Genomic DNA, 57671 nt, shown 5'->3' with positions numbered 1-57671 from the left:
GAATGAGGAAATGATAGCCGATTGTAAGCAAAGCAAAAAAGTAAGCGCGGTAGACCTCGCCGATTCAGGGACTTGGCCATTACAACTACACTGATGGTGAAACGCATTTTCTCTATGCCATTGAGAGCGCTACAAGGTTTTCTAGACTCCGTATTTAAGCTGGCTAACATCCCGCTTGTTTGTCCGCACTACACCTGTATAAGCCGTCGAGCTAAGGACGTTGAGGTTTCATTTAACCTCAAAACTCGAGGAACAATACAGCATCTATCCATTGATGCGACAGGCCTTAAGGTTTATGGCGAAGGTGAATGGAAGGCCAAGAAGCATGGCACTGACGGGAAGCGTAGAGTCTAGAGAAAATTGCATTTAACGGTAGATACCTGCACTCACAAAATCGTCGCGGCAGAACTGAGTTTATCTAACGTTAACGATGCAGAAGTCCTTCCTAACTTGCTCAAGCACATACGGTGAAGAATTATTGAGATATCTGGTGATAGAGCATATGACACAAGGGAATGCCACGATGCCATACGGCTCAAACGAGCGATTCCGCTTATCCTGCCACGAGAAGGAGCTGCCCTCTGGAAGCGAGGACATCCTCGCAATTTGGCAGTAGGTTTTAAGAAGCTCTTAGGTTCCAACAAGAAATGGGAAAAGCGGTATGGCTATCATAAGCGCTCGCTACCAGAGACGGCAATGTATCGAGTGGAACAGTTTTTAGGTGGGAAATTATACCTGAGGAACTACAACGCTCAAGTTGGCGAAACTTACGCCATGATTAAGGCGTTGAACAAACTTACACGGCTTAGTATGCCTGAAACTCAGTGTATTGTATAAGAATCACTCAACTCCAGGCAGTTTGGCTCTCTGACCGAATTACGCAATAAAGCCTATTTCCATTAGAAATTTAGTTTCGTTAAAATGCGTACGTATAGTTGACACCATATGTATTATCTTCAATATCTTTAATACTATAGCTAAAAGATACGTTTTGATTACCATTCACTCTGTACGAAATATTTCCGTCCCAATCGAGCGTGTTTATTTTCATTGTTTGATCACTTAAAGACTTAGTATAGGCAGGGGCTACCATCATTGACACGTCGTCTGTAAACCTAAATACGGTATAAAGCTGAGCCGTCGCTATAGGTACATTTTTATCAAGGCTCTCTCCAGAAATAGCTCCTACACCCAAGACCGGAGCCAAAAGAATTCTCTCGTGAAGCGGTAAAACTTGAACAATATTCAATGCACTGGTATGTATACGATTATTAGTATTATAAATATAATCACCCATCAGACCCGTACCAAAATTAGTACTCAATGCTGCAGCCCGTACTCGGTAAGAGTCAAAGCTATCAAGTGATTGTGCGTAAGCTAAACCAGCCCAATCATCAGTCAGTGATTTTGCATAACCAAAACCTAGGTCAACGCCCTCAGTTGTATAGCCTACTTGCAGAGAACTATACGCTGCAGTTGGGTCTGTAAAATCGACATCATTGACTTCCAGCGTCGATTCTGTAAATTCTTCAACACCCGTCTCAAAAGTATTTTCTGTTATTTCAGCAATCGCCCCAACACTAAAAACTAAACCTGACATTAATATTAACTTTTTCATAAAACAATCACTCTAACTATATTTCACATTGAATTTGACGAACACAATGATAAATTTTATTTTTAGTGAAAATAATTTTGCACTTTCATTTTAAAAATTATAACCAATCTGTTCAACGTGACTAAATTGTATTTCGACAAATCCATAATCTCTATGAATTACAGTGATTCATATTTGCATATAAGTATGTACTTTCTCCTGAATTGAATTTCTGTAATTCATATTTTTTCATTGCTCTTTCGTTAACAATACAGCTAACGAAATATGCTTACTTTTGGAGCTAAGATGAAAGCGAAATACATAAAACACATTGCACTTGCACTCACTATTGGCATGACGACATCGGTCACAATGGCAAATACGAAAGTTTTACCTGAGAGAGAAGTACCAACACCAGTCGGAGTTTCATCAGAATTTGCGACATACCTTGATAACCAGCAATTTAAAGATATGCCCATACCAACAACCACTGAAGAGTGGCTGGCGGCAGCAAAACAATTTAATACGATGGCCGGAGCCGCAGGGCGCGCTATCGCAGAGCAACTTGAAATCAATGTAGAGCAGGAAAAAATTGCGGGTGTAAGCACTTATATCCTCACGCCTAAAACGGTAGCGCCCCAATACAAAGATAAAGTACTTATCCATGTTCATGGTGGCGCATTCGCGTTTGGCGGCGAAGACGCAGTACTTCTTGAAGCAAACTGGTTAGCAAATGGTTTAGGCGCTAAAGTTATCTCCATAGACTACAGTAAACCACCACTGCACCCTGCACCAGCGGCTACCAACGACATTATTACCGTATGGAAAGAAGTGATTAAGACACAAAAGCCTGAAGAAACAGCAATCATGGGATCATCCGCTGGAGGTAATCTATCGTTGACTTCCGTTTTATCTATGCGTGAGCAAGGATTACCCGTCCCAGGTGCTATTTTTGCAGGTACGCCAGCAGTCGATATGGCGCAAGCGTCTGACAGTTGGTACACACTTGAAGGTCTTGACCCTCTAGGTGCTCGCGATTCAGTAATACCCACATTTGAGTTATACGCTGGTGGAAAAGATCTCACTGATCCACTTCTTTCCCCAATTTATGCCGATATCGATGCAGACTTTCCACCCGTTGCAATTTTCACAGGAACACGTGATCTGCTGCTCAGTGATGGCGTTCGTATGCACCGTAAGCTTCGTAACGCAGGTGTAGAGTCTGAATTGCACGTATGGGAAGGTATGACTCACGGCGACTATCTCGCAATGCAATTGCCAGAATCTGCAGAAGCCGCAAAAGAGCTGAGTATTTTCTTAGACAAGCACATCAACTGATTCACTGCTAAAGAAAAGACACGTTGCGCATATCTAGACTGAATAGTCTGTAAATCTATTGACTACCAGTTAGCTGTGCGCTCTTTCATGACAAGAGAATGAACATATTATGAAGCTAAAAGCCTATTGCAAACTACTTCCTGCCGTTGCGTTATCCCTAGCAAGCTTTGGCGCCCTTGCCACTGACGCGCCGACAGATACTTCTAGCTCTGCCGGAACCATGCTAATGGATCAGCGCATAATTGGGACAACTCCAGGCATTTCCCCAGAATTCGCAGCTTACCAACAGAGCCTACCGCGTCCAGTTGAACTCCCTGTGCCTCAAACCACCGAAGAATGGTTAGAAATGCAGGCGATTCTTGATGCTCCAGGCATTAAAATGGGTAAAGAAGTCCTTAAAAAAATGGACATAAAGTGGGAGAAAAAACAGTTCGCTGGCGTTGACGTCTTTTTCCTTGAACCAAAAGAAGTGGCACCTGAGTATAAAGACAAATGGTTAATCCACCTTCATGGCGGTGCATTTGTTCTAGGCGGCAATGAAGTGGCGACACGTGAAGCGGCATGGCTTGCAAATGGTATTGGAGCAAAAGTAATCTCTGTTGACTACCGTCGTCCACCACTGCACCCATTTCCGGCAGCCTTGGAAGATGCACTGGCTGTATATAAAGAGCTGATCAAAACACAAGCGCCAGAAGAGACCGCTATCTTTGGTGGTTCTGCGGGCGGTAATTTGACACTAGCCACTGCGCATGCGTTACGACAACAAGACTTACCTGTACCAGGCGCTCTTTTTGCTGGAACTCCAGCGGTAAACTTAGCAGAAGCTTATGAGACTTGGTATACGTTAAAGGGACTCGATCAACTAGGTCAACGTGATGGTTTTATTACTGAGGCGTTTAATATTTACGCTAACGGTGAAGACTTAAAAAACCCACTTATTTCACCAATCTTCGGGGATTTTGATGCGAGTTTCCCACCAACGATTCTAATTTCCGGCACTCGTGATATGCTGCTAAGCGATACAGTTCAGGTTCACCGTAAACTTCGAGCGTCAGGTGTAGATGCCGATCTTCATGTGTATGACGGTCAAGCCCATCACCAGTTCATTGCTTCAATTGTGTGGCCATTTCCTGAAGCAGAAGATGCTCTAAGTGAAATTTCAAACTTTTTCGACAAACACATAAACAACAATTAACTTAGTTGAATTTTTGTTTACAAATAGTAAAGGCCCGATTTCAGATAATAAGTGCGACATTCATGGAAAGGTGTAGAAGAGGAAGCCAACTACTGAAAGTGGTACGCTCTTCTCGCCAAAGAAACAAGCAGTACTACCATGAATTATCAGCAGTTGACCGAGGGCAGAAGATACCAGATTTCTGCTCTTTTAGAACGGGGAATTTCGGTTTCTGAAATAGCTAAAACCGTTCAGTGCCATCGCTCTACGGTATATCGGGAGCTTAAACGCGGTAGCAAAGGCATTCATTATTGCCCAAGCGAAGCTCAGGTATTCTCAATCAAAAAACGCACATCAGCGCGTAAATACAGAATACCTCAGGAGCGTGTTGATTTTATCCGTCTCCTTTTAGAATCGGATTGGAGTCCAGAGCAGATTTCCAGTGTATTAACTAGAGTCGGTGCAGCTGTCAGCCATGAGTGGATCTATCGATTTGTTGCGGAGGATAAACGCTTGGGAGGCAAGTTATATCGCCACTTGAGGCAAGGTCACAAGCGGTATCGTCGCGGTAGAAAAGAGAAAGCGCCAGCGATCAAGAATGCTGTTTCTATCGATGATAGGCCAAGCATCGTTGACAGTAAGAAGCGATTGGGTGATTGGGAAATCGACACCGTGTTAGGCAAACATGGCACAGGTGCTATGGTAACAATTTTAGAGCGTAAAACACGATTTTACGTGGTCAAGAAGGTGCCATCGAAGTCAGCAGATGATGTCACTAAAGCCACCATAGAGCTACTCATGCCTTATAAGGAACATGTCCATACCATCACGGCAGATAACGGGAGAGAGTTTGCAGGCCATGAAACCATCGCAAAGGCGTTGGAGGCTGATGTGTACTTTGCCCATCCTTATAGCTCTTGGGAGCGTGGAGCCAATGAGAATGCTAACGGGCTTTTAAGGCAGTATGTGAAGAAAGGAACCGACTTAACAACGGTAACAGACAGCGATATTGAATTCGCTGTATCACGGATAAATTATCGACCCAAAAAGTGTTTAGACTTCAAGCAACCAGCGATTATCTTTAAAGAAATGGCAGTGGCTGCTTGATATTGGAGAGTGTCGCACTTCGCAGTTGAATTCGGGGGCCAGCAGTTTTCGACTGTTGGCCTTTTAGTTGGCTTGAATAGTTTAGTTTATCGTTGATACCTCAGGAAAAGACCACGAACCATCCAAGATCTCAGCACCAGGAAGGTACATTCTCACTACGTAGTTCCAGCCATCTTTGATATGTAAATAATTATCTGCATGGGGTTCTCCACCAAAGTTAATTGTAAAAGATCCATCTTCATTTGATGTTGCCGTCAAATTGTTTATCGTATAAGAGTTATATTCATTTTCTTCAAAAAATCCTGACTCATTATAAACACTGATTGACCAGAACCCATCGACAGGGACATCTTTTACGGTCAGCTGATAAGCACCAACAGGCAGTTTAGGCTCAACATTAATATAAGCGGCCTCTTCTTCTGACATGCCTGCAAAACCAAAAGCGGTGCCAATTAAATGACGAACCGGGTCAACATGCTCTTTGCTGCCAAACATATATTCTGTTGTTGTCATTCCTCGACTTAACGAAATTAAAGCATCGTAAGTTGCTTTATAGCTGCTTTCATCGTATTTGATTGGGGTATAAGGTATTGCTGAATTGGCTTTAACGGTAACACCTTTTTGCAGCTCATTAGCAATCTTCACATCTTCAGGATCGGAAGCATCGATTAACGTACGAACGGCTAACGCAACATAAGGAGTGTCGAATTCTTCCATCGTCAAAGAATAAGTTCCTTTTCCGTGGATGACTTTATTAATGTAACCGTCTTCATTGATAACCATTACAGATAAATAACGACCATTGGTTTCAGGTATAGTAACGGTCGCACCTTTACTGATGTCTATCAGTGAATTACTGTAGAGAGTGTCTCTATTCATGCGGATAACATTTTGTCTATCTAACGCTAATGGCTGATGAAAGTGTGCAATAGTATTAATTTTATTGTGAAGTAAATTACTATAGCCACGTTCAAACTGTATAGACGTTTCTACTTTGACAAAGTTATCGGTATTGACAATAACAGGCTCACTTGCAAGTACTGGTAGACTTAATGCGCCAATTAAACTAAACACAACGGCTGTTAGTCTGTTATTTTTCATTTTTGTATTCATCTCAACTCTCTATTTCATTCATTAACTGACTCAAGTATCTATATTCAAAAAGTAAGTTAACTATTTATTAAATGTGTTTCACTTTTAGTCGGATAAGATAATCACCCTACACGATTTATGTTTACTCTATTAAAAGGAGTAGCGGTCAAAACATCTTGACCAAGAGCATCATTGCACTCTATTACTCAAGAAGCGTTACGCTAGGTGCTTTCCAATTTTGTAGTTTCTCAAAATTAGTGGCATAGATACGTAAAATAAGGTCAATACCTTCATCATTACGATTGATTGGCAACCAGTTTTCTGTTGGAACGCCAGCTGGCTTTTCCGCTGCAATATAAATATCAATGCCGCCATCGCTATTTAATTTGTAGCCAGCATTTTCACCCACTGAGTATTTATTGTGCGCGTTTGGAATAAAGAAACCATTGTGGCTGTCATATAATGTGATTGACCAAAAAGCATTCGCAGGTGGCATGTCATCTTTTTTCATCCTAACGACATAATCATTAAGTGCATTCATTGGCTCGCCATCAACAGTTTGTACTGGTGGGTACATTGCCTCTGCCACAGGCAGTCCGATTGGGCCAAGTACTGACTGGATAGTTTGCGTAAGTAAACCAATTTCGCCTTTAGGTTTAAAAAGAAATGTTAACTGACTTGGAGTAGTCGGGTCATTCAACATTCTGTACACATCTTTTTGAACATCTAAAGCAACTTCATGGAATAAATCATGATCAATTTTGTTATGCGTTAACGGATTCCATTCTTTGCCTGGCACAATACCAAGTGGTTTATATGCCGCTAATAATTCTTGATCCATCTCGTTGTTGATATCAAATGTCGTGTGGTTGAAGATAAATTGCATTACTTCTAACAGATTATCTCTAAATACGTCAGTATCGGTTGTGCCAACTTTAGGGAAGATAATCGGAGAAGCGGCTATTACTTTTCCTGTTTGATATTCAGATAATGATAAAAGTTTCAACGAATCAATTTTTTCAGTAATTTCCTTGAATTTTTCCGGCTCGTTAGCGTGTGGCATAATGCGATGGAATGCGATAACAAAGTCTCCACTCATTTCTAAGTAGCGGTCAATACCAGGAATTTGCTCACCAGCTTGATAACCTTTAGTACGTTCTGTGTAAAAAAGTACTGTCTCTGCTTTAGTATAATCGCCTTTAACTGAACTCAACGGAACATTAACATAGTGATCATAAGCTGAAGTTTGTAGCGATACGTACGATGAGTCAATTGCAGGAATATCCAAAATCATCGGCTGATCACGTAAATCAAGCATCGCAATTTGATACAAGGTATCGTTATTTGGACGAACAATATTTTTTATGGTCGCATCAAATAGGCTCGTATTAAGCGATAGTTGATTCCAACCACCGGTGCCCATTGCGCTCGACTCGTCTGTCTCCGCCGTTTTATTATTAACGTTATACATGGCAACATATTGATAAGAACGTTTGACTATATTTTCCACCTGATTTCGATCTAATTCGAAAATATTATCTTGCGTTGCTTTTGCGTGCGTAAAGACACCTAAACTCATGAGTGTGATTGTTAATAGTTTAACTGCTTTAAATAAATGTTTTTTCGTTTTCATGTTTACCTCTTAATAACTGTTCGATTTTCAACACGACAAGATTCTGTAGATCGTTATAACCTCCCATGGTCATAATTCTTTCTTTTAAATGTCCTATTGAAATACAACTTATTTCTACTAATTAATACCCATAGTAGGTTCCGAAATAATCGGAACTTGAGTACCGGTACATAGTAAGTAGTTGGGGGTTATTGTAAGGAGTGTTGATAAATTGAACTAGGATTTACAGAAATCCAGATATGTATCGTGTTGGCTTCGATCAAAACAGAAGTAAAACGTTAAGGCGCAAAAGATTATTTGCCCTGCTGGCATTGGTTAATCGATTTACAATCGCATGAGGTGAATTTTACAAGCTACACAGTGCGACTTGCCCAGGGTGAACGCATGAGTAGTTTTTTTGTTAACGAAACAAATTAAAAATGTAGCTAGAAGCTAATCTACGTTTTTATATCCACACTTAACCAGCAATGATTGATTGAAAATCAATATCTATTTTTGCAGGTAAGTATTTTCACAAGTTAATTAAGTGTAACGATTAACATAATTATAACTCATGCGTTCGCCCTGGCGGCTTGCCTAACCCAACGGGACACATGCTCGAAAACCAGCAGTTAAAGAGGCTACAGATAAAACAACATATCTTAGGTCAGTGTTTCAAAAAAATCATCAATCACTTGATCTAGCAACTGATTAAGCGGGTGGTTGCGTTTAGTTTGTAGGTACCCTCCGACAACCTTTATTGATGAATATGACTCGGGGGAATCGGGTAAAGGATACGATACTAAGTCTTGATCGTAATCAGCAATATACTTGCTACTAAAAAAAATCATATCTGACTTTTTTAACTGGTCTGCTAGCAATGGTAGACTATGAGTGACTAGCTCGATATCCGCTTTTGCTTCTTTACTAAGGTAAAAAGTCTCAATCGGAGCAAGTTTACTGTTAACCCCTTCAATAATTACTCGCCCGATAGGCAAATTATAAATATCATTCCAATCATATTCTTGAGATAAAACTGGATGTGATTTTCTGGCGATGATTGAAAGCGGAGTCTCTTTTAAAGTATGGCTGTAGATATCTTGAGGTAAAGGTAAGTTCTCTAACTGTATCAGGTAATCAACATCGCCATTAAGGGTCTCAGCAAGAGAGTGTTTTTGCCAATTTAATACCCTAAATTTCGCCTTAGGCAGAACTTTTTTCAGCGCTGCAATAATTTCTACTCCATGTACCTCTAAAATAAACACATGCATGAAAATAGATATTTGTCGATCGAAGGTGAGCGGATCAAAGTCCTGATAAAATTCAAGTACTTCAATAATTGGGTCGAGCATGAGCTCAGATGCTTTAGCTAAATTATCGGCAAGATCGGAGGGCTCGACCCCATGCGCTTTTCGCAAGAATAACTGATCACCAAATGTTTCTCGTAATTTAGCTAAACCACGACTCACACTGGCTTGTGAGATGCCTAACTTTTCAGCGGCTACATGTGTATTGCGAGCTTCAGTAACGGCTCGAAGGATCTTCAGTAGATTTAAATCCAGATCTTCCAGTTTGTTTTTCATTATCACACCCTAAACTACGTGGTTTGCCGCATTAACGGTTATCAGCATTATCTAGGAGTATTACAGGTTAAGGCGATAAATTAAACCACAAGCAGTGGAAATTGATAACAAAGATCATCAACATAACAAACATTTCCACTACGTTATTCATCTGCCCACCTTTTTCGTTCAAATCGTTGCTTGATCGAAAGAACCAATCGTAAGGTGGGAAGAGTTTTTTGTTCCGTTAACGAGAATTCAGGTTAACTAAGTCAATGCTTGCGTCATTAAAATGCATAGGTGTAACTTAACGTGCCTTCGTGGTCTTTGTCATCATTATACTTGTACATTAAACGTATATTTTGGTTACCGTTAAAGCGGTAACCCAACACGCTTTCAAACTCAAATTTACGAATATCTACACCATCCCCAAGATTCATTTCGAATGTATTAAATCCATAAGTGTATTGTGGGATTAAGTTCATCCAAACATCAGGTGAAAAGTTATAAACCACCATGGCTTGTGCCATCCCGATGTAGGCCTTGTTATCAGACAAGTCATTACTGGTGAAACCTGCACCCAACAAAGGTACGAACAGTGCATTATCACCGATTGGCAAAACTTGTAATGCATTGATCACGAGGGTGTGTGAATCTGCTCCTACATCTGCAAAATCAGTGTCCCATATGTAATCAAGCATAAAACCGGTTCCCACATTGGTGTTGCTCGTGGCCGCTCTTAAACGATGCAGCTGTAAATCCTCTTTTGCTTCGTATTTAACTAAGGCGGCCCAGTTATCATTTACGGGGGCCGCTAGGCCTAAGCCTAGTGTCGCACCTTCTGTTCCGTATGCCACTTCGGCTGATGAATACACAACAGTCGGGTCTGAAAATTCAATAGTGTCCTCATGATTGATTTTATGACTTTGTGCATAAGCTGATGTTGAAAGTAACAACCCCATTGTAATGCTGCTAATTGCTTTAAATTTACTCAGTTTCATAAAAAGTACCTTATTGCTGACAGTTTTGTATGGGCCGAGATAATAAAGAGCGTGAGTAAAATAAAATAGGATTTACAGAAATCCACATTTGTAGTTTCACTTTTTCAATTTATTGTCAGAACTGGATTTCTGTAATTCCTGTCTTTATTGTTTTTGATGATTATGATGAGCGCATCTAACGTCACTAAGAGTAATAAACGATGTCACCTAAGCTTAAAAAGACCATCATTGTATTAACAGGGGTATTGGCTTCATCATCGGCTTTTTCATCCCCGAATACAGTTCAGAAAAGTTGGGAATTCTCACTGAGCCCATACATGTGGCTCACAGACCATAAAGGATCGGGTGGAAGCCCTGCACTGCCGCCTGCAGATATTTCATCTAAAGATTTATTGAGCGATGCACACTTTAGCGCTTCATTCGTTGCTGCTGCGCAAAAGGGGGCTCACGGTATATATGCTGACTACAGTTACAGTGATCTACGTAGTGAAGAGATGATTGGTCCTATTATTGGGAATTTTAATGTCAATACAAAAACGACTCTCTTTTCATTAGCCTATGGCTTTGATGTATGGGAAAACAGCAATACTAATGTGAAGTTACTGGCAGGTGCCCGATACTGGGATGTTGATTATCAATATAAAATCGACAGTATTACCTTTAGCAGCGAAGCAAGTGATAGATGGTTTGATGCAACGCTAGGGGTTTGGGCGAAACATCACTTTGAAAATTCGAAATTTTATCTATCTGGTGGTGCGAATGTCGGAGGCCTTAGCTCAAAATATTTTTATGATGTGCAAACAAATTTAGGCTATCAGTGGACATCATCTATTGGTACCTTATTGGGGTATCGATACTTTGATGTTGATTATAATAAAAATGACTTTGTTTATGATGTTGCGCAAAAAGGCCTGCATTTAGGCTTCAGTTGGTCTTTTTAGCGAAATTAAGCCTCAGTATTAAACCTAAAATAGGTTAACACTTTTAGTTTTTTATATTCGAAAGTACATTTCTATCATTGTTGATTATATTGATTGATCTGGCTGATGTTTTGAACAGGATAACGATAACTTACGTAGGTTTTTGAATTACCCATTAGCAAGTCATCGTATAATTGGATGGTTACTCTGGAGTCACACAGCTAAAGCTGGCTGCGTTATGTTGGTCACCTTTACCATCCCAGTGTGCAACAGTTGGGTAGGCACAAAGTTTACCAGACCCATCAATGCCTTTTTCAGTAACATACGCTGCAGGTAGCTCAGTTGGGGCAACACCCGTTTCACTCCATTGGTTGGCCGCTCCAAACCAATCCGTTAACCAAGGACCTTCACCGCCAGCACAGTGATTTACACCAGGTAGCATGAATATGGTCACGTCTTCTTTCGCAGTAGGGTCACGCTCAATCACTTCGTTGTAGTAGTTAATGGTCGTTTGTGGCGCAATTGCCAGGTCGTGCGTACTATTCCAAAGGATTAACTTATCGCTTGAGTCGTATAGGTTGCCATATAGCATGTCAAGCGCATCAATTTGTTGTGTTGTAGACACTTGTCAGAGCTACCATCATACTGAAGTTCAGCAAGGTCGATACTACAGTTCCAATGTTCAGTTAAGAAACCATTGTCTGAACCGTCACGGTTGCTACATTGTTTTGCAAGAGTTTCAAGAACAAGTTCATATGCTGCGGTGTCAACCACGGCGTAATCCATGTTGCCAGTAGGGAACATTTTTTAAACTGCAGTAATATGACCTGCAAGTGCACGCGTCCAATCATATACTGGAGAACCTGCAACAATAACATCATAATCTGTAGGAAAGCGTTGAGCAGCAATCACACCTTGACAACCACCACGAGAGCAACCAAAGAAGAGGTTTCTTTGAATATCTTCGCTGTAATATATCGAACGTTCTCTAGAGGAGGGCATCGCATCGATTGAACAGACACGATTTTCAGTGTTCATGTCTTGCGCGGCAAAATTCGAGCAAGAAATTACACTCAGTGTTATTAATGGAATAAACTTTGTTTTCACTGAGAGTTTCTCAGTGACTAGTAATACAACATGAGTTGCCGAAGTAACCTGCACCTCACCGGAGGGTTCAGTAGCAAAATAAGGATTAACTTGTGGTTAATGAAGCTTTAAAAATCAATTAGAGATAGACCTAGGGTGAGGTCTATCTATTATCTAATTTGATCAACTAAGCCATATTAATTTAAGAACATTATTCTAATACGGATATAAAGCGATCTTTGCTTGGAGCGACTTGGTCAAAAAACTCAAAGAATGTTTTAACATCGTCTTTATTGTTCGTTGTCACGCTTGCATCGTTTAGCATTTCACTTAGACTGATTTCTCCCATGAAATACTGGCCCCAAATCTGTTTAGGCATGCTTATAGACATATCTTGCGAACGAGAATAGTCTTCAACATTTGGGATATATTCAGCAATACTACTTCTCAGGTGGAGTCCCATTGTTGAGGCATCCTCACCCTCGATAGTGATGGCTAATAGCTTATCTTGACCAAGGCTTGCGCTCGGGTTTAAACGCACTCGGAACTGTTGAACAAATGTATCTGCAGGAGAAGACATCACTGAGTCAAGGCCTAAGAGCGCAACAGCTGGAACCTCTATCTTACCTTCAAGCTCTAGAGCGCGAGTTAAATACCATGATCTTGGGATTGACGCTTCTGCACGATAGCCCATTTGGCGCATTGCATCTGCGAGCAACAGCCTTGCCTCTACGTCATTAGGCGCTGTTTTGACTAAATATCCACCCAGCTCAGCAGACCAAGCGAATTCTTTATTTGATAAGGTTTCTTTTAGTTCTTGTTTGACAGCTTCTACACCACCAAAGCCTTCGATAATTTTTCGAGCTTGATCATTTGGTGCGATACGGTTCAAGTTTTCAACATCACGACCAAACCAACCCAGAGCATAATTGTAGATATAGGGTGGATAGTAAGAGAACTCACCATAGCTCATTTGATTATGTGGCATCTCTGCAAGCTCATTAGGTAATTGTACCCAGTAGCGCAATTCATCTGGTGTTTTGCCATGTAGAATCCCGCGTAAAGTCTGGTCATAAAGGTACATAATGGCATCGTAGTAACCATTTAACACCGTTTGTATTTCATCTTTCCCGCTCAGGTGCGCTGCATGAGTATTAATTAAATACTCAGGTTCTAAGTCACGAATCATTTTAATGCCCTCTGCCCATGCTGTCGGGTCACGATAAACAGAACCGCGCAAGGTATAAAAGTTCGGGAAGGTTGGCCATAAGTGGTTATTTAAGACGGTTTTTGTTTCTGGTAAATAAACGATGACTTGATCATCGGAGTCACTGTCATATTCAGTAAAGAATTGCAATTCTATACCGTCAATGGTCATACTTTGACCATTTGCTACAGGTGTATTAACCGGAACAAGACCTTTAGTTTTGCCTATGGGAGACGGTGCTTTGCCATCAGGACCTTCATCTGGGAGGAAGGCAGAAAATTGCTGTAGAGTTCGTGCGTATAGTGATGGCGATAGCTCTGGAATTGATGCACCTAGCCCATTGCTTTCTCTGACATTTCGATTTAATTCTGGGTGCCCAATGATTTTAATTTCTTCGCCAAACTTTGCAGTGATGGCTTGTGTTCCGAATCCATAATGCGAATGGCTGTAAATGACAGTATGTATAGGTTTTTCACTGATATGCAGTTGAATAAGGTCTAAGATTTCCTGCGCTTCTTCGATATCGTCACCCGTATCGAACAGGATCAGTCCCTTTTCTCCTTCAATGACGGCTTTGTAACCATAATGATAACCAACGATAGCCCATACGCCATCGGTGACTTCTTTAACATAGGCTGCTTCAGGCTGTGTGGTCTCAATTTTTTCTAGCATTGCTGCGTTGAGAATTCCGCCGTTAGCAAATTCGGTTACTACGACTTCCTCGCCGTTATACACACCTTGAGGAAACGAAAATTGACTAGCATTAGCGACGGAAATTGAAGCTGTCAAACTTGTGGTTACAAATAAAGTTTTAACCATGGAAGATTTATTAAGATTCATAGATTGAGTTCCAAAAATAAACTTAAAAATTAGTATTTAAGGAATATGAATCTCATCAATACGTAAATGAGACCAATAACATAGGAAATACCTGACGTTCACTCCTTAATTTCGACAAGAATGTTCTCACAGCAACCCAATAAGGGGCATGAATTAGAGAAATGCATATTTGAAGGTTGCTTGGGGAAACCAGATAGTAATCACTTCGTTCCTACCACGTAGTGATCTTTCTGTATTACGTATTCAACCACTTCTGCTTCTAAATCAGTACAAAGGTATTTAATGTCGATCAGCTTTACTTTTTGTAGGCCAATGACGTTCTCTTCCTCAATAAAGCCACCAAACGGTGCTGAAAATTGATTCCCACGTTTTAGAAAAGCGATAAACTGTCCATCGTTCTTGGTGCTTACCCTTACCCCTACCGGGCCATCGCTGTTCATTTTGAAAATGCTGTAGCCAGCACTCACTTGAATTGATTAAAACATAGTAGAACCTAATTAATCTTCTATCGAAGCTGTAATGAACCAGCCTCTTTCTTCAGGGTGCGAGGCATGTGCCATTCCCCTGAATCTAAAACATTGCTCTACGTTTCAGCTCGAGTTGAACTGGTTGTATATACAGCTTTTTTAGGCTTGATTATGTCTGTCCGCAATTTAAAAGATGGTTCAACGAAACCTCGGATTTCTGAATGCTACCCAAACGGGCGCAACGGTAAGCGTGTTCGTAAGAAGTTCACAACGAAATGGGAAGCAAAAGCGTTTGAGCTACACACAATGCGAGAGATTGAAGAAAAGCCCTGGATGAGTGACAAGCCAGATCATCGTAGGCTTTCTCATGTTATTGAGCTTTGGTATTCCCACTACGGGCAAACACTCGCTAATGGTGATGTGATATTTCAAAAGTTCAAACTGATGGTTGATGCTATGGGTAACCCAATCGCTTCTGTTTTTTCGGCTAAGATTTATTCTGAGTTTCGCAGCAAACACATGGCTGGCCATATTAGTTTTGTCGATGACCGATGGCAGAAAGGTGCTCCAAGCATCTCTACTCTCAATTCAGAACTGGCACGCTTCAAGGCTATGTTTGCTAAGTTGAAGGAAATTGGAGAATGGAAAGGACCGAATCCTTTAGAAGAAGTTAAGCCATTTAAAGATCACGAACGTACCATATCTTTCCTTCATAAAGAGCACATTACTTTATTGCTTGAACACGTGTCTAAACACAACCGAACAGATATGCAGAGTATAGTGAAACTATGTCTCGCCACTGGAGCTCGCTGGAATGAAGCAGCTCAGCTGAAAGGCTTTCAGTTAAGTAAATATAAAGTTACGTTCACCAAGACTAAGAAGAATCGCTCTGTACCCATCTCAGAGAGACTTTATAACGAGATATACAAACCAACCTCAGGGAAGCTCTTTGAAGAATGCTACACACCTTTCTGCTACATATTGAAGAATAAACTGGGCATCACCCTACCCTCAGGGCAAGCCTCCCATGTTTTGCGTCATTCGTTTGCAAGTCACTTCATGATGAATGGCGGCAATATTTTAGTACTAAGGGATATTCTAGGCCACGCCGATATCAGCATGACAATGCGCTATGCCCACTTCGCACCTGATCACCTATCTGAAGCAATTATCCATACCCCTCTTTCTAACCTGTAACCTGTCGCCAAAAAATTTTTTGCTCGTCTGTCGCCACTTTGTCGCCACTTGCCAAATTTCAGGTAAAAAAAGAGCCACTTTAAAGTGGCTCAGTTCTTAAAATTTTAAACAAGTGTTTTAAACGTTACTCTTTACCGAATACGTTGTTCTCTTGCTCTTGTACACGGATGAAAGTCGTACGCTTAGTTAGCTCTTTAAGCTTTGCTGCGCCTACGTATGTACAAGTTGAACGTACACCACCAAGGATGTCAGAAATTGTGTTGTGAACTGAACCACGGAACGGAAGAAGTACAGTTTTACCTTCTGCAGCACGGTACTTAGCAACACCACCTGAGTGCTTGTCCATAGCCGACTGTGAAGACATGCCGTAGAACTTCATGTATTGCTTACCGTCTTGCTCTACTACTTCACCGCCTGACTCAGAGTGACCAGCTAGCATGCCGCCAAGCATTACGAAGTCTGCACCGCCGCCGAACGCTTTAGATACGTCACCCGCACATGAACAGCCACCGTCACCGATGATCATGCCGCCAAGGCCGTGTGCCGCGTCGCCACACTCGATGATCGCAGAAAGTTGAGGGTAACCTACACCTGTTTTAACACGAGTAGTACAAACCGAACCAGGGCCGATACCAACCTTAACGATGTCTGCGCCAGCGAGGATTAGCTCTTCAACCATGTCACCTGTTACAACGTTACCGGCAGAGATAACTTTGTTCGGGAATTCTGCACGTACTTTTTGTACGTACTCAACTAGGTGCTCTGAGTAGCCGTTAGCGATATCAATACAGATAAATACGAAGTCTTCGCTAAGTGCCATGATTTGCTTTGTTTTCTCAAACTCAGCTTCAGATGTACCTGTTGATACAAATACGTTGTTCAGTGTTTTCTTGTCTGCTGTTTTAGCGAACTCAGCCCACTGCTCTACTGTGTAGTGCTTGTGTACTGCAGTCATAACACCGTGCTCTGCTAGAGCAGCTGCCATTTCAAAGCTTGCTACCGAATCCATGTTAGCTGCAATTACTGGAGTACCAGACCATTGACGACCGCTATGCTTGAATGTAAAATCGCGGGTTAATTCAACTTGAGAACGGCTTTTAAGGGTAGAACGCTTCGGACGGAAGAGTACATCTTTGAAACCTAACTTAAGTTCTTGTTCGATACGCATGGTGTTTTCCTTGATTCATAAAATTATGTGTCTCTCGCGAAATGCGTAGTAAAACCGTTGGCAGACGAGTTTACTTTTCTTCGGACACAAAAAAACCGGAGCGTTGGCAGACGCTCCGGTTTTCAGCATTATAGGTCGTGATTTAGTAACAGCAAGTCTGATATTTCATTTTTTTTTATGCTATCCTCTCGAAGATTCCATATCTGGTAAAACCTCCCAAGTAACACTTTCCTACTAAATTCTTACTAATTAATAACTTAGCGAACCAATCACGCAAACGCTGTCGGTTTATTGCGCAATCGTTTTCCTCTCTTTTTCACACAATATCGCCTTCTTTAAGCAAATATGTGAAGAAAGTGCCTCGAGATCACATAAAAATCACACTTTTCTCCAACAAAAAAATGCCTTTTTTCTTAAATAAATTCGATTTTTTTCCAAAATTTTTCTGTTTTCGACCAAATTCAGCAAACTCATGGTGCGGTTGGTTAGCATCAACTAGGAAAAGTAGAGTGATAAACACTCAATCTAGAGGCCAATACTCACTTGGGTTTGATAATTCAGCCTACACACTCTGTTAAATAGCGCCTCCAGCCTTGAACTTTATAAATCCAATTTCTATTTACCCCGTAGCATTACCGTTCCCAAAGCACATTTCGTTACTCCCTCTTTCGTTCTTTTAGCCTGGAACAATCTGCAAAGCGCTTAGTGAAAAGGATTAGTTGGCGTTAAAAACTGGGGAAAAGATAAGATTTGACGAATAGAAAGAAAAAAAATGGCTAAGGTGATTAACCTTAGCCATTTTTATTCACTGATTAGACTGATGCTAATATGCATATAGGAAAGCGTTGTTTGGCGAATAGAAAGCTCTAGTTTTTTTGAGAGACCAACGCTTCTGCAGTCGCATCCTGAATAGACAGGAACAATGAGGTGACTTGCCCTGTTGGCGAGCGCATCGGGTTTAGCGTCACATTCTGGTACATAAAGTCGGCTTGTTGAGTTACAGGGCGAACATTACGGCACTTAAACAGATAAGGCCTTTGTTGCCAAGTAATGAAGCTGCGACAGCCTAGGTCATAGACTGGCTTGGTTTTCAGCCTAAACCACTCTTCTGGAATTTCAGGGAACAGTTCAAAGATAGACTTACCAATAGCATCATGCGATTGCTTACCGCTATGGTGAGTCATGAAACCATTCCAGACTTGTACCTGAAAATCACGGTTAATAACCACCAGCCCCATATCAACGTTTTGAACCATGTCCACCATCCAGTGAAACTGTTCAAATTCAGCAGGAAGATTCAGCATATTAAAACTCCTCCATTAGGTAGGCCAATTTGTTGTCTAGAAGTGGCAGAGACTCATCAACAAACATAAACAGAAGGTCGCAACGGATGGAAGTGCCATCGATGTTGTAGCTGACTTCGAAAGTCATGGTCTTCTTAAATGATCCACTGGTATTCTCAATCACAGAATCAATCGAGATGTGTTGCCCAAGCAGCACAGGCGAACTCTGGAAGAAACGAACTTCTGATTGCTCCCCTAACCCGTTAAGGAATGAGCCAACGAGAATATTCGATACATCCATCAACAACTCTAGTTCTTCTAGCTGTTCGCTTTCTGTTGGCACCTTCATGAGCTTCTTAAGGTCGCTTACGCTAGAGTCACTCAGTAATACTAGTGCTTCACCTGCGATGCCTTCTCCGCTGAAGCCTTGGCAAACACCCGACACTTGGTCGTTGTCGGCTAGGTCACGAAGTGCCATGTGCAATTCACTCACTTCGAAGATATTCACGTTTGGTAATGGTAAATGAACGAACACATTAAAGTGACGAGCCAGTGCATCAGCTGCACGGCCTATCGCTACGTTCGCGACTTCCATATAAATATCGCGACGGCGCAGTATTGGCAGCTCTAAAGCAGCAGGGATAACGAGTTGAGGCTGTTTTGGCGGCTCAACATGCTCACGTAAAATCGCTTTTAACGCTTCTTTATCGATCGGTTTTTGCAAAAATGCTTTAGCGCCTAGATCCATCACCTTCTGTTGCGCTTTTGGTTGGATATCACCAGAAACAACCACAACAGGTGTTGTATCACCTAAACGTTGCATCTCTTCCAATGTGCCATAGCCATCTAATTCTGGCATGGTGAGGTCGAGGAACATCAGTTTGAACTGGTTTTGAGCTAACTCTTCAAGTGCATTAAGCCCATGAACAGCAAAAGTTATATCTGCATTTAGAGAACTAGGCAGTGATCGAGCCATCTGCTTCCTTGCTAACGCAGAATCATCACATATAAGAACTGGGAACGACATAAATGCACCACTGACAAATTAAAGCTAATTCGAATGAGTGTAACAGAACATTATGGTATCAGGTACGGGGTGAATGGATTTATGTGCAGATTATTAGTAAGAATGATGAAACAAGTGGGTAAGCTATTATTTCGGATTATTCTTCATGAAAAACAATATGCTACAAAGGTAATAACCACTCTTTACTATGGAGTAACAGCACTATTTTTATTTAATGGCAGCCTTAATAAGTCAGTTTATTAAGGCTCGCTTTGCTCATACATTTATTGGCTTTATGTAACCATGATAAGAGAAATAATGTGAAGAGCTAGAACTGATAGGTAGGCCATAAAATCAACAATGCAAAGCGGATGATCACGGCAAAAACCAACAACGCGATACCCAGACGGTACCATTTGTATTCCGCAATATTCATTGGGATACGTTTGTAGAACATAGTAATCACGCCTTTCCAATCGCTACTGCGTCTTCCGTACTGCATCATGCTCGTCAAAACAAACAGTGCGCCAAGCACTAACATCCCTTTTTCAGCCCAGAACAATCCAACTTCCATTTGTGTATTCCTTGATAAAACGGTGAGCGACTTAAGTCATTCTAGTCACCTTTTAGCTCGGTTTCTGTAAGACCAAGGTCTAAAGCGCTTAACGGCTTACCTAGACGTAGCACTTTGCTCAACGTAGTTAGTAGCCGGACTAAACTGAACAGCGTGTTCATATCGAGTTCAGCTTACTCACCTATACTCATGTTTCCACTAACAGGAGAAACTCAATGAAATCACTGAAAAAGTCACTTTGTGTATTAACTGCTTCAGCTCTACTTGTTACCGCTCCGTTTGTGAGTGCTTCATCACCACAACAGCCGCCACAACCAGCAGTGAGCCCACTGCAAATGGTTATTGCTTCTTTAAACCTAAGCGAAGAACAACATGCGGAAGTCATCTCCCTTATTGAAGACTATCAATCTGATAGAACACAGATTGACATGGATAGTGCGATAGAACTCAAGAAGAAACAGATCAGCCTTGTGACTCAACCTGATTTCAATAAAGCCGAGATGGAGAAGGTCATTGATACTGTTCAAGCAACCGAGAAGTCGATGGTGATGCAAGAGATGCGTCTTAAAAACAACATTTATAATGTGTTAACTGAAAAGCAGAAAGAGCAATTTAAGACGATGATGAAGTCTGCTCTGTCTGGTGGAAAGTAGTTTGGTAGAAAGTAATTTGGTAATAAGTCATCTGGCAGAAAATAGCTGCCCCTGATCCTGATATTGATTCACTCCCCCAAGAATCAATTTAGATAAACAACAGCCGCAGTCGTTTGATGACTGCGGCTTTTTCGTTATCAGCTAACTTAAGAGTAAGCTGAACAATCTAAGTCTGGTGTCTTGCTGCTCTTGTTTAGAACGACCATCAAATGAATCAGCAGCAAAATACCTGTCACGCCTAAACCAACGCCGATTCCGCCCCAGATCCCTGCTAGCTCAAATTTCGGCATCAAGTACCAAGCAGCAGGTAGGCCAAATACCCAATAACCAATGGCAGTCATAACGGTTGGCATAGAGACAATCTTCATCCCTCTTAGCAGGTTAATCGCCAGTAGTTGCCAAGCATCTACAATAAAGCACAGCGCGACAACCCAAATAACTGACGCCAACAGTGAGGTCATCGCACCCGTGCCATCGTCCAGCTTGAAGATAGAAGCGATCATTTCAGGCCATATAATGAACACGGCAGACAGCGCTACACTCAACACCGACACCAACATAAAGCTTTGAATCGAGGTTTTTTTGATCCCTTCGTAGTTACCCGCACCAAAATCACGACCAACTAAAATCCCCGCAGCTTGCGAGAAACCGAAGTTGAAGTTCCAAGTAAAGCTTAGGCATTGCAGTAAGATTTGGTGCAGAGCTAGAGAAGCAATACTGATCGTTCCCGCCATTAAGGTGCCACCATAAATTAAGCCGTGCTCAAGTAAGGCCGCCAAGCCGATAGGTAGACCCATTAACAACAACGGACTCATCAGCTTAATTGAGTACTCTTCGGTATTTAGCCAAGGTGCGAACTGTTTGAACTCGTCACGCTTGAATACCCAAACCGTGTATCCAACCATCACGATAAATGCCGCGATAGCCGTACCAAGCCCTAAACCCGTTAAGCCCATGTCTAATTGGAAGGTTAGGAAGTAGCTGACTGGTACATTCAAAATAACTGTGATAATCGACATCACCAGAATAGAACGCACATTCCCAAACGCACTGGTTAAGCCACGCAGCACCAACAAGATCAGCGAAGGCAACATCACCCACTTCAAAGCATGCACATATTCCATCGCTAAAGTGATCACTTCTGGCGGCTGTTTTGCTGCTTCTAATACCAACGGAGCAAACCAGAAGCTCGCCATTAAGGTCACGCTGAGCACGAACGCCAACATGGTTGCGCCTTTCACAGCCAATCTAATTTGAGTATTACCAAATTCTGGGCGAGCTACACGCTGACCATAAGCAATTGCGATCAGGTTTGCGACACAACCGACGGTGCTACTCGCAATAATAAAGATGAAGAAGTAAATAGAGGCACCTAAGCCACCAGCTGCAAGGGCTGAAACACTGATACGCGACATCATCCAAACATCAGTAAGGACTAACGCCATGGAGATCAGCTGTGAAATGATCAAAGGGAATGCAAGAGTGAGTATTTTTTTCATGAGCGCCTCAGTTAATTTCGCCCAAAATACGATCGATGGCGGTAGCGTTCAATTGATAAATTTGCGACCCTAACATTCCATAAACTCATGCGAACGAATTATGACTCCATATCCTAGCTTGCCATCCTCACATAATGGCTTAAAAGCCTTCGAAGCGGCTGCAAGGCTGATGAGCTTTACTCTGGCCGCCGAAGAACTGCATGTGACACAAAGTGCGATAAGCCGACAGATCAAACAGCTTGAAGATGAGTTAAACGCATCACTGGTTATTCGTAAGCATCGAGCCATAGAATTAACGGTACAAGGTCATGATTTGTATGTGGCTTTACGAGAAAGCTACGGCAATATCGAAGCTGTTATCACCTCTTGGAGTGAGCCAAAACAAAAGCGTATCGTGATCAAAGCGACTCTGAGTTTCGCTACGCGGGTATTGATATCTAAAGTACGGGAATTAAACGAGCGTTATCAAGATTATGAGATCGTCATAGTTCCTGTGATTGAAGAAGACGAATCAATCAACAGCAGCGAATATGACCTACTGATCTTCCACACGCGCTTCAAAAAACGCTATGACAAAGCACCAGACATCACCTTCTTGCGGGAAGAGTTCATGGCACCAGTGTGTTCTACCAGTTTAACCACCAAAGACACCGACCTCGATTCGATCTTAACAATGCCACGGCTGCACCCGACCTTAGATCATCACGACTGGAAAGTGTGGTTGGCCGATGTTGAATTCCCACCGAAGAAACCCGTCAGAAATACCAGCTTCTTATCGTTAGATATGGCACTCAGTGCTTGTTTATCGCGTGAAGGGGTGACGGTCACGGATCTATTGTTAGTTCAACAAGATCTCCAACGAGGCTTCTTGTACTGCCCTAAGAATGCAAAGATCCAACACAGTGCTTGGACTTACTTCATGCACCAACGTACTCACACGCCTATTATCAACGACCTTATTGAATGGCTTAGGGAAGAGACAGCAAAAGAGATCGAGTTACTGAAAGCACTATCTCATCAGAACTATTGGTTTGGTGTAATTACCGATTAACAAGAGCGATAGACCTTAAACTCAGATACGAATAAGCCACAGCACGTGCTGCGGCTTATGATTTTTAACAGTGGTGTTCGATCTATAGAATAAGCATTAAAGCTTAAACATACGTGCGCTGCGCGGTGGTAGATTGAACGTATGGTAACGAGAAGAAATGGTTTCTGTCGCGCTGCTTAATACGTCTTTATATTGAACATGCCAATTAAACTCATGTTGGTAAGTATCAACCGTCACTCCACGCGTTTCGCCACACTTGTTAATACCAACAACGCCTTCTTTGCCACGCTTAAACAGCAAAGTACATTGGTCGCTCGAAATCATCGTCATTGATTTTCCTTGCATTGCGTTATGGAAGCTCAGCATATTCTTCATACTCGAACTATTCCAAACATTGCCCCAACGACCGTTATCCTTATCTTCAGAATCCGGTAGATCATCACTGTAGATCAACGGCGTGCCGCCATCTTTGCCAAGGATGTAAGCGTAAGCAAGCTGCTCGTCTTGTGGGTCCATAATTTGGTAACGGAAGCCATCATTGGTTGGTATATCATGTGTGATAGCAAAAGTAATTGAACGGTTGTCATCGAGTGCTTGGCCGTACGCTTTTGGATCATGCAATTGGTTCAAGCCACCGCCCATAGAAAATGCAGCTCGAATCGACGCAAACAAAGGGAAATCGTACGCAGAGTGATTGGTATTGTTTAAGTAAGGTGCTAAGAAGGACTCATAGCCGCTGTTTCCTGCCCCGCCACTGGTGATCACTTCACCGAATACATGCATGTTCGCTGTAATTTCAGGCGTGAACACTTGGTCGATTTGGTACTGACTCATGTGTTTCACTGCATCAATGCGGAAGCCTTTGATGCCCATATCCTTTAACGCTTTCAGATATAAACGCTGCTGTGAAACCACCCAGTTATTTGGGTCGAGATCAGGCAAACCTACATCGCCATCAGCCCCACACAAACGCCAATATTGAACATGACCGGGATCGTTCCAATCTGAAATACAGCCTGCGGCATGGAAATCGTTAGCAGAAACAAAGCCTTGTGCTAGGTTGCCAAACAGAGTCTGGTCGGCAAAATAACTTGAGCGGCTCGCATAATCGTTTAGCACCTCAGTGCCTGGGTAATCCAAGTCACTTCGCTTCCAGCTTTCATTCGCCATATGGTTGAGCACCACATCGGCATAAACATCAACACCCACACCTTTGAGTGCGGTAATCATTGCGGCTAAATCTTGTTTGTTGCCGAGAGGTGAATCAATGGTACGAAGGTCTTGAGGCTGGTAACGCGCCCACCATTGGCTGCCGCTAGATTTCATTGCCGGAGCAACCAGTACTTTTTTATAACCGGCTTGAGCAATTTGATTAGCGTTGGCCGTTACGTCTGAATACTTCCAATTGAAAGCATGCAAAATGGTATCTGCATAAGTAGCTGAACTAAAAGAGCAAAGCGTGAGCGTGGATATGAGTAGGGTGTTTATTGGTTTCATAGAACATATCTCTTATTATAAATTCACGAGAATGATATGACTAAGAAAGGTAATTTAAACGACGGATAAATCAGAGTTGAATTAGCGTCACCTTCTGTTGATGTCTATTTTATAAAATTGAGTTGTAGCCGATCTTATGTGAGATAAAAACGAATCGATATGAAATGAGAATTAATTGAATCAAGTTGACCAGAGTAGGACAAAGACTTTGGTCGGCTCTTCTAAACTAAGTTATGATTCCTGTTCCCTCAACCGATTGATATTTTTATGCCCTCTTTCTCTTTTTCAATGATCCCTGTTGGGGTTAGGTTCATGATCCTCTCTGCTTTTGGATTCGCACTGATGTCTACGTGTGTGAAATACATCAGCAACTACGGCATACCTGTATTCGAAATTGTTGCAGCAAGGGCTCTGGTGTCTTTGATCATCAGTTATATCGACGTTAAGCGAAAAGGCATTTCGATCTGGGGAAATAACAAACCTTTGTTGTTTGTTCGAGGCGCAGTTGGCACAGCAGCCTTAATGTGTGTTTACTACGCTGTGACCACCTTGCCATTAGCAGAGGCGACCATTCTACAATACGTACATCCCGTATTTACCGCATTGCTCGGTGTACTATTTCTGAAAGAACGCGTCCAAAAATCGACCATGATCTGCATTGCGTTCTGCTTAGCAGGGTTATTAGTAATGGTTCAGCCAAGCATGAGCAGTGGCACGAGCAGCGAGTTACCGCTATTTAGCATAATGGTGGCGTTATGTGGCGCATTTGGTAGCTCAATTGCTTATGTGATTGTGAGAAAGCTTAGCCAAACGGAAGACAGCTCAGTCATCATCTTCTACTTCCCACTGGTAGCTCTACCAATCTCAACAGCCCTTATCTGGAATGACTTTGTATGGCCTAGTTTGTTCCTAACCATGATGTTGGTTCTAGTCGGGATTTTCACACAAATAGGCCAATACGGTTTAACCAAAGCGATGCAGACACAAGCCGCGGGTAAAGCTTCGGCTTACTCATACGTTCAGATTGTCTTCTCGGCACTGTTAGGCGTGTGGATCTTCAACGAAATCCCATCAGTTTGGACTTACCTAGGTGGTGGTCTAATCGTAACTGGCGCGCTAATCAATGTGTTTGGCAAACAACTATTGGTGCCATTTAAAGCTAAGTAGACAACCAAACTAACCCTCAGCTAGTCAATTGATCTAAAAAAGGGCATTGCGGAAAATTCCACAATGCCCTTTAAGTACTTTCTACCCTACTATCATTCTACTAACTTGTCGCATTACGAAGTTTGGGATCATCACTCAGATATTCAACGAACTCGATTTCAAAACCCGCCGGATCCACAAAGTAGACGTTCTTGCGATAAGGTTCTTCGGCACCGGGTTTGGCAATCGGGAAACCCGCATCAATAAGACGTTGAGTGACGCTTTCAATGTTATTGGTTACATAAGCGAAATGCGCGAGGCCGACAGAGTGCCCTGCTAAGTCTCTATTTTCACCTTCACCGTGATCACTTATTGCTATGTATTGGTACTCATCGCCAAAATGCAGCCAGTTACGTGGCTTACCCGACCACTCCCCTTTTCCCTCGTCACGGACATACCAATGAGGGAATGCCGCTTTGTAGAAAACCAGCATTTCTGGGATGTCTTTTACCACTAAATTTACATGTTCAAGTTGGATCATTCTTCTCTCCTTAAAGTATTCTCGTAAGCAACGGAGTTCATGCTAATACTTCAAGTCAAGTTGAGGTAAAGAATTAATTTACGTTTATTTTCGAGAACGTTTTTAGATCCCAAATTGTTCGGCTTTTGATGCCATACAAATCTAAGTTTAGACGACCTAATCTAATGTGGCTTCCTTGCCTGTATTCTGTTCTTTATGCCTTGGTGATCTCGTTGTTCAGAACAGATAACTAAATCGCGACACACATTGGTGTATTTGAAATAGGGTCTCGAAACACGCTCGCTTTAAGATCAAATACGTTACTGAGCATGGTTTCTGTCATCACCTCATCAGGCGAGCCCTCTGCAATTAAGCATCCCTTTTCCAAAACCACTAGATGGTCGCAGTAACGACTCGCTTGATTTAGGTCATGCAACACCACTACCACCGTTTTTCCTTTAGCATTCATCTGTTGCATCAGGTTCATTAACTCCACTTGATGAGACATATCAAGGTATGTAGTCGGTTCGTCCAACATCACTACTTCCGTATCTTGTGCAATTACCATCGCAATCCATGCTCTTTGACGCTGCCCACCAGACAGTGACTCAACAGGCTTATCAGCAAACTCGAGCACACCTGTATCTCGCATTGCTTGCTCGACAATCCTTTGATCATCCTGCCCTAACCTTCCCCAATGAGAGACATAAGGCGAACGGCCATATTCGACCAATTTTCTGACCGTGATCCCCCCAGGGCTGACCAAGATTTGCGGAAGAAGTGACAACGAACGAGCGAGCGTTTTATCGCCATAGCTTGATAGCGGTTTGTCTTCAAACAACACCTCTCCAGCCACTGGCTTGTTAATTCTTACTAACGTCTTTAACAAGGTGGATTTACCGCACCCGTTAGGTCCTATCAAGGCGGTGATTTTTCCCTTAGGGATAGAAACCGACAGGTTTGGTATGATCGTTTGTTTGCCGTACGCGACGGAAAGATTCTGCGTTTTAAGCATAGTTACCAACCTCGATAACGATAGAGAAGAAAGATGAAATAAGGCGCGCCAATCACTGACGTGAGAACGCCTGCTGGCAATTCAATAGGTGGTTGTAGACCTCTAGCTAACCCATCAGCGCTGGTAACCAGAATTGCCCCCACCAGTGCAGATGCTGGGATTAACAACTTATGATTATGCCCAAACAACAAGCGTGCTAAGTGAGGTGCCAATAAACCCACAAAACTGATCGTTCCAGCAACAGAAACGCTAACACTGGCAAGCAAAACAGCGGCCAATAACGCAAGAGCCTGAATCTGTTTTGGCTTAGTACCCAATGTGGTCGCACTTTCTTCGCCAAGCCCCATCACATCTAATCGCCAAGCAAGCCATAATGCCATAGGTAACAACAAGAGCAGTACGCTCCAAATAAAGGGAACTTGCTGCCAGTTTCGCCCCCAAAGGCTGCCAGTAAGCCACACCATGGCCGTGTTGATCTCGATCGGATTGGTAACCAGCAAGAAGTCGATACAACTGGCCAGAAACGCACTCACCGCAATACCAATCAGCGCCAATTTGGCGGGTGTTGGCCTCGACCACCATGCCAATACAGCAATCAGCCCTGCAGCCAATACCCCACCGAACATAGCTACAACAGGAAGCACACTGACTGGTGCATTGGGAAACCAAACTAAACTCGCTGTCGCAGCAAGGCCAGCCCCAGCGCTAATACCCATAAGGTCAGGCGATGCTAACGGATTACGTATCACGCCTTGCACTAATACCCCAGAAAGCCCTAACCCTGCGCCCACGCTTATCGCGAGCAGCATACGTGGTAGCCGATACTGATGGATAACAAAGTCGTCACTGGAAAACGCGACCAAACGTTCGATGACTTGAGGAATAGAAAGTGACGCTGCGCCGACAAACAAACCAACAGATGCCACTAATATGAGGATTCCGGATAACAAAACTATCTTAGTGTGATGGTGCATTAAGATCTCCTCGTCGCAATCAAAATAAAACAAGGTGTCCCGAGCAAAGCAGTAATAACACCAACGGGTGTTTCAGTCGGGAAAGCAATCGCTCGTGATAATGCATCTGACCAAGAGACTAATGCTGCGCCAGCCAATGCGGAAATAGGAATCAGTAAATGGTAATTGTGCCCAACCATAGGTCGAACCAAATGAGGCACTAACAGTCCCACAAAACCAATAGGCCCTGCGATAGCGACGCTTGCTCCGGCAAGCAACACGATCGTCAGCCCACTAGCGAGGCGAGTAAGCCTGATGTTACTGCCCAACCCCACGGCAACTTCTTCGCCAAGTGCCAGCAAGTTGAGATTGCGAGCAAGGCTCATTGCCAACACCAAGCCAATCACCGCAGGCGGCCAAAGCTGTTGCCACTGCCCATCATCCACACTAGACAGTGAGCCAGTAAGCCAATGCAAGACGCTATAAGCCATATCGTCTGCAAGGATCAGCACCGCTCGTGTCAGTCCGAGCAATAACGCCGTAATGGCGATACCCGCAAGAACCAAACGTAACGGATGAGAACGTGCGGAGAAAAAGCCGCCCAGAAGCATCACAGCACCGCCGCTTAGCAACGCGCCAAGAACCGCATTGAGAATTGGATTTAGCTCGCTAACTACCGGTATACCTATTGCAGCTAACGCCATAAAACAGGCTGCGCCAGCGTTAATGCCAAGAATCGACGGAGACGCAAGTGGGTTACGCGTTAATCCCTGCATCAATACCCCAGCGACAGACAAACTCGCACCAATCAATAACCCTGCATAAGCTCTTGGCGCTCTTAGCGTCGACAATATTTGATGAGTGATGCTGCTTTCATCAAACGCAAACCAGTAGTGAATTAAGTCACTCAATGTTAGAGAGAAATTAGACCACCCGGTCATAGAGGCCGCGTAACCAGATAGTGCCAAACACGACACTAATCCGGTAAACAACGTGACTCGCCCCGACAGTATTGGCCAGAATCGCTTACTTTTAGAGAACAACATCGTACTCATGATGGATCCAAGATCTGCTCAAGATTTTTCGCCATTTGTTCTGCCGCTAACATGCCTCGATTCAGTGACCAAAGTGCTGGTGACACTTCTACAACTTGCTGTTTTTTTGCAGAGGTTAGTACATTGAATAACGGATTTTTCTGCCAATCATCAACAATATTTGGATGAGAGTAAGCGCCAAGGAGCAACCAATCCGGGTTGGTTTTCAACAACAACTCAAAGCTGGTTGGCAAATATGCCTTCTCTGTTGGTTTCACAATTGGGCTCGCAATGCCTAATGTGGTCAGCACGCCTCCTGCGCAAGACGCTGGGCTATGTAACCACATACCTTTATCCGACACGACAGCGAACTGGACGGTTTGTTTGAGGGAAAAATGACTTTTGAATTCGGCCATGGCGTGTTGATGTTGTTGAATGCGTTGTTCCATTGACGATTGTTTATCTAGAGCGATGCCAATCTTGAGCGCAGACTCCAAATTCTCTTGATACGTCTCGCCGCGGCTTTTAAGCAGCAGAGTTGGTGCGATACGTTGTAGATCTTGATAGACAGTACGATGACGCTCTGCATCAGCAATGATCAGGTCAGGCTTTAATATCGCAATGGCTTCTAGGCTAGGCTGAGAACGCATGCCAACCGATTCCCATGGTTGAACCAATTCACGCACCGCCGGAATCACTCGCGAAGCATCATTGTCATCAGCAACACCAACAGGAGAAACACCCACCGCAGCTAACGCATCGACAAATGAGAACTCCAACACCACAATACGTTGCGGAGTAGTCGCTATCTCAAACTGACCCTGTTCATCTTGTATGACCCTGGTTTGTGCTGAACTGGAGAATGAGAACAAGCTAATAATCAGCAAAGCTAAGGTTATCGCTATCCTGCTGAATAAAAACGGCCTATTAAATGACAGCAGTCCGTTCGACAGCTGCAATGGATTCGAAAACAAAAGGCGAGAGCTGTTTTCCATATTTAATTTTCCTTAAACGCTAGAACCGTGAAAGCCGCCAAGAGTATTGGCGACTTTTATTCGTTATTACTTTCAATAAATTACGTATTAGAATTGATAATTCAGATCCAAAGTGTAAGAACGTCCTGGGGCTGGATAACGACCAACTGGACTGGTATCAATACCGCGGAAGTAATAGTCTTCATCAAACAAGTTGTTCACCGCGAGGTTCATGCGCAGCTTACTGTTTTCATCCTTGTACAAATCCGAACCTAGGTTAAAGTTCCAGACCATGTAGGCCGGCACTTTACCTGTCGCGCCCGTTGCATCTTCGGCACTTGTATTCGCATTGTCAGAGTAAGACTCGCTGAAGTAGTAACCAGACAGAGTCGTATCTACCTTGCTAAAGGCGTAAATCGCATCCCAACTAAATTGATGTTTAGACGTATAAGGAAGTTGATTACCTTTGTTTGCACCCTCTTCCTCTAACGTTGCATCTAAGTAGTTATAGCCAGCGCCCAAACTCAAAGCTTGCATCACTTGAGGAATATAACGACCAGAGAGTTCAACACCTTGGTGAAGGGTTTTACCAATGTTATCGAAAGTTTGGGTAGCACTTTGCCATTGCAGCTGATCTTCAAAATCAATGCGGTAAAGTGCGATGTTAAAGCTGGTTGAATCTTGGTTGTAGCGAGCACCCAACTCGTAGTTCCACGCTAGCTCACTGCCCTCTTCACCTTTGCCTCGGATGTAAGCGATTTGTGGTGCACGCAAAGATTTCTGTGCATTGGTGTACCCAACCCATTGCTCGGTAAGATGGTATGCCACGGTTAAGCCCGGCAGCCATTCCGTCACTTTGTTGTCTGTGCTCTGTGCTGTGCCCAGATCATCAAACGTCATATCAATCGATTCGTAACGAATACCCGGCGTAACTTTCAATACGTCATTGAACAAGCCAATTTCATTGCTGATGTAACCAGCAAAAGCGTCAGTATCTAAATGCCAATCACGTGGGGTTGTTGTAGCACCACCAGCAATTGGCGTTTGAGTCAGCTTGTAATCGATATCTTCGTTGACGTAGCGTGCCCCCACAATCACGTTTTGCGTTACGGTATTACCGTCAAAGTACATCGCGAGTTTAGGTTCAACACCATAAACAGCAAATTCACGTGGTGACGTACGAATATCGGTTGACGGCAATGCCGGGTCCGCCCAGTGACCGCCAGCGCTGTTAAAGCCCCATTGGAAGAAACGCTCAGAACGGTGGCCAAACGTCAGTATTTCTAATTCGGCGCTATCTGCAAGATTCAAATCATGCAGGTACTTCAGGCTCCAACGCGTTGAAGTGCCTTGATATTCATCGTATGGACGCTTCGACTGAGTACGATCTTTTTCGTAATCATCTGGCGATAAAGCACCCGGCATTTGAGTGTCAGCATCATAACGTTGAACGAAAGCTTGTAGCTCTTGAGTATCACTCAGTAACCATTGCAATTTGGCTTGGAAGTTTTTGACATCGGTGTCGGAGTGCTCACGGAAGCTTTCCCCTTTTAAGAAGTTCCCCTCAACTTGAAGTGCCAGCGTATCGGTTAACCAGCCACCCGTGCGCAGGTAAAAGTCGTTGAGCGGCGTATCGCCATCCTCGAATACAGTAAAGCGATTACTGATTTCCGTTTGCCACTCATGTGGAATAGGCTTAGTCACCAAATTGATCACGCCACCGACGTTGTTTGGCCCGTACTGCACAGCAGCGCCACCACGAACAATGTCTATTCGGTCAAGCATCGACAGCGTTGCAGGGAAAATTGATTGTCCCGTGTGACCATACGGCGCAAGAGTCAGTGGTACACCATCCATGAGGAATTGAGCGTGGCCACTGCGACTCGCTTTCAAACCACGCACTGAGATGTTAGGCAGAACGCCCGTGCCCGTTTCGTCTTGAACCTTAATACCCGGTACACTTTGGAAGGCCGAATCAATCGAGAGTGCGCCAGTCTTTTTAATTTGTTCATTAGTCAGAACAGTACGAGCTCCCGGATACTCTTTTACATCCTCAAGTTCTGAATTACCGATCAAGCTGCCCGTCACGACAACCGTTTCCATGGTCGTCGTTTGAGGATCAGACGCGGCAAATGCGCCCATGGAAGTCACTGAAGCGATGGCCATTGCAAGGGCACTTAGACGCAACTTCTGATGTGATTGAGTACAGGGTTTACCATCCAAATTCTGGTAAGGCATGAAAATCTCCTAAGTAGGCAGGTTAGGGTCAAAGGCCGTGTTTACACTGATATCGGCGCTTTGACCCTATGGGCTAAATGGCCTAAAAATAAGGCCAACTGTTCACTCATTCGTAGCGAACAAAACAATCGATTTAGAGTAGAAAGAGTTATTAGAAATGAACTAACTCTTAGAACTGCATTAGCTTTTAAAACTGATAGCCGTAGCTGAGCATGAATTCGGCCGGCGCTCCGTAACCAATCTGGTTAGTACCAGACGTGCCGTTGGTTGCACCAAGAATGTATTTCTCATTAAGCACGTTGTAAGCATTCGCTTGAACTTTGTGACGACCCGCGGTGTATGCTGCCATCAAGTCAACCGTGGTGTAGTCACCCAGCGCTACCGCTTCATCATTACCCGCGTAACGGTCGCCTACGTATTTCACACCACCACCCAAACGCCAGTTATCGTCTAGCTGGTAAGTACTCCAAAGTGAGAACAAGTGATCAGACACGTCGTTTGGCTTTTTGCCTGTCTCTTTGTTTTCTGCATCCAGGTAGCTGTAGCCCACAGAAATGTCCCACTTATCTGTAAACTGACCTCGAGCTTCTAACTCAATACCTTGGTGGCGAGCTTCAATCTTGTTGACAACATCCCCTTCTATATTGGTTTCTGGTTGCTCTTGATCAATTTGGAAGATTGCGGCATTCAACATCAAGGCGCTATCTAGTAAGTAAGCTTTGGCGCCCACTTCTTTTAAATCGGTATGGAAGAATTCAGCCAATTTAGGATTGATATAAATACCCGAGTAAGGCAGTTGCCATGATCGAGCTAAGCTTGCATACACTGACATATCATTGTTGAGACGGTAGACCAAACCACCACGGTAGCTCACTTTGTCATCGTCTAGATTCTCTTTTGCTGAGCCCGCTTTTTGTTGTTCAAGCTCCATCGAGTCGTAACGTACATTGCCGATCACTGAAAGATCACCAAAGGTATAAACGTCTTGAATGTAGATGCCAGTGGTCGTTGTCGTGTTATCACGGAAAGGTTTGAAGCCCGGATTCGGTGTTGGGCCTGCTACAGGGTTATAGATGTCTTTCGGGGGTAAGGTTTTATCGCTTGCGAGCGTTAAGTCGATATTGATCTGATTATAATCCGCACCGATCATCATTTGATTCGAATCAGTTTCCCAAACTAGCTCAGATTGAAGAGTCGTCGTGGTACGAGGATCGTAACCGAAATTGTTCACGGTTTGAGAAACTTCATTCCCTGTTACCGTTCCTTGGCGTGTACCCTTTTGCTCAAGTTCGATATGGTTGTATGCTGCACGGTTTGTCCATGCCCATTCACTATTCAAAAGCCATTCATAATTGACGCCAACACGAATGCTGTCTGACTCTTGATAGTCGTTCGTGCCACCGTAAAACGTGCTTTCAGAGACATCGACCGGCTTACCATTCTTTGATGGAACACCACGATATGGCACCAACTCTTGGTGAGCATATTCGACATCGAGATCAATTGTGTGACCATCCGCTGGTAATACACGAATGGTTGGTGCGATAAAGAAGTCATTCGAGTCGACGTGGTCTACATAGGAATCCGACTGTCGACTTTCCACGTTGATACGGCCACTGACTTTGTCAGTAATCGCCATCGAGCTGTCAACCTGGCCAACAAACAGATTGTTGCTGCCAACACTGCCATTGACGTGTGTGAAATTATCACCGTTAGCACGCTTGGTGACCAAGTTGATGATACCGCCCGCTGAACCTCGGCCATAAAGTGCGCCTGCAGGGCCTTTTACCACTTCGACACGTTCGATATTCGCTAGGCTTCGGTACGATTGAAGCGTTCCGTCATCACGCATGCCGTCACGGTACATGTCGTTGAGAGCATCAAAACCACGAATCACAAATTGGTCTCGGCTTCCCTCACCCAAGGTGTTGTTAACCCCTGCAACACCGTCAAGAGCATCCACCAAACGTACAGCTCCACGGTCTTGCATTTCCGTCTTTGTGACCACCGATACTGCCTGCGGTACATCCAACCATTCAACATCCGTTTTGGTACCCGACTGCGGCATATGCTCTGCGTAACCTTCGTACTGATGACCAATAACTTGCAGGGTTTCGTCTACCGCGACGTCTTCTGCTGCCATTACATTTGACACGGTAGCCACTGCGGTTAAGGCACCTCCAATAGCCAAAGCGAGGGGGGACAAGGCCAATCTAATATTCATTTTCTAATTCCGTTTTAGTTTATAAAATCACAACAATACGAATGAAAACAAATATCATTTGTGTTTGCAATATAAATTTTATGATCTATATTTGTTTCCCTTATTCAACAAGCGTAGTGATGAAATAATCAATAAAAACAAAGTGATAACAAAACACTCTTTCTTAAACCTTGAAAGAGACCGCTTGGAAGTCATGTGTGAGTAGGTAACAACAACGTTAGAAAATTAGGAAAAGCCCATGAAATCTACGATTATTATCGTGAGTCACGTCGTGAATGATGCGATCACTCACGGCTTCGTGCCGACAGCAAAAGCGATGGGTCTCCACGTCGTTTTGATCACAGACCACAAACTCAACCACTTAAAACTGGCGAATGAAGATGACCGCTTTAATCCCGATGAAATTCTAGAATGCGATGTGTTCAACCCTCTTGAACTCATTGAAATCATTACAGAGCAAGATCTAGAACCTCATGCTGTGTTCAGCAACAGCGACCACCTACAAACCTCAACCGCAATCTGTGCACAGTTCTTTGGCCTACCAGCTAAAGATTGGAATGTGACGCTCAAGGCGAAAAACAAATACTTAACTCGTCAGGTTCTCAACGAAAAATCGTTACCTAATACTCAAAGTGTTTTGTTAAGTCGAGAGAGTGCTCCGGTATTCGATTTCGATTTTCCTGTCGTTGCGAAGCCCAAGGAAGGCGTGGCTAGTTTAGACGTGCAGCGCTGCGATTCTGCGGCTGAGCTGGATAACTATTGCGATACGTTTTGGCAAAAGCACCCTACTACTCCCATCTTGGTTGAGGCGTTTTTGCAAGGTCCACTTATTACTGTCGAAACTATTGGTGACGGAGACAATTTGGTCGCGCTTGGTGGGTTTGATGTAGAACTCTCAGCACCTCCTTACTTCATCGAAACCGCTGCGAGTTGGAATGGTATTAACAGCGTTCACTACCAAGAAGAATGTATACGTCAGCTTCAAACATTTGGGGTGGGGTTTGGTGTCTGTCATAGCGAGTTCATCATCACAGATTCGGGGCCGGTACTGGTCGAGATCAACTATCGAAGTATTGGTGATGGACGAGAGTTCTTGCTTGATAACCTCAGTGGCGGCAATTGGTTCAATACCATCTTAAATCTTCACTTGGGTCACAAGCTTGATCCTACATTTCGTATTGATGGTAGCGCCCATGTGCACTATGTAGTGGCCCAACAAAGCGGTTTGATTGAAGGGTCATCAACCTCTTTCATTCACCAAGAGGGCGATATTGTTGTTCAGCAGCAAGTGCTTAAAAAGGTTGGTGAGACGTTCCAACAAAGTTATTCCAACAAGGATTACTTAGCGAGAATTTCGGTCGTTTCTCCTTCTGGCCAAACTCTAGAACCCGCTCTACAACAGGCAATCTCTCGCTTCCACCTAACAGCAACAAACGAGGTAACAGCATGAATGAAAACGCGTTATACCTCACTCAACGCTTAGTCGATACTTGTTTGCGTGAAGATTTGTTCGGATTAGTTTCTCAAAGCCAATTTAAATCTCAGCTCCCGAGTAGACTCAAACTATCTTCTTATCCTCGTAATCAAATTTGGGCCACTTTTTCAGGTTCAGACTTTACACTCTACCTGCCCGTTACTCCGAGCTATTACATGCAGCGTTGGGGATACGGCCAACCAGATGGCTCGAAAGGTAATGGTTGGTTTATCGAGAGAAATGGTTTAGTTGAAAACCAGCAGCACTATCAAGATTGGATCGAGTTATTGAAAGCAAGTGCTCATGAAAGTTCTCATTCATTATTAGATGGTTATTTGCAAGAACTCGAATGCGCAGAAAAACACAAAGGATTGTGTGATGGCGCCTTCAGTCAGCAATCCGAATCACTCATGCTGCCGATTTCTCAACTAGAGCGTTGGGAGCAAAAGCTATTGCGTGCCGATCAAATCGCATCCTATCTTGACCACCCTTACTACCCGACAGCACGTGCTAAGTTCGGTTTAAGCGATCACGATCTAGAGCAATTTGCGCCAGAATTTGCACAAAGCTTTGAACTTCGTTGGCTCGCAATCGAGAAGTCACTCGTTACATTGACCAGTCCGCAGCCGGAATGTTGGCCGACGATGGAGCAAGTGGGTCTGCCCGCCGACTTTGCTCTTAGCCATGAGTTATTCCCCGCACATCCATTAACACTAAGGAGTCTTGATGGACTTCCTGACGGTGTTATCAAAGCGCCGGTTGCTTATCTTGAGGTGACTCCTACCCTGTCAGTGCGTACTGTTGTCGTGAATCAAGCACCGCAGATCCACATTAAAGTGCCACTGATCATGCGATCTTTGGGTACTAAAAACATTCGCCTAATCAAACCATCCACGCTCTATGATGGGCATTGGTTTGAACGTTTATTGACGCACTTAGAGCAAGCAGATCAAGACTTACACGGCACGCTTTTCCATTGTAATGAGAAACATGGCGGCCATGTGGGAGACGATAAGACCTTTGCTTATATTGTGCGTGAATACCCGCTGAGCTACTTCCAAGACAAAGCACTGGTGCCTGTGGCTGCCCTTGCTAGCCCAATGCCTGATGGACGTTTGTTCTTGGAACACCTCGCCGAACAGTATTATCAGCAAGATACGCTGACTTGGTTTAAAGATTACGTTGATCTGCTTTGCAAAGTACACCTTACATTGTGGATTCGTTACGGTATCGCTTTGGAGTCTAACCAACAGAACGCCATCATCGCATTCGACGAGCAAGGCGAGATGACCTTAGCCATGAAAGACAACGATGCAGCGCGTATTTGGCCAGAGCGTTTCCAAACGTTTGAGCAACAATCGCCTGTAAAATGCGCTCACCTTTTAGATCAACGCATCACAGTAGACAATGAGCTTGCTCTTGGTCAGATGTTTACCACCATTACTTTGCAGCTAGACATTGCCGCGATTGTGGAAGCAATGGCGACGAAAGGAATCGCCACGTCAGCTTATCTGTATGAAGTAGTCGCCAATAGCCTCTCACAACAACTTAGTCAGTTGGACAAACAAGGACACAACACCAGGCTCGCAAACGAGATGTTGTTTGAGTCACCCAACCTATACGCTAAGTATCTATTGAGCTCAGGTAGCTTATTGTCTAAAGAGGCGTCTGGCGCAAGCGATATCAATAAATTTTATGGTTTGTCAGCACCGAACTTCTTATTGCTAACCAGCGAAGAAGCACAACACGTTTACCTTGAAAACATCAAGCAGAGCGTGAGTTAACCCATCATGACCAAACTCATCTATTGCGTGCTTTTAAGCCACTTTATCGCCGCGTTTGCAGCCTTAGGAATGCCGCTGTTTTTGCCGATGGTATTGCCAACACTGGACGCAAACATTACTTCGGATTGGGCGGGGGTACTGTTCATTTTGCCCACCTTTTGCACGGCCGTTGCGGCGCGCTTTTGGGGTCAGTTTGCTGATAAATATGGCAGACGTCGATCTCTATTGCGTGCTCAACTCGGGCTTGCAGCAGGCTTCGCGCTGTGTGGCTTAGCCGATAACCTCGCAATGTTTGTGTTTGGTCTTATCATTCAAGGAACCTTTGGTGGCACCATGGCCGCCTCAAACAGCTACTTATCCAGTCAAATCAACGATGCGAAAGCACTCGGTAAATCACTCAATAAAACTCAGCTTTCTGCCCGTCTGGCGCTAATTATTGCTCCGATTGGGCTTGGCTGGAGTTTATCGGAAACAAACCCGCTGAACGCGTATCTGTGGCTGTCCGCTTTGCCGCTATTCGCGCTAGTGATCACCTTAACATTACCCATTGATGACTTAGCGAAATCTAAGGGGATAGTAAAAGATCAGGCATCGGATAAAGCTCAACACAGCCAATTCAACTCGTTAAATGCGCTTTATTGGGTGTTTGGCGCGCAGTTCAGCTTTGCTTTCGCCATGGTCGTCACGTTCCCCTATTTCTCGCCTTATGTGCAGCAATATGGAGTGACAAGCCAAGCGTGGATTGGATTTTTATATGCCCTCCCACATGGTGTTTATCTGCTCTTTGCAGGGAAAGTTCATCTGTTCTCAGAATGGGTTGATCGCCACCAGCTTGAACGCAATCAAGCGCAGCGTACTTTATGGCTAGGCTTTGGTTTGCTTTCACTCAGTGCCGCAATGCATCTCACTTCTTATCAAGAAGTATTGATTATTGCTCGTATTGTTTTCGGGCTTGGCATGGTTTGCTGTTATCACGGCTTGCATCAAATGTTAGCAAACCAAATTGATCGACGACAAAGCGGCAAAGTATTTTCGCGCTTTGATGCCATGTCTAAATGGGGTGGCGTTGCGGCTGGATTGAGCGCGTCTTTCATATCAAGCTTGGGCTGGCTTGAGGTTCCTTTCATACTTTCTATGTTGGTCAGTGGCATTACTGCTATCGCACTGATCATCCATTCAAAATTTGGACATCAACATGTTACAGACTCAATTACCTCCAAGTGAATATTCCGCTGAAGACCAAGTTCTTCAAAATCATAAAAAAGTACTGCTAAACCGAGAAAAAGCCCAACTCAATACCATCATGGGCGTGGTGAACTGTTACCTACGTGAATACGCGATACCAAAGAAGCAGGTCAATTGGCGCTACAGTTCTGCCTCTCTGCCTCAAACTTTGAAAAGAAACTACAGTGCTCACCAGCGCGTGGCTGTTCACCTACCTCACCAAAATCAACCTCAGAAAAATGGTCTGATGATTTTACCCATTGAGTACACCAGTAAGCTGGGGAAAGTGAAACTCAGCGATACACCTTGGGCCAAAATGCCCGGAGCAGCTTGGTGTAAGCTGGACGCGACGCAAACCCTGACACTTCTACTCAATTACCTAAAACAAGTGCTGACGATTCCATTCAATCACGAGTTGATCGAGCAAATGGAAAACAGTTTGTTGATCACCGAGCAGTTCCTAAACTCAAGCAGCTCACCTCAGCATCACAATGCGTTTATCGCATCAGAGCAATCGTTACTTTGGGGACATACTTTTCATCCAACACCAAAGAGTCGATCTGGTGTCAGTATCGATGATCTGCTAGCGTGCTCCCCTGAGGTTGGCGCGAAAGTTCCTCTCTATTGGTTTAAGGTGGATACTGCTTTGCTCGACGTCTTGAGTTCAGATGACCGAACCTCACCGATTACCATGCTTGAACAACTTGCACCTGACGAGAACAATTCAGCAAATACCATGCTTTACCCTTGCCACCCTTGGGAAAGTTACACGCTTTTGCAAAACCCAGTGGTCAAAACGGCCATTGAACAAGGCAAGATCATCCCGCTTGGATTAGATGGTGAAAAACTCTTACCCACTTCATCCGTGCGCACTCTGTATCACCCGGATATGGATTGGTTTGCTAAGTTCTCTATCAATGTACGTTTAACCAACTGTGTACGTAAAAACGCATGGTATGAACTCGATAGTGCCGTTCAATTAACCTCAATTCTTCATCCAATCAAAGAAAGCGAGCAACTACGTAATCCAGTATTCAAGGTAATGACAGAACCCTACGCCACCACATTGAATCTAGAATCTGTGGCTGACCAAGAACATGCGGATGTTATTAAGGCTCGAGAATCATTTGGTATCTTATATCGAGAGAATTTCAGTTTAAGTGAAACCGATATTTTGCAGCCAACGCTAGCAGGAGCACTCTTTGCTTACGACACAGACGGGAATAGTTGCATCGCCACTCAACTCAAACACAAAGCGCAAACAACACAAAGCCAATATGCAGATATCGCCACGCTGTGGTTTGAACGCTATCTGCATTGTTTGATTCCTGGTGTCTTTAACTACTACTTCAAACACGGAGTTGCGTTTGAACCTCATCTACAAAACACGCTGATTGGTTTTGAAAAAGACATGCCATGCTGTGTATGGATTCGAGACTTAGAAGGCACCAAGTTGCTACCCGAATTTTGGCCATCAGAGACACTTCAGCAACTTTCAGAGCGTGCTCGTCAATCGGTGTACTACAGCCGTGAGCAAGGTTGGAACCGCATAGGTTACTGCACTTTCATTAACAATGTTAGCGAGGCTGTTTTCTTTATCGCTGAAGGGGACTCAGCACTTGAGAATACGTTATGGGGCACTTTAAAAGACGCAATCGTCCGCTGGCAGTCGATCAATGGTCAGCAACCCGAACTGTTAGCATTAGTTAACGATGGCCACTTCCCAAGCAAAAATAACTTCACAACACGTTTGATGCAAAATGCCGATAAAGAGTCTGGGTACACTCAAGTTGCTGCACCTTGGCCAGTTCATTCAAAAGGGGTTCACCATGCTTAATTCGCCTCAACTCCCTACAAGCATCCACCAAGAGATCCATCAACTAGCAGAACAACAAACGCAACCATTATGTGCTTATCTTTATGATCTCCACGCATTGGAGCAGCACGTTAAGCAGATGCGCCATGTGTTGCCGAAAAATGTAGAGCTATTTTACGCCGCGAAAGCGAACCCTTCAGCGCCGATACTACGTACTTTAGCTCCTTATGTTGATGGTTTCGAAGCGGCATCAGGCGGAGAACTTACTCACCTCCACCAGCAACAACTCAATAAACCACTGATCTTTGGTGGTCCGGGGAAAATGCCAAGTGAGTTAGAGCAAGCGATTACACTCGATATCGATGCAATTCATGTAGAGAGCCTCACTGAGTTACAACGCATTGGTGCTTTAACTCTGAGGTTGAATCAGCCCGCTTCGATCTTCTTGCGTATGAACATCGACATTGGTGACATTACACTGAGCAAGTTAGCCATGGGGGGAAAGCCGACTCCGTTTGGCCTAGATGAGAGTGAATTAAGTAACGCCTTAATGTATCTACGCGACTTTCCCTTGATAAAGTTAAAGGGATTCCATTTTCACTTGATGTCGCATCAACTTGACGTTGTTCGCCACCTCGCCCTGATGCAACGTTATTTTCAAGTCGTCAGAGAGTGGCAAAAGACATTCTCACTCGACGAGCTGATCATCAATCTAGGTGGAGGTATGGGAATCAATTACCAAAACCCGCAGCAACACTTTCCTTGGATGGAGTTCTGCGACAAATTAGAGTTCTTGATTGCTAAAGAACATATGCAAGATTGGAAGCTACGTTTTGAATGTGGCCGCTATATCTCGGCACCATGCGGCTATTACGTGATGGAGGTACTGGATATTAAGCAAAATCTTGGCGAGAACTTCGTGATTGCTCGTGGTGGAACACATCATTTCCGCACACCGGCTGCACAAAACCATGACCACCCTTTTGCTATCGTGAAAAGTAATCAACAACCCACCATTTCACATCCGATAAACCATGCTAAAGCCACGTTGGTTGGACAACTTTGCACTCCAAAAGATGTTATGGCACGAAATCAACATATCGAGCAGGTAGATATCGGTGACTATGTGGTGTTCACCCTAGCAGGTGCTTATGCTTGGAACATCTCGCATCAAAACTTCTTAATGCATGAACCTCCGGTGTTTCATTATTTCTAGGTATCGCGCAGTGCTCGATGATTTCTAACTGACGGTTTGAGTCGAAACTCCGTGAAGCTAGCTAAAAACACTAAATAAAAAAGGCGTTAGTAAACTCAAGTCTACTAACGCCTTTCCTATGTTTACCTTACTCTTTTACCAAACAACTACAGACTCAAACATCAGCGATTAGTATTTGATGGCTGTTTTTCCAATCGAGGCACTGCTTTCAATACGTTGGTGCGCATCCTTAATTGTATCCACACTAAAACCATTTAGCGTCGTAGTCAGTGTCGATTTAATACGACCTGAATCAATCAGATTCGCAGCTTGGAATAGAATGTCCTGCTGTTTCTGGATATCGTCTGTGTTAAACAAAGAACGTGTAAACATCAACTCCCAAATAAAGCCTGCTGATTTACCTTGTAGTGCCGATAAATCGACCCCGCCGTCAAACTCTACAATCGAACTGATCATGCCTTGCGGTGCAATAAGCTCAACCATCGCATCCCAGTGCCCTTTTGTATCTGCGACATTGAAGATGTAGTCGACATGTTGAATGCCTTGCTCTCGCACAGATTCGACAAGGTTACGGTAATTCACCACATAATCCGCTCCCATATCTCTTACCCACTGTTCCGTTTCAGGTCTTGAAGCGGTTGCGATAACCTTGAGGTTGGTGAGTTGCTTAGCCAATTGAATTGTAATTGAACCTACACCGCCTGCACCACCAATGATCAGGATAGACTTTTTCTCTTCAGGACGAACACGCAGGCGGTCAAACAACGCTTCCCATGCCGTAAGTGTTGCTAGTGGCATAACGGCTGCAGCTTCATCAGAAAGGCTCTTAGGCACTTTAGCGGTAATACGGTAGTCCACAGCTTGGTATTCTGCGTTAGCTCCCATGCGCGTTACATCACCCGCATAATACACACGGTCACCGACTTCGAAACCTTCAACGTCTGCACCTTTACCAACAACCTCACCGACTGCGTCATAGCCCAGCACTTTAGGCTGCTCAAGCGTTTTATCTTTGGCATTGCGAATACGAATTTTTGCGTCAGCAGGGTTGATCGAAGTCGCACTCACTTTTACTAATAAGTCATTATTTTTCAGTTCTGGCAGACTTGTTTCAAACTCAAACAAACTGTCTTGCTCTGTAATAGCAAGTGATTGAGTAAAACCGATAGCTTTCATTTTTGATGGTACTGACATTGTGCTTTCTCCTTGAAGTTGACGAGTTAATCTTAGTTAATTCTCACTCTAGATAAACCGCCTAATATTTGAATGATTCTCAAATTATTTTTGATAATTGTATTGACGCTACCCGGGCAACACACATCTACCTGCATTGCCAGGGCTTGGAGGTTAAATCAGCCCTTGCTCAACCAGCCAATCATGTGTGACTTCGTCTTGAGGTTTACCTTCTCGGCAAACTTTGTAGTCCAGCTCTGCGATGATGTCATTCGAGAACCTTAGTGAATCCAATTTTTGGATCTGCTGTTCAGTGAAAAGATGTTTCTTGTCATCTCTTAAAAGCAGCACGGCTCTATCAACGATTCCGAGTAAGCCTTTTGGATCTTTGATCTCGCGAATATCATAGCGATAGTGCAAAAACTGAGGTTTCCACAGCGGCACGATCACCCACTCTTTATTTGCGACTGCACTTTCAAATGCACTGAAACAATCGTCTTCACTGCAAGGAATAAACTCATAACCAGCATCGCTCAGACCATAGTCTTTCATCATCTGGATAGAGAAGCGTGTGATACCTGCACCAGGATTGATACCTTGGATAGTCGAGTTCATTTTCTCGATCACGTCAGGTTTTAATAAATCAGAGACTTCAGAAACCGCCTCTTGAGGCACATAGTCAGGCACGCCCCACAATGCGTAAGGTTCATAATGAAGTCCAAGCTCGATAAGCGGTTCAACTTCTTCAACACCCGCTTTGTAGATACCGTGACTTGATGGCAGCCACGCAGAAGAAAGCATATCCACTTGGCCTGTTTTCAGCCTTTCAAAGTTCTCCTGATGTGGAGAGAAAATACGCTCTACTTCAAAACCCATGGCTTTCAATACATTGGCAACCAATGATGCGGTCGTACGGTGGAACGACAAATCCGTTACACCCATTGTGATTTTCTTAGTCATCTTGTTTTCCCCTAGCTCGTAGGTTTCGCTCATACAGTATGTAGAGCGCTACGTTGTCGATATGAGAAAATGATAGTGATAAAATTACTAATGAAAAACAGCCTCACATTTGAATTATTATCAAATTAATTTTGACAATTAAGTGTTTGAAGCTAACTTAGAAGCGATAACTAGAGATAACCCATCTGCAGGTTGTGATGGGGAAATATCCCAATTCCGTGTTTAGAACATAATTCAATACAGGTAGATAACATGCTAATTGAAGACTTACAGGTCATTTTGAAAGTGGCGGAGTTTCGCAGTGTCACCGCAGCAGCCACCAACCTAGACATGCGAACGGCTACTGCAAGCGCTGCGGTTAAACGTGTTGAAGCGGCACTGGGGGCGGAGTTATTTGTAAGAACCACTCGGCACTTAAGGCTATCATCAGCTGGCGAACGTTATTTACCCGAGTGTGAACAAGCCTTAAAAATGTTGGAGCAAGCGAAGCTCAACATGCGCGAAGAGCTCGGTATTCTTGACGGTGAAATTCGTATTGCGCTTTCATCGGATCTAGGGCGGAACCTAATCACACCTTGGTTAGATGAATTCTTGCTTGAATACCCAAAGGCGACGCTTCGTACTAGCATCAGCGATAGCAATATCGATTTTTACCGAGATTCCGTCGATATGGCGCTGCGTTACGGATCCCCGACCGATGCCAACATGTATGGCTTTAAGATATGCGATGTGCCGAGGGTATTGTGTGCAGCTCCTGAATATTTGTCCGCAATGGGGACACCAAACCACCCAAGTGACTTAGCACAACACAATGGGTTGCTTTATCAGCTCCATGACATGCTGCAAGACGAGTGGGTGTTTAACAATGGCACTCAAGATCATAAGGTGAAACTAAAAGGAAATCGCGCTTCGAACGACGCTGACCTTGTCAGACGTTGGTGTATTGCAGGTAAAGGAGTCGCCATCAAATCTTGTCTGGATATGTCACAACATCTGCTTACAGGAGAAGTAGTCAAAGTCATGCCTGGATTTAAGCCAACATCTACTGAGCTTTGGTTAGTGTGTCCAAGTCGTCAATCCATTACCCCGACGGTGCGTCTATTAAGAGATTTATTCAGAGAGAAAACCGCAGAGATCCTTTCACAACTCAGTGAGCAAGGCATTATACAAAGCGCAACATCTTAAGAATGAATGCCGCTTAAAGATAAGAAACAGAGAGACAAAAAAGGCGTTAGTGAACTGTTAAGCCACTAACGCCTTTAATCATTTGAACATCACACCATATTGATGGATGTATCGTCTAATACGAGTGCTTAGTTTGACTCGTCTTCAACATCGCAGTCAGCACAGCACTGAAGCGCAATTTCATGTTCGAAGGTGATGGTGTCTTTACCTTCCTCTAGTAGTTCTGCGATTTCATCAGCGACTTCTTTTTCATCATCCGCTTCGATGCCGCTTGCTAACTCTTCTTCTGAATAACCAAAGAAGTTAAGCAGTAAGTACTCGCGAGCTTCATCTTTAGTACAAACCACGTTTGCTGAAAGATCTGGAGTAACCTCACCTTGTGCAAGTGTCGCAGTCACTTGTGCGATTGCATCATCTTTCATCGCAGGCGTTAACCAACCAAGATCTGTACTTACTGTCGTTTTTTTACAATCGAAGCAAGGCAATTGGTGAAAGTAGTATTGAAAGCTAGTCATAAGTAATTTCTTCTTTAAATGTTGTATAGCGAGATTATGCGCGTTTTGTAGCAAAATACTATCTCAATCACAACCAGAGACTGATTCGTGGAGGTTATTTTTACGAACAAGGCGCAAGCCTGAGTCATTATCTAAGCAAACGCTATTTTACCGTTCATTACTCAGCTTTACGCTTGTTTACATTCGTACCGATATTATAGGCCCCATTCAGGAATAAGTATGGCATCCCAGCAGGTGATTTAGGTTGTTGTGCTTAGTTTATTTGGCTTAAATTACTTGCACTTGGCTTATTTTGAACCACGCTTATTTACATCATCCCACATTGGGTCTCTATCTATGATCAACAAAAAACATCAAGCTCTTGCCATTTCATCTATCGCATTACTCGTAGCAGGGTGCTCACCATCATCAGACACACCTTCGGTCAGCAAAATCAACGATTACCAAGGCACAGCAAGTATTACTCAAGGCAAAGCCACTACCGTTGAGTCCAATCTATTTGAATGTGAAAACGGACGCAGCCGAGTCGCTGGTGGTGGGGAAATTACAGACTCTGAAGGAAAGGTCTGGACAGTTCCTGCCGAAAACAACTTTGCGAATGGACCAAAAGCCTTCGATCTTTATGAAGAGTGTTCAAACACCACACCAAGCAGCCTCGCGGAGGTCGATCAAAGCGCGGTACCTGTAGCTGTAGTGGATCCCGACGGTGAAGAAATAACAGGCTATATTTTTGCCGACAACTATTTCGAACTTTATATCAACGGCAAGTTAATCGCGGTTGATACCGTTCCTTTCACACCGTTTAACTCAAACATCGTCAAATTTAAGGTGAAGAAGCCTTACACAATTGCGGTGAAAGTGATTGATTGGGAAGGAAACCTAGGTCTTGGTAGCGAAGACAACCGTGGTAAAGCGTATCACGCGGGTGATGGTGGCTTTATTGCAAGCTTTAGTGATGGAAGTGTGACAGGACCAGACTGGCAAGCACAAACCTTTTATACGTCACCAATTTATGACCTGACTTGCTTGAGCGAAGTGGACGGAAAACGCCTTTCTGAAAGTTGCACTACTGAAGGTACTGATCACGGGCAAGATGCCTATGCCGCTCACTGGGAAACCCCAAGCAACTGGATGAGCCAAGAGTTTGATTCAGCCTCATGGCCTCAAGCATCTGTCTACTCAGAAGACGATATTGGCGTAAACAATAAAAAAGCGTACATGAACTTTATCGAAAAATTCAGTGGCGCAGGCGCAAGCTATATCTGGTCGACGAACGTTGTTCTCGATAATGAAGTGCTATTAAGATATGAAGTTAAATAACACTTAACTAATCAACAGACACAAAAAAGCGAGCCACTTGGGCTCGCTTTTTAATATTTGTCTTGCTTAAGCTTTAGACTCTATTGCAGAAGTTCTACCGACTGTTGAGCAATAACGAATTCTTCGTTAGTTGGGATAACCATTGCTACTGCGTCTAGCATTTCAGACTTACCGATGATGCCTTCAGCGCCAAAGCGAGCCGATTCGTTACCTGCTACATCTTCAACAAAACCTAGAATCTTAAGGTTGCTTAGGATCTCACGACGAATTGGTAGAGAGTTCTCACCGATACCGCCAGTGAAGATGATGCCGTCTAAAGAATCTAACGTTGCAAGGTAAGAAGCAATGTATTTTGATACGCGGTAAGTAAACACCTCAAATGCTAACTTAGCACCTTCATGGCCCTCTTCCATTGCTTCTAAAATGCCACGAGCATCGCTTGTAAGACCAGACACGCCTAGGAAGCCAGACTCCTTGTTTAGAGAGTTAAATACTTGCTCTTGTGACCAGCCTTTCTTAAGTAGGTACTCGATGATACCTGGGTCTAGGTCACCACAACGTGTACCCATCATTAGGCCAGAAAGTGGCGTGAAGCCCATAGAAGTATCAACACTGTTACCATCTTTGATTGCACATACAGATGCGCCGTTACCTAGGTGAACAGAGATGAAGCTAGCTTTTTCAACTGGCTTGTTTACCATTTTCGCAGCTTCACGGCTAACGAAGTAGTGACTTGTACCGTGGAAGCCGTAACGACGTACACCGAAGTCTGTGTAAAGCTCTTTCGCGATTGCACCAGTGAATGCACGTTGTGGCATTGTTTGGTGGAAAGCCGTATCAAATACAGCAAATTGAGGTAGAGAAGGGAAAGCTTCAATCGCAGCACGGATGCCGACAGCACCTGCAGGGTTATGAAGTGGAGCTAGATCAGATAGGCTTTCAATTTCGTTCGTTACTTCTTCAGTAATACGAACGGTTTGAGTGAACTTCTCACCGCCGTGAACGATACGGTGACCGATAGCCACGATATCAGCAGTAAAGCCTAGATCTTCCATCAGGCCAACCAATTTGCCAATGGCAATCTTGTGGTGGTTATCTTCACCTTGAATGGCAATTTCAGTTTTCTCGCCTTGATATTTCCAGCTCATGCGAGCATCTTCAAGACCAAAACATTCCCCTAGACCACTTAACACTGCTTCACCAGAAACAGAATCGATGACAGCAAATTTTAGGGATGAACTACCCGAGTTAATAACCAGAACAAACGAATTAGACATTGGATATGGATCCTGTTTCAGTACGAATTGGATGAAGTGTTTACTTCAATTTTAGTTAAGTCCATTATTCAATAATTTTTGAATCTTTCAACTTTTGTTTTGAAAAAATCACCGAATGAACACAATTAAGTTGATCTCAGTCATCAAATTATTTATTTCGAGAGAGAAATTAAAAAATAGTTGAATAAGAAAGTTTATAAACAACTGACGCAAACGAGTGCTCAGATTATTTTTAACTGGATTCAGTTAATTAGAGTAACGCGAGCAAACCTAGGCAATCCGCCTAAAAAACGACCACACATCCCCTTTCCACCTGTTTAGCACTACCAAAATTTCTTACTCTATTTTTCTGTGTTTACATTCAAAAGATCACGAAACTGAGAATAGTGAACGACAAGATCCGATCTTATTTTGGTTGCCTTCGAACAGGACTCTACAATTGAAAACGCTTCTACATCGCTTAAATAGACTTCATTCATTGTTTCACCATCTTGTAGCACGTTCTTTTAGTATAGGCTTAGAACGCGATACAGCTCAGTTTAGTGACAGACAAGAAGCTTAGTTGAGGTAAGTTGGCTGCGCCTATCGAACCTACCAGATGTTAAGTTGATCTAGCAGGCACAAAAAAGCCGAGCATTACGCTCGGCTTTCATATTCAGTGTCTAGACTAAACGTCTAAGCAACAGGTGACTAACCTTCGTTGCGCTCTGGACGACGACCACGGTTACCACCGCCATTGCCGTTACCATGGCCACGTTCGCCACGGAAGTTACCACGGTGATCGCCACCACGGTTACGGTCGAAACGACGTTCGCCATCACGGCCGCCTTCACGGTTACCATCGCGAGCACCATCACGGTTGCCACGGTATCCACCACGACCGCCTTCACGGTTGCCACCTTCGCGGTTACCATCACGGTTGCCACGGTAACCACCGCGTCCACCATCACGACCGCCACGGTTACCATCACGACCGCCGCCGCCACGACGAGGCTCACGGAAGTCGTTGAAATCAACAACTACAGCGCCAGCTTCTTTTTGGCGAATGCGAAGTTTGCTTAGCTTACCCGCAGTTTCAGAGTTCATTGCTTTTGGCAGTTGAACGTAAGTAGAACCTTGGTCTAGCTTGATAGCACCGATAGAACCTTTAGTTAGGCCTAGTTCGTTTGCTAGTGCGCCAACGATGTCTTTAACCTGAACGCCTTGCTCACGGCCAACTTGCAGTTGGTAAGTATCCCAATCTTGCGTATTGAAGTTACGATCGCCACGGCCGTTTTCACGGTCTTCACGACGCTCTTTACGACGGTTCTTGTCACGCTCAATAGCAGCGATCATTGGGTCTTCGCCAACGTAGAATAGTGGGCTCTTACCTTGCTGACGCTTAAGAAGCATTGCAGCTAGAGTAGCAGCGTCAACTTCTAGAGACTCTTGAAGAGTAGAGATAAGACCTGCAAAGTTTTCTAGTGCTTTGCTTTCTTTCTCAGTTTCAAGTTCAGCGCCAAGCTTAGCAACACGTGCTGCAGCAACTTGGTCACGTAGAGGAAGTTGGATTTCTTCCATAGATGACTTAGTTACGCGCTCGATTGTACGAAGCATGCGAATTTGGTTAGTGCGAACTAGTAGGATCGCTTTACCTTTACGTCCAGCACGGCCAGTACGACCGATACGGTGGATGTAAGATTCAACATCGAATGGGATGTCGTAGTTGAATACGTGAGTGATACGTGGAACATCAAGACCACGTGCTACAACGTCAGTTGCAACTAGGATGTCGATAACACCTTGTTTGATATGATCAACAGTACGCTCACGTAGAGACTGAGGAATATCACCGTGCAGTGCAGCAGCTTTGAAGCCACGTGCAGATAGCCAATCAGCTAGACGCTCAGTGTCTTGACGAGTACGTACGAATACGATTGACGCGTCAGTTTCTTCAGTTTCTAGAAGACGAGACATTGCTTCGTCTTTTTCTACGCCTTTAACAACCCAGAAGTTCTGCGCTACTTTATCAACTGTGTGGTTAGTACCAGCAACGTCAACTTTAGCCGGGTTACGTAGGTAACGATCAACAATAGTCTTAACCATTGGAGGCATAGTTGCAGAGAAAAGTACACGTTGTGCAGATTCTGGAGCTTGCTCTAGGATCCAAGTAACGTCATCTACGAAGCCCATTTTTAGCATTTCATCTGCTTCATCAAGAACAAATGTGTGTGCTTCATCTAGGTGTAGACGGTCACGAGTTAGTAAGTCTTTAACACGACCTGGAGTACCAACAACAATGTGAGCACCGCGGCTTAGAGCACGCATTTGGTCAACAATTGAAGCACCACCGTAGATTTCAATAACCTTAAGACCTTTAATATCACGGCCAAGGTTTTTGATTTCCGCAGCAACTTGAATCGCTAGCTCACGAGTAGGAGCCATGATGATTGCTTGTGGTTTGTGTTGGTTTAGGTTGATTTTGTTAAGTAAAGGCAGAGAGAATGCTGCTGTTTTACCAGTACCAGTCTGTGCTTTACCTAGTGCGTCACGGCCTTCAAGTAGAAGAGGAATAGCTGCTGCTTGGATTGGAGTCGGAGAAACGAAACCCATACTATCAAGAGCTGAAAGAATGTTATCGTTTAGGGCTAATTCATTAAATTGAATTACAGATTCGGACATTGGGATCCCACTATATATAAGTAAACAAAAGGTCCCGGGAGCTCTATCAATTCCAATACTGATCCAATCAGATACTGATTCCATTCAGAGTTACGAAGCAGTAATAAAACACTTCAAGCCATTAGGGACGTCTAAGGGAGGCGGATTATTCCCTAAATGCATAAAAAAAGCCAGAAAAAATTGAAATACATCACATATTTTTCGGTTTTCTATCAATACTGGCTATCATCTCGTCAAAACTTGATGAATATCTCGTCAGGGCAATGGAGTTCAACCAAATTGGTAGAGTTAAATAAGAGGGCAATTAATTTACGCTCACTTCGGCTTTAAGTAGTAATCGAGCCTCGCAATGATTATAGTGTGCTCAATTGTTCTCGTTAGATAAAAGTAAGATGTTTCAAGATAATCCTCTACTCGCTCAGCTCAAGCAGCAAATCCAAGAAACCCTCCCTAAAAAGGAAGGTACTATCAAAGCCACTGAAAAAGGCTTTGGCTTTCTCGAAGTTGATAGCAAAACAAGCTTCTTTATCCCGCCTCCGTACATGAAGAAATGTGTGCACGGCGACAAGGTGATTGCCATCATTCGCACAGAGAAAGAGCGCGAAGTAGCAGAGCCTGAGGAATTGGTTGAACAAGGTCTTACTCGCTTTATCGCGCGAGTGAAGCTTTTCAAAGGCCGATTGAACGTTGTTCCTGATCACCCGCAGCTGAAAAAACTGCAACTAAAAGCGAAAGCAAAGAAGGGTCTCAACCCTGAAACGCTGAAAGAAGGTGACTGGGTAGTTGCTCATATCGTTCAACACCCTTTAAAAGGTGACAATGGTTTCTTGGCTCAGATCTCTGAAAAAATCACAGATGCTGACGACAAGATTGCACCTTGGTGGGTAACGTTGGCACAAAACGACCTACCAAACAGCGAACCTGAAGGCATCGACAACTGGTTAATCAACGACGACGCCGATCTTGAACGTGTAGACATGACGCACGTCCCTTTTGTGACTATCGATGGCGAAAGTACAAAAGACATGGATGATGCGCTTTACGCGAAGAAGAAAGAGAACGGTGATTTTGAACTGACCATCGCAATTGCTGATCCTACGGCTTATATCTCTCCAGATGATGCTATGGATAAAGTGGCTCGCGAGCGCGGTTTCACTATCTACCTTCCTGGTCGAAACATACCAATGTTACCTCGTGATCTTGCTGACAACTTGTGTTCTCTGATCGAGAACGAAGTTCGCCCTGCACTTTGCTGCACAGTAACGGTATCTAAAGATGGCGTTATCGGTGACGACATTAACTTCTTTGCAGCAAACATCAAATCTCATGCTCGTCTTGCATACGACAACGTATCAGACTGGCTAGAAACAGGTGCATCAGAGAAATGGCAACCATCAGAAGAGATTGCTGCGATTGTTTCTGACCTACACGAATTTGCACAAGCACGTTCAGCATGGCGCTCAGCAAACGCAGTGGTATTCCCTGATCGCCCTGACTACCGCTTTGAACTTAGCGAAGATAACGATGTTGTGGCGATTCACGCAGACATGCGTCGCAATGCAAACAAGCTTGTTGAAGAATCGATGATCAGCGCGAACATCTGTGCAGGTCGAGTACTGAAAGAGAGCTTCAACCAAGGTGTGTTTAACTGCCACTCTGGTTTCAAAGCTGAGAAAATCTCTGATGTTCTTGAACTGGTTAACCCACAAGCTGAAACACCGTTCACTGAAGAGCAGATCGTTTCTCTTGAAGGTTTTGCAACACTGCGTCGTTGGTTAGGTTCTTTAGACAACAGCTACTACGATAACCGTATTCGTAAATTCCAAGCGTACAGCGAGATCAGCAATGAACCTGCACCACACTACGCGATGGGGTTAGATATTTACGCAACTTGGACTTCTCCAATTCGTAAATACGGCGATATGATTAACCACCGTATGTTGAAAGCACACATTCTAGGTAAAGCGCCAATTCAAACACCAGACGAAACCATTGGTGATGAACTTGCCCTACACCGCCGTCACCACGGCATGGCTGAGCGCAATGTTGGCGATTGGTTGTATGCTCGTACTCTAGCAAATGCTCCATCAGAGGAAACTCGCTTCCAAGCAGAGATCTTCGATATTAACCGCGCAGGTATGCGTGTACGTTTACTAGAAAATGGCGCGGCTGCATTTATCCCTGGCTCTCTCATTCTTGATAATAAAGAAAGAATTGAATGCAACGGTGATATGGGTACTGTATCTATCGATAAAGAAATGGTATACAAACTGGGAGACGTTTTAGAAGTAGTTCTCTCCGAAGTTAATCAGGAAAACCGTAACTTAGTAGCAAAACCTACTCAAGTGTTTGTGGACTTGCCTAGCGAGCCTGAAACAACAAACGAAACCGAAGCTGAATAGCTTTAAAGGTTTGGGCTTTCAAGGTTAAAGCTTCAAAGATTCACTTCTAAAGGCGCTAATTATTAGCGCCTTTTTTTGTAAATGTCTCATGCTTAAACAATACTTAAAAAAAACAATCAATAAGCAACTAATTTACAACGTCAAAGAAGCGCACTATGTCATCAATCACAGTTACTCAGTTTAGAAACTTCATTCCCAGGAGACGAGAACGTTATCCTGCCTCTAAAAACGGTATCTTTATAGTATCTAAGGGCAGCATCTCTTTTGTGCTACCTAATGGCACGGAAGCTTCTCTGAAGGCGGGAGATTTCACTCTTTACAATTCTGGTCAGATTAAAGACATCACCGTTAACACTGAAAATGGCGAATTTAGCGCAACCTGCTTAGATTTTGATTTAGCTATCTTTCAGAAGTTCATTAACCAGTTCAGCGATTTAGAATCCACAAGAATTCCAGACAAGTACATAAAGTTCAATCAAACCGACACCGAGATCTGCCAGCTGAAAGAGCTCATCATGTCACTTGTTAGTTCTTCGCCCCAGAATGACTACGCACTCACTCAACTTGGCTTAGGATTGTTGTCGCTAATGGTAGAGCAGCATCCAGCTCTATTAGTCATTATTGCTCGAGCTTCTAGATTAACCGTGACGCAAAAGGTCATCCATTACATCGAACAAAACATCGAGAATAATATCTCTTTAGATACGCTAGCCAGTTATATGGGAATGTCCCCTGCGACCCTTAAACGTCGCTTATCTGCTGAAGATTTGTCGTTCTCAAACCTGCTGAAAATAAAGCGTATTGCTCATGCGGCTACACAGCTAAGAACCTCGAACAAGTCGATCACTCAAATAGCGTATGAATCCGGTTTTAAAAGTGCAGCTCACTTTAGTACTGCCTTCAAAACTTATCATGGTAAAACACCAAAGGACTTCCGCTCATTAGTTGCACAAGCCCAACAACAAAGCATAAAACCGGAATTTTGAAGTAAATAGATTGATGTGGATGTGTTAGCAGCTAGCTGATGCAAACTGTTTGGCTTTGAGAATCAAGCTTTGAGAGCCGGCTATTTAGCTTTGAGGCTAAGCTGTTTAACTTTGGGAGCACGCCACCAGCAATGTAAAAACTGAGTGACTATGACCAGAAATACGATTTAGGGTCTTTTTCTATCTCCGCCAAGATAGCATCAAGATCCTTTGATCTAGGAAGGTACGGGTACGGCCCCCAGTTTACAGCGTCGGTTTCGACATCACCTTCAAGTGGCACCGTTACTAACCAACAAGATAACGACTCATCAAAAGTCACGCAGGCGACCTCGTTTGTATAATCACTATGTGATGAGTCGAGTAGATAATGAGCCTGAGAAAACACTACACCGCCCTCACACTCTTCATATAGGGATTTGCCTAGCTCGACAGGTAAACTGCGATTTCGAGATGTACAGAGCTTCTCAGCCCCAATTAAAAGACGATTCAGTTCGATATGAATAACGGACATAACACTCCTTGTAACTTAATAGAAATTTCAATCAGTCTCTAATTAGCTTAGGACTCAACAAACACTTTAGCGAACAAGGGCAAACAAAATACCAACCGCGCTCTCATATCCGATCTTCTTTCGTAAAGCCGTCTCGCGCTCATGAACCAACGTTAGCGGTATTGGTTTAAAGATTCCGGACACTAAATCACGAATATGAATTTTCACAAAAGTGTCATATAACCGACCTATCATATGCGACAAATGTTATTAACTAGGAGTTGTTTATGTTACGAGTCGCGCTTGCCTCTCTTTTATCCTTAGCCCTTTCTTCTCATGCTGCTTATGCACAAGAAACCAATATTTCGGGCTCCACTTCTGTTGCTCGAGTGATGGATGTATTAGCAGAGGAGTACAACAAGACTCATCCTGATAATTACATTGCAGTTCAGGGCATAGGCTCTACAGCTGGCATTACCATGGTGAATAAAGGTGTCGCTGACGTGGGTATGAGCTCACGTTACTTAACCAACCGCGAACAGAGCGAAGAGTTACAGGTATTCCCAATTGCCTTTGACGGTCTAGCAGTCGTAACCAATCGTTCGAACGCCGTGAATAACATCACTCGTGAACAGCTATTCGATATCTACAAAGGTAAGGTAACGAATTGGAAGGAAGTGGGTGGTGCCGACCAACCTATCGCAGTCGTAACTCGTGAAGCTTCTTCTGGTTCACGCTACAGCTTCGAAAGCTTGCTTGGTCTAACAAAAATCATTAATGACCGTCGAGTGTCTGACATCAATCCAAATAACTTGGTTGTAAACAGTAACAGCATGGTTAAAACGATTGTTAACCATAACCCGCATGCGATTGGTTTTATCTCTGTTGGTTCTATCGACCGTTCAATCAAAGCAATCACTTTTGAAGGCGTTGAGCCAACATCTAAGAATATTGCTAATCACAGCTACGAATTAGCGCGCCCATTCTTGCTGCTACATAAAACAGACTCAGTTTCTGACGAGAGCAAAGACTTCATCAAATTCGTGAAGTCAACGCAAGGGCAAGATCTTATCGAAGAATACGGTTACACGCGTATTAAGTAAGTGAAGTACTTTTGGTGACGTTATTATCGTCGCTAGCCATGTCGATTTGATATGACACAAACAAAAAGAGAGAGCATTAAGCTCTCTCTTTTTTGGGAATCTATACAGTTCGTTTAGAAGTGAAGTTGAATCACTGAAACAATCACAGCGCCAGGGCGACGAATGCCTTCAATTTCTACGCGAATTTCGCGTTCAATCTCTAGACCTTTCTTAATTGGCGTTACTTTGGTCAGCGTACTTTTAGCACGAACGTTACTGCCGGATTTCACAGGGTATGGGAAACGTACTTGGTTAAGGCCAATGTTTACTACCATTTTCGCTGTTGGAAACTGAGACTTGTCAGGGTCAACACTGTCAGTCAGTCGAGGAAGCAGAGATAGAGTTAAAAAACCATGTGCAATGGTTGTTTTGAACGGAGAGTCTGTTTCCGCTTTTTCAGGCTCTGTGTGGATCCACTGCATGTCTTCAGTAACAAGGCCGAATTGGTTGATACGGTCTTGACTTACATTGATCCAATCACCAGTATGGATGACTTCACCGATCTGCTGATTTAGCTCATCAAACACAAGCTGTGCTTCTGGCTTTAATTCGATTGGTTGTTCTACTGGCATCTCTGGTGCATCTTCATTGACAGCAGGTTTGTGGTGATCACGAACCCACGCAAAGAAATGACTATTTTGCGTACGATTAAGAAAGTCGCCCCAGTAATCTCTTAGAGCTGGAGACATCCATTGCATAAACTCTGAGTGTTGCGAAGACATGCTATCGCCTCGGTGTTTAAATAAATCAATGACTTTCATAAGAACCTCAATGCACAGAAAATTTCAATATAACTTCGTAATTTTGAAACACTTCACACTATTGTGCAAACATTTTCGAGCATACACCCGTTAGCTGAACCTTGTTAAGTTCATTCTAAACAAACACTTACCAATAAAACATCATTTTATTACAAAGCCTAAATTAGAGTGTTAGCCCTATCACATAATAAAGATTTGTTTATATAAAAAGCGTTTTTATTCATAAGTGGAATAAAAAAGGTTCATCGCG

The 57671-nt window shown here is 43.6% G+C and carries 46 protein-coding genes and 2 pseudogenes (1 of these 48 running past the window's edge); 19 read left to right on the top strand and 29 right to left on the bottom strand.

Going from position 1 to position 57671, the window contains the following annotated elements; translation table 11 throughout:
* A pseudogene (locus BCT34_RS15420) lies at nt 1-837 on the top strand (IS5 family transposase); it begins 29 nt to the left of the window's first position.
* 79 nt (nt 838-916) lie between these two features.
* On the opposite strand, the gene BCT34_RS15415 reads toward BCT34_RS15420, so the two are convergent.
* Nucleotides 917-1618, bottom strand: a complete 702-nt coding sequence (locus BCT34_RS15415) for a hypothetical protein (RefSeq protein ID WP_076651368.1) — start codon at nt 1616-1618, stop codon at nt 917-919.
* Between the two features lie 285 nt (nt 1619-1903).
* Here BCT34_RS15415 and BCT34_RS15410 point away from each other — a divergent pair, with 285 nt between their 5' ends.
* The 3 genes from BCT34_RS15410 (at nt 1904) to BCT34_RS15400 (ending at nt 5216) form a co-directional block, all read left to right on the top strand.
* Nucleotides 1904-2935, top strand: coding sequence for an alpha/beta hydrolase (locus tag BCT34_RS15410; protein ID WP_076651369.1), 1032 nt, complete (start codon nt 1904-1906; stop codon nt 2933-2935).
* 109 nt (nt 2936-3044) lie between these two features.
* Entirely contained in the window at nt 3045-4130 is a 1086-nt protein-coding gene (locus BCT34_RS15405) for an alpha/beta hydrolase (protein ID WP_076651370.1), read from the top strand.
* Between the two features lie 138 nt (nt 4131-4268).
* The gene (locus BCT34_RS15400) at nt 4269-5216 is read left to right on the top strand and encodes an IS30 family transposase (RefSeq protein ID WP_102305861.1); all 948 of its coding nucleotides are present in this window, start codon (nt 4269-4271) and stop codon (nt 5214-5216) included.
* Between the two features lie 81 nt (nt 5217-5297).
* On the opposite strand, the gene BCT34_RS15395 is transcribed toward BCT34_RS15400, so the two are convergent.
* The 4 genes from BCT34_RS15395 to BCT34_RS15380 all read right to left on the bottom strand — a co-directional run bounded on the left by BCT34_RS15395 (nt 5298) and on the right by BCT34_RS15380 (nt 10483).
* Nucleotides 5298-6329, bottom strand: a complete 1032-nt coding sequence (locus BCT34_RS15395; RefSeq protein WP_198593463.1) for a DUF1214 domain-containing protein — start codon at nt 6327-6329, stop codon at nt 5298-5300.
* A 181-nt stretch (nt 6330-6510) separates the two neighbouring features.
* Nucleotides 6511-7941 carry a DUF1214 domain-containing protein gene (locus BCT34_RS15390; RefSeq protein ID WP_076654946.1) on the bottom strand — a complete coding sequence of 477 codons (1431 nt, stop codon included), beginning with the start codon at nt 7939-7941 and terminating at the stop codon, nt 6511-6513.
* Between the two features lie 641 nt (nt 7942-8582).
* Nucleotides 8583-9503, bottom strand: a complete 921-nt coding sequence (locus tag BCT34_RS15385) for a LysR family transcriptional regulator (RefSeq protein WP_076654945.1) — start codon at nt 9501-9503, stop codon at nt 8583-8585.
* Between the two features lie 266 nt (nt 9504-9769).
* Entirely contained in the window at nt 9770-10483 is a 714-nt protein-coding gene (locus BCT34_RS15380) for a hypothetical protein (protein WP_076654944.1), read from the bottom strand.
* A 200-nt stretch (nt 10484-10683) separates the two neighbouring features.
* On the opposite strand from BCT34_RS15380, the gene BCT34_RS15375 reads away from it, so the two are divergent.
* On the top strand, nt 10684-11424 hold the full coding sequence (locus BCT34_RS15375) for a hypothetical protein (RefSeq protein ID WP_076654943.1): 741 nt from the start codon (nt 10684-10686) through the stop codon (nt 11422-11424).
* Between the two features lie 181 nt (nt 11425-11605).
* Here the strand turns inward: BCT34_RS15375 and BCT34_RS15370 are convergent, their stop codons facing one another.
* The 4 genes and pseudogenes from BCT34_RS15370 to BCT34_RS15350 all read right to left on the bottom strand — a co-directional run.
* Nucleotides 11606-12028: a tannase/feruloyl esterase family alpha/beta hydrolase gene (locus BCT34_RS15370; RefSeq protein ID WP_076654942.1), complete on the bottom strand. Its 423-nt coding sequence runs from the start codon at nt 12026-12028 to the stop codon at nt 11606-11608.
* A gap of 182 nt (nt 12029-12210) precedes the next feature.
* A complete protein-coding gene (locus BCT34_RS15360; protein WP_076654941.1) occupies nt 12211-12510 on the bottom strand; it encodes a tannase/feruloyl esterase family alpha/beta hydrolase in 300 nt (99 codons plus the stop codon).
* Nucleotides 12511-12700: 190 nt separating this feature from the next.
* Nucleotides 12701-14536 (bottom strand): alkyl sulfatase dimerization domain-containing protein, encoded by a 1836-nt coding sequence (locus BCT34_RS15355; protein WP_076654940.1) that lies wholly within the window; start codon nt 14534-14536, stop codon nt 12701-12703.
* Between the two features lie 206 nt (nt 14537-14742).
* Nucleotides 14743-14976: pseudogene (locus BCT34_RS15350) on the bottom strand (hypothetical protein); the annotation flags it as partial.
* 198 nt (nt 14977-15174) lie between these two features.
* Here BCT34_RS15350 and BCT34_RS15345 point away from each other — a divergent pair.
* Complete coding sequence (locus BCT34_RS15345; protein WP_076654947.1) at nt 15175-16200, top strand: tyrosine-type recombinase/integrase; 1026 nt, start codon at nt 15175-15177, stop codon at nt 16198-16200.
* A gap of 124 nt (nt 16201-16324) precedes the next feature.
* On the opposite strand, the gene BCT34_RS15340 is transcribed toward BCT34_RS15345, so the two are convergent.
* The 4 genes from BCT34_RS15340 to BCT34_RS15325 form a co-directional block, all read right to left on the bottom strand.
* Nucleotides 16325-17368, bottom strand: coding sequence for a GMP reductase (locus BCT34_RS15340; RefSeq protein ID WP_048659894.1), 1044 nt, complete (start codon nt 17366-17368; stop codon nt 16325-16327).
* 866 nt (nt 17369-18234) lie between these two features.
* The gene (locus BCT34_RS15335) at nt 18235-18672 is read right to left on the bottom strand and encodes a PAS domain-containing protein (protein WP_048606084.1); all 438 of its coding nucleotides are present in this window, start codon (nt 18670-18672) and stop codon (nt 18235-18237) included.
* A gap of 1 nt (nt 18673) precedes the next feature.
* On the bottom strand, nt 18674-19678 hold the full coding sequence (locus BCT34_RS15330) for a response regulator (RefSeq protein ID WP_076654939.1): 1005 nt from the start codon (nt 19676-19678) through the stop codon (nt 18674-18676).
* Nucleotides 19679-19985: 307 nt separating this feature from the next.
* Complete coding sequence (locus tag BCT34_RS15325; RefSeq protein ID WP_017630837.1) at nt 19986-20231, bottom strand: hypothetical protein; 246 nt, start codon at nt 20229-20231, stop codon at nt 19986-19988.
* Nucleotides 20232-20446: 215 nt separating this feature from the next.
* Here BCT34_RS15325 and BCT34_RS15320 point away from each other — a divergent pair, with 215 nt between their 5' ends.
* Nucleotides 20447-20884: a Spy/CpxP family protein refolding chaperone gene (locus BCT34_RS15320; protein WP_076654938.1), complete on the top strand. Its 438-nt coding sequence runs from the start codon at nt 20447-20449 to the stop codon at nt 20882-20884.
* Nucleotides 20885-21030: 146 nt separating this feature from the next.
* Here the strand turns inward: BCT34_RS15320 and BCT34_RS15315 are convergent, their stop codons facing one another.
* Complete coding sequence (locus tag BCT34_RS15315; protein WP_076654937.1) at nt 21031-22383, bottom strand: MATE family efflux transporter; 1353 nt, start codon at nt 22381-22383, stop codon at nt 21031-21033.
* A gap of 100 nt (nt 22384-22483) precedes the next feature.
* Between BCT34_RS15315 and BCT34_RS15310 the strand changes: the two genes are divergently transcribed.
* On the top strand, nt 22484-23434 hold the full coding sequence (locus BCT34_RS15310; RefSeq protein ID WP_102305860.1) for a LysR family transcriptional regulator: 951 nt from the start codon (nt 22484-22486) through the stop codon (nt 23432-23434).
* A 96-nt stretch (nt 23435-23530) separates the two neighbouring features.
* Here the strand turns inward: BCT34_RS15310 and BCT34_RS15305 are convergent, their stop codons facing one another.
* Entirely contained in the window at nt 23531-24931 is a 1401-nt protein-coding gene (locus tag BCT34_RS15305) for an alpha-amylase family protein (protein WP_076654935.1), read from the bottom strand.
* Nucleotides 24932-25198: 267 nt separating this feature from the next.
* On the opposite strand from BCT34_RS15305, the gene BCT34_RS15300 reads away from it, so the two are divergent.
* Complete coding sequence (locus BCT34_RS15300; protein WP_076654934.1) at nt 25199-26098, top strand: DMT family transporter; 900 nt, start codon at nt 25199-25201, stop codon at nt 26096-26098.
* 100 nt (nt 26099-26198) lie between these two features.
* On the opposite strand, the gene BCT34_RS15295 is transcribed toward BCT34_RS15300, so the two are convergent.
* The 7 genes from BCT34_RS15295 to BCT34_RS15265 form a co-directional block, all read right to left on the bottom strand.
* Nucleotides 26199-26618, bottom strand: coding sequence for a VOC family protein (locus BCT34_RS15295; RefSeq protein WP_048669141.1), 420 nt, complete (start codon nt 26616-26618; stop codon nt 26199-26201).
* Between the two features lie 229 nt (nt 26619-26847).
* Nucleotides 26848-27612: a Fe(3+) dicitrate ABC transporter ATP-binding protein FecE gene (fecE, locus tag BCT34_RS15290; RefSeq protein WP_076654933.1), complete on the bottom strand. Its 765-nt coding sequence runs from the start codon at nt 27610-27612 to the stop codon at nt 26848-26850.
* Nucleotides 27613-27614: 2 nt separating this feature from the next.
* On the bottom strand, nt 27615-28586 hold the full coding sequence (locus BCT34_RS15285) for an iron chelate uptake ABC transporter family permease subunit (RefSeq protein WP_076654932.1): 972 nt from the start codon (nt 28584-28586) through the stop codon (nt 27615-27617).
* Nucleotides 28586-29620, bottom strand: coding sequence for an iron chelate uptake ABC transporter family permease subunit (locus BCT34_RS15280; RefSeq protein WP_076654931.1), 1035 nt, complete (start codon nt 29618-29620; stop codon nt 28586-28588). Before BCT34_RS15280 ends, BCT34_RS15285 begins: the two co-directional genes overlap by 1 nt.
* Nucleotides 29617-30594: a Fe(3+) dicitrate ABC transporter substrate-binding protein gene (locus tag BCT34_RS15275; RefSeq protein ID WP_076654930.1), complete on the bottom strand. Its 978-nt coding sequence runs from the start codon at nt 30592-30594 to the stop codon at nt 29617-29619. The genes BCT34_RS15280 and BCT34_RS15275 overlap by 4 nt, the downstream gene beginning before the upstream one ends.
* A gap of 87 nt (nt 30595-30681) precedes the next feature.
* Nucleotides 30682-32811 (bottom strand): TonB-dependent siderophore receptor, encoded by a 2130-nt coding sequence (locus BCT34_RS15270; protein WP_076654929.1) that lies wholly within the window; start codon nt 32809-32811, stop codon nt 30682-30684.
* 187 nt (nt 32812-32998) lie between these two features.
* On the bottom strand, nt 32999-35035 hold the full coding sequence (locus tag BCT34_RS15265) for a TonB-dependent siderophore receptor (protein ID WP_076654928.1): 2037 nt from the start codon (nt 35033-35035) through the stop codon (nt 32999-33001).
* Between the two features lie 238 nt (nt 35036-35273).
* Between BCT34_RS15265 and BCT34_RS15260 the strand changes: the two genes are divergently transcribed.
* From BCT34_RS15260 to BCT34_RS15240, 5 genes are read left to right on the top strand one after another with little or no spacing between them, the layout of a single operon-like run.
* Nucleotides 35274-36485, top strand: a complete 1212-nt coding sequence (locus tag BCT34_RS15260) for a carboxylate--amine ligase (RefSeq protein ID WP_076654927.1) — start codon at nt 35274-35276, stop codon at nt 36483-36485.
* Complete coding sequence (locus tag BCT34_RS15255) at nt 36482-38293, top strand: IucA/IucC family protein (protein ID WP_076654926.1); 1812 nt, start codon at nt 36482-36484, stop codon at nt 38291-38293. Before BCT34_RS15260 ends, BCT34_RS15255 begins: the two co-directional genes overlap by 4 nt.
* Nucleotides 38294-38299: 6 nt before the next feature.
* Complete coding sequence (locus BCT34_RS15250) at nt 38300-39517, top strand: MFS transporter (protein ID WP_076654925.1); 1218 nt, start codon at nt 38300-38302, stop codon at nt 39515-39517.
* Nucleotides 39489-41354 (top strand): IucA/IucC family protein, encoded by a 1866-nt coding sequence (locus BCT34_RS15245; RefSeq protein WP_076654924.1) that lies wholly within the window; start codon nt 39489-39491, stop codon nt 41352-41354. Before BCT34_RS15250 ends, BCT34_RS15245 begins: the two co-directional genes overlap by 29 nt.
* Nucleotides 41347-42549 carry a type III PLP-dependent enzyme gene (locus BCT34_RS15240; protein ID WP_076654923.1) on the top strand — a complete coding sequence of 401 codons (1203 nt, stop codon included), beginning with the start codon at nt 41347-41349 and terminating at the stop codon, nt 42547-42549. The genes BCT34_RS15245 and BCT34_RS15240 overlap by 8 nt, the downstream gene beginning before the upstream one ends.
* Before the next feature lie 168 nt (nt 42550-42717).
* Here BCT34_RS15240 and BCT34_RS15235 read toward each other — a convergent pair whose 3' ends face one another.
* Entirely contained in the window at nt 42718-43743 is a 1026-nt protein-coding gene (locus BCT34_RS15235; RefSeq protein WP_076654922.1) for a zinc-binding alcohol dehydrogenase family protein, read from the bottom strand.
* Between the two features lie 153 nt (nt 43744-43896).
* Complete coding sequence (locus tag BCT34_RS15230; RefSeq protein ID WP_076654921.1) at nt 43897-44664, bottom strand: glycine betaine ABC transporter substrate-binding protein; 768 nt, start codon at nt 44662-44664, stop codon at nt 43897-43899.
* 270 nt (nt 44665-44934) lie between these two features.
* On the opposite strand from BCT34_RS15230, the gene BCT34_RS15225 reads away from it, so the two are divergent.
* A complete protein-coding gene (locus BCT34_RS15225; RefSeq protein ID WP_076654920.1) occupies nt 44935-45867 on the top strand; it encodes a LysR family transcriptional regulator in 933 nt (310 codons plus the stop codon).
* 128 nt (nt 45868-45995) lie between these two features.
* On the opposite strand, the gene BCT34_RS15220 is transcribed toward BCT34_RS15225, so the two are convergent.
* Nucleotides 45996-46382: a hypothetical protein gene (locus BCT34_RS15220; RefSeq protein ID WP_076654919.1), complete on the bottom strand. Its 387-nt coding sequence runs from the start codon at nt 46380-46382 to the stop codon at nt 45996-45998.
* A 336-nt stretch (nt 46383-46718) separates the two neighbouring features.
* Here BCT34_RS15220 and BCT34_RS15215 point away from each other — a divergent pair, with 336 nt between their 5' ends.
* Nucleotides 46719-47702 carry a hypothetical protein gene (locus BCT34_RS15215; RefSeq protein ID WP_076654918.1) on the top strand — a complete coding sequence of 328 codons (984 nt, stop codon included), beginning with the start codon at nt 46719-46721 and terminating at the stop codon, nt 47700-47702.
* An 80-nt stretch (nt 47703-47782) separates the two neighbouring features.
* Here BCT34_RS15215 and BCT34_RS15210 read toward each other — a convergent pair whose 3' ends face one another.
* Nucleotides 47783-48979, bottom strand: a complete 1197-nt coding sequence (locus tag BCT34_RS15210) for an acetate/propionate family kinase (RefSeq protein WP_076654917.1) — start codon at nt 48977-48979, stop codon at nt 47783-47785.
* A 690-nt stretch (nt 48980-49669) separates the two neighbouring features.
* Entirely contained in the window at nt 49670-51724 is a 2055-nt protein-coding gene (locus BCT34_RS15205; RefSeq protein ID WP_076654916.1) for a DEAD/DEAH box helicase, read from the bottom strand.
* 308 nt (nt 51725-52032) lie between these two features.
* Here BCT34_RS15205 and rnb point away from each other — a divergent pair, with 308 nt between their 5' ends.
* Both rnb and BCT34_RS15195 read left to right on the top strand, forming a co-directional pair.
* Complete coding sequence (gene rnb, locus BCT34_RS15200) at nt 52033-54042, top strand: exoribonuclease II (protein ID WP_076654915.1); 2010 nt, start codon at nt 52033-52035, stop codon at nt 54040-54042.
* Between the two features lie 155 nt (nt 54043-54197).
* Nucleotides 54198-55028 (top strand): AraC family transcriptional regulator, encoded by an 831-nt coding sequence (locus BCT34_RS15195; RefSeq protein ID WP_076654914.1) that lies wholly within the window; start codon nt 54198-54200, stop codon nt 55026-55028.
* A 148-nt stretch (nt 55029-55176) separates the two neighbouring features.
* On the opposite strand, the gene BCT34_RS15190 is transcribed toward BCT34_RS15195, so the two are convergent.
* On the bottom strand, nt 55177-55539 hold the full coding sequence (locus tag BCT34_RS15190; RefSeq protein ID WP_076654913.1) for a DUF3024 domain-containing protein: 363 nt from the start codon (nt 55537-55539) through the stop codon (nt 55177-55179).
* Nucleotides 55540-55805: 266 nt separating this feature from the next.
* On the opposite strand from BCT34_RS15190, the gene BCT34_RS15185 reads away from it, so the two are divergent.
* The gene (locus tag BCT34_RS15185) at nt 55806-56621 is read left to right on the top strand and encodes a phosphate ABC transporter substrate-binding protein (protein ID WP_076654912.1); all 816 of its coding nucleotides are present in this window, start codon (nt 55806-55808) and stop codon (nt 56619-56621) included.
* Between the two features lie 113 nt (nt 56622-56734).
* Here BCT34_RS15185 and BCT34_RS15180 read toward each other — a convergent pair whose 3' ends face one another.
* Nucleotides 56735-57421 carry a MaoC family dehydratase gene (locus tag BCT34_RS15180; protein WP_076654911.1) on the bottom strand — a complete coding sequence of 229 codons (687 nt, stop codon included), beginning with the start codon at nt 57419-57421 and terminating at the stop codon, nt 56735-56737.
* Between the last annotated feature and the right edge of the window lie 250 nt (nt 57422-57671).

Origin of the sequence: Vibrio sp. 10N.261.45.E2 (assembly GCF_002875705.1) — a bacterium.
In the GTDB taxonomy this organism is placed as follows: Bacteria; Pseudomonadota; Gammaproteobacteria; order Enterobacterales; family Vibrionaceae; genus Vibrio.
Note: the sequence above shows the minus strand (reverse complement) of the source record. Positions and strands in the feature narration are given on the sequence as shown.

Bases quoted from the DNA above. Each gene is read 5' to 3' on its own strand.
- BCT34_RS15180 (WP_076654911.1), bottom strand. From the start codon at position 57,421: ATGAAAGTCATTGATTTATTTAAACACCGAGGCGATAGCATGTCTTCG.
- BCT34_RS15255 (WP_076654926.1), top strand. From the start codon at position 36,482: ATGAATGAAAACGCGTTATACCTCACTCAACGCTTAGTCGATACTTGT.
- BCT34_RS15345 (WP_076654947.1), top strand. From the start codon at position 15,175: ATGTCTGTCCGCAATTTAAAAGATGGTTCAACGAAACCTCGGATTTCT.
- BCT34_RS15285 (WP_076654932.1), bottom strand. From the start codon at position 28,586: ATGCACCATCACACTAAGATAGTTTTGTTATCCGGAATCCTCATATTA.
- BCT34_RS15300 (WP_076654934.1), top strand. From the start codon at position 25,199: ATGCCCTCTTTCTCTTTTTCAATGATCCCTGTTGGGGTTAGGTTCATG.
- BCT34_RS15355 (WP_076654940.1), bottom strand. From the start codon at position 14,536: ATGAATCTTAATAAATCTTCCATGGTTAAAACTTTATTTGTAACCACA.
- BCT34_RS15210 (WP_076654917.1), bottom strand. From the start codon at position 48,979: ATGTCTAATTCGTTTGTTCTGGTTATTAACTCGGGTAGTTCATCCCTA.
- BCT34_RS15280 (WP_076654931.1), bottom strand. From the start codon at position 29,620: ATGAGTACGATGTTGTTCTCTAAAAGTAAGCGATTCTGGCCAATACTG.
- BCT34_RS15240 (WP_076654923.1), top strand. From the start codon at position 41,347: ATGCTTAATTCGCCTCAACTCCCTACAAGCATCCACCAAGAGATCCAT.
- BCT34_RS15335 (WP_048606084.1), bottom strand. From the start codon at position 18,672: ATGCTGAATCTTCCTGCTGAATTTGAACAGTTTCACTGGATGGTGGAC.
- BCT34_RS15215 (WP_076654918.1), top strand. From the start codon at position 46,719: ATGATCAACAAAAAACATCAAGCTCTTGCCATTTCATCTATCGCATTA.
- BCT34_RS15340 (WP_048659894.1), bottom strand. From the start codon at position 17,368: ATGCGTATCGAACAAGAACTTAAGTTAGGTTTCAAAGATGTACTCTTC.
- BCT34_RS15270 (WP_076654929.1), bottom strand. From the start codon at position 32,811: ATGCCTTACCAGAATTTGGATGGTAAACCCTGTACTCAATCACATCAG.
- BCT34_RS15260 (WP_076654927.1), top strand. From the start codon at position 35,274: ATGAAATCTACGATTATTATCGTGAGTCACGTCGTGAATGATGCGATC.
- BCT34_RS15230 (WP_076654921.1), bottom strand. From the start codon at position 44,664: ATGGGTGTAACGGATTTGTCGTTCCACCGTACGACCGCATCATTGGTT.
- BCT34_RS15205 (WP_076654916.1), bottom strand. From the start codon at position 51,724: ATGGAATCAGTATCTGATTGGATCAGTATTGGAATTGATAGAGCTCCC.
- BCT34_RS15195 (WP_076654914.1), top strand. From the start codon at position 54,198: ATGTCATCAATCACAGTTACTCAGTTTAGAAACTTCATTCCCAGGAGA.
- BCT34_RS15375 (WP_076654943.1), top strand. From the start codon at position 10,684: ATGTCACCTAAGCTTAAAAAGACCATCATTGTATTAACAGGGGTATTG.
- BCT34_RS15320 (WP_076654938.1), top strand. From the start codon at position 20,447: ATGAAATCACTGAAAAAGTCACTTTGTGTATTAACTGCTTCAGCTCTA.
- BCT34_RS15405 (WP_076651370.1), top strand. From the start codon at position 3,045: ATGAAGCTAAAAGCCTATTGCAAACTACTTCCTGCCGTTGCGTTATCC.
- BCT34_RS15415 (WP_076651368.1), bottom strand. From the start codon at position 1,618: ATGAAAAAGTTAATATTAATGTCAGGTTTAGTTTTTAGTGTTGGGGCG.
- BCT34_RS15380 (WP_076654944.1), bottom strand. From the start codon at position 10,483: ATGAAACTGAGTAAATTTAAAGCAATTAGCAGCATTACAATGGGGTTG.
- BCT34_RS15400 (WP_102305861.1), top strand. From the start codon at position 4,269: ATGAATTATCAGCAGTTGACCGAGGGCAGAAGATACCAGATTTCTGCT.
- BCT34_RS15325 (WP_017630837.1), bottom strand. From the start codon at position 20,231: ATGGAAGTTGGATTGTTCTGGGCTGAAAAAGGGATGTTAGTGCTTGGC.
- BCT34_RS15220 (WP_076654919.1), bottom strand. From the start codon at position 46,382: ATGACTAGCTTTCAATACTACTTTCACCAATTGCCTTGCTTCGATTGT.
- BCT34_RS15235 (WP_076654922.1), bottom strand. From the start codon at position 43,743: ATGTCAGTACCATCAAAAATGAAAGCTATCGGTTTTACTCAATCACTT.
- fecE (WP_076654933.1), bottom strand. From the start codon at position 27,612: ATGCTTAAAACGCAGAATCTTTCCGTCGCGTACGGCAAACAAACGATC.
- BCT34_RS15275 (WP_076654930.1), bottom strand. From the start codon at position 30,594: ATGGAAAACAGCTCTCGCCTTTTGTTTTCGAATCCATTGCAGCTGTCG.
- BCT34_RS15305 (WP_076654935.1), bottom strand. From the start codon at position 24,931: ATGAAACCAATAAACACCCTACTCATATCCACGCTCACGCTTTGCTCT.
- BCT34_RS15245 (WP_076654924.1), top strand. From the start codon at position 39,489: ATGTTACAGACTCAATTACCTCCAAGTGAATATTCCGCTGAAGACCAA.
- BCT34_RS15190 (WP_076654913.1), bottom strand. From the start codon at position 55,539: ATGTCCGTTATTCATATCGAACTGAATCGTCTTTTAATTGGGGCTGAG.
- BCT34_RS15395 (WP_198593463.1), bottom strand. From the start codon at position 6,329: ATGAATACAAAAATGAAAAATAACAGACTAACAGCCGTTGTGTTTAGT.
- BCT34_RS15330 (WP_076654939.1), bottom strand. From the start codon at position 19,678: ATGTCGTTCCCAGTTCTTATATGTGATGATTCTGCGTTAGCAAGGAAG.
- BCT34_RS15315 (WP_076654937.1), bottom strand. From the start codon at position 22,383: ATGAAAAAAATACTCACTCTTGCATTCCCTTTGATCATTTCACAGCTG.
- BCT34_RS15225 (WP_076654920.1), top strand. From the start codon at position 44,935: ATGCTAATTGAAGACTTACAGGTCATTTTGAAAGTGGCGGAGTTTCGC.
- BCT34_RS15185 (WP_076654912.1), top strand. From the start codon at position 55,806: ATGTTACGAGTCGCGCTTGCCTCTCTTTTATCCTTAGCCCTTTCTTCT.
- BCT34_RS15250 (WP_076654925.1), top strand. From the start codon at position 38,300: ATGACCAAACTCATCTATTGCGTGCTTTTAAGCCACTTTATCGCCGCG.
- rnb (WP_076654915.1), top strand. From the start codon at position 52,033: ATGTTTCAAGATAATCCTCTACTCGCTCAGCTCAAGCAGCAAATCCAA.
- BCT34_RS15310 (WP_102305860.1), top strand. From the start codon at position 22,484: ATGACTCCATATCCTAGCTTGCCATCCTCACATAATGGCTTAAAAGCC.
- BCT34_RS15295 (WP_048669141.1), bottom strand. From the start codon at position 26,618: ATGATCCAACTTGAACATGTAAATTTAGTGGTAAAAGACATCCCAGAA.
- BCT34_RS15385 (WP_076654945.1), bottom strand. From the start codon at position 9,503: ATGAAAAACAAACTGGAAGATCTGGATTTAAATCTACTGAAGATCCTT.
- BCT34_RS15265 (WP_076654928.1), bottom strand. From the start codon at position 35,035: ATGAATATTAGATTGGCCTTGTCCCCCCTCGCTTTGGCTATTGGAGGT.
- BCT34_RS15410 (WP_076651369.1), top strand. From the start codon at position 1,904: ATGAAAGCGAAATACATAAAACACATTGCACTTGCACTCACTATTGGC.
- BCT34_RS15390 (WP_076654946.1), bottom strand. From the start codon at position 7,941: ATGAAAACGAAAAAACATTTATTTAAAGCAGTTAAACTATTAACAATC.